Here is a 57,671-nt window from a genome sequence, read left to right as displayed (position 1 = left end):
TGATGATGACCCAGCTTTCTGCCTGATGTTAAAAGGGTATTTAAAGCGCCAGCAGTATGAGGTAGAAACCGCTTTTACCGCAAACGACGGATTACGTTTATTGAAGGCATCATCTTTTGATCTAATTCTTACGGACTTTCGCCTGCCCGACAAAGACGGACTGGAGCTACTGTCTCAGATACGTGTGCTAACACAGGAGGTCCCGGTAATCCTGATGACAACCTATGCCGACATTCGCACGGCTGTGCGCGCCATTAAAATGGGTGCTTTCGAGTATATTACCAAGCCTATAAACCCCGACGAAACACTGCTTGTTATTAAAAATGCACTTGCTAAGAAGGCTGATACAGCGCAGGATGCGACTGCCGCGGCCCCTGCTGCCGAAATACAGTTTGTAAAGGGGCAGAGCGCGCAGGCAGAGCAGATCGAGGAGTTCATATCGCTGGTGGCACCAACCAACCTCTCTGTTATTGTGGAGGGCGAAAGTGGCACTGGTAAAGAATATGTAGCCCGCATGATACACCAGCAAAGCAAGCGCCACGATAAGCCCTTTGTAGCCATAGATTGTGGCGCCCTCTCGAAGGAGCTGGCCGGAAGCGAGCTGTTTGGCTATGTAAAGGGGGCCTTTACAGGTGCCATGAAAGACAAAATGGGCCAGTTTGAGGCAGCTGAGGGCGGCACTCTGTTTCTGGATGAGATTGGCAACCTACCTTACGAGGTGCAGGTGCAACTGCTGCGTGCCCTGCAGGAGCGCAAAGTGCGGAAACTGGGCGGCACCACTGACCAGGATGTGGATGTGCGCGTGCTGGCTGCTACCAACGAGGACTTAGCACAAGCAGTGGCCAATGGTCAGTTTCGCGAAGACCTGTACCACCGCCTTAACGAATTTAAGATCAATATTCCTCCACTAAGGGAGCGCAACGGAGATGTTATCCTGTTTGCCGCCCACTTTTTAAAGCAAGCCAATCACGAGTTGGAGAAAGAAGTAGAGGGTTTTGATGAGGCTACCGAAGAAGCCATGCTTAAATATAACTGGCCCGGAAACCTGCGTGAACTAAAGAACGTGGTAAAACGCGCGGTGCTGCTAACCAAATCTGATCTGGTGACACTGCAGGAGCTTCCGCCCGAAATAGTATACTATACGCCCTCAGAGCAACAGGCTAGCGTTACCTATGCCCCGCGCCACCCCATGGATACCGATCTGAAAAGTATAAATGAGCGTACCGAGCGCGAAATGATTCTGGCCATGCTGGAGCGCGTAAAGTACAATAAGTCTAAAGCGGCGCGCCTGCTTAACATAGACCGCAAAACGCTCTACAACAAGCTAAAACTTTATAACATAGATATCTAAGCTGCGCTATTGCTGTGTTATAGGGTGCTTAACCTCGGCTGTCATCCGTGCAACTTCCTGGCGTAGGGCTGCTAACACCTTTTGCACCTGCATCTGAGCTTCAGTGGCGGCTTTCTCTAAGGCAGCTTCTTGTGGCTTCTTGGCGGTATGCAGCACTTGCTCTAGTTGCAGCAAGTATGGCGTAACGGAGTGCGCGTGCAAGTGCTTGAAAGCGGTGAGCATTTTATGAGCCATGGTGGCGTTGGCCTCCCAGTCTTTAGCGGCAGCTGTTTGCTGTAGCTTTTTTAGGTTTTGCTCCTGATCCTCCAGTAATAATTCCAGAATATCGGCCAGTGCCTGGTGGTCATCGCCTGTAAACAGACGCATCTCGCTTAAATCGAACAATACTTCATCGGCTTTTTCCTGCGGATCGTATTTCTGGGCAGGTTCTGCTGCGGGTTGTTGTATGGTTGCGATAGGTTCGAAGGGCACAATAGGTGTTGTGGGCAGTGCATCGGCCAGTTTCTGGTGCAATTCCTGCTCGGTAAATGGTTTAAGGATATGGGCCGTGATGGCAGTGTTCTTAAAGAAGTCGGCATCGTTGCTGAGGATGTTGGCCGTGAGGGCGATAATGGGTACCTGCTTATCCAGTTTCCGGATGTTGCGCGCAACGGTTTTGCCGCTCATGCCAGGCAGCTGGATATCAGTCAGGACTACATCAAACGTATGTTCCTGCACTAAGTCAAGGGCTTCCTGTCCGTCGTTAGCCAGGTGCACTTGCATGCCCCAGCGGCTTAGGATCAGATCGCAGAGCGTGCGGCTATAGGCATCATCATCTACTACCAACGCTTTAAAACCTTTAAAAGCCGCTGGCATAGGTACTGCTTCTGCTGGCATGGCAGGCACCTGCTCCTGTGTTACACGCATTGGTAGCACGATGGTAAATGTTGTTCCTTCGCCATACATACTTTTTACGGTGAGCGTGCCTCCCTGCATCTCCACCAGTTTCTTGCTGATAGAAAGCCCCAGGCCTGTACCGCCATACTTTCGAAGTATAGAATCATCAGCCTGATTAAACTCTCCGAACACATGCTGCATGCGATTCTCGGGAATACCTATGCCTGTATCGGCAACGGCAAAGCTGAGCACAGCGCGGCTACGGCGGCGGCTTCGCAGCCGCACGTCTACGGTTACCTCGCCTTGGTGCGTAAACTTAATGGCATTATCCACGAGGTTAAACAGCACTTGCTTCAGGCGCAACGGGTCGCCAGAGAGCGTATCGGGGATGGGTTCATCAGCTTTACATGTAAGTAGCACGCTTTTGCTGGAAGCCTTTAACTGGAACGCCTGTTCTACGTCTGTCAGTAGCTGGCGCAGGCTAAATGGCGTGTGGTCTATCTCTAGTTTACCAGCCTCTATTTTGGATAAATCCAGCACGTCATTCACGATATGTAGCAAGTGTTGGCCGGCACCGTTAATGGCCTGTACGTGGTCCTCCTGCTGCGGCTGCAGCGGTGTGTGGCGCATTTGCTGGGTAAAGCCAAGTATAACATTCAGGGGCGTGCGCATCTCGTGGCTCATGTTGGCTACAAACGCCTCCTTGGCGCGGGCCAGCTTCACGGCCTCTTTCTGGGCATGTATCAGCCTTGATTTGTAATTGTTGCTGCGCGTAAGGTCGCGGAGGATGATAAGAATAAACGCGATGCCGCTTCCCAAACCAATGATACCGATAATCAGCATGATAACGGATGTATGCTGGGCTACCGCACGGGCGCGGCTGGAGTTTATGGCTGTTTGCGCCTGTTCATGGTTTTCCAGCTCATACATCATTGTCCGGATCTGGTCCATGATCTGCTTATCCTGCTGCAGCAAGGCCAATTCTTTTGCCTCTAACTGCTGCTCCTGCTCATCGGCTTCGCGCTGCACATTGTGGAGTATGCGCCTTACCTTGTTCAGCGGCGCTACTGGCGTAGAGGCACGGCTGGTATCAATCTTTACCTCCTGCTTAACATCGAGCTGGGGGACAATTACTTTAGGTGGCGCATCCTGCTGTTTGTTTTGCTTCTCCTTTCTAGAGAAGAGCCGGCCAAAGAAACCGCGCTTGTCCTCGTCTTTCTCTACGGGTTGCTCCTGTTCCGTAGGCACCTCCTCCTGTAACTCAGTGTCGGTGCCGTTCATGTCCAGCCGATCGGAAATAGTAGTGGTGGTGTGCTGGCGGATGGTGGTAGAAAGCGGTTTTTGTTCAGCGGTAGAGGCAATCTGGCGCATAGCTTTGCCTGAGTAATTATTAAGTTTCTGCTGCTTTTTTAACGCCACATAGCGCTCCAGGCTTTGTTGCTTTGCATCCAGCAGGGCGGAAATGGAGTCTACCTGGGCCAGTTCTCGCGGGCTGTGCTGCATCATTCGCTCCAATGAGTCTATCTGGCTCTGAATAGTATCCAGGTGCATAAGATATGCCTTAAAATGATCTTCCTTGGTTGTAAGCGTATAGGCGCGTATGGCGCTCTCTGCCGTGGAAATGGTAGCCAGAGTATGCTGTAGCTCCTTTAGCTTATGGTTTGGCTGCGATAAAACCTCTACTGAGTCGAGTAATTTGGTGAAGCTGGAGTAGGTAAGGTAAATGGCCGCCACTACAATGCTTAGTGCCAGCGTAAAACCTATCACCACCTTCGTTTTTATACTATCTCCGAATATCTTCATGTACTGGTAAATTCCGCTTGTGCTTGCCGTGCCACCACCGGCACAATCCCTATAACGCCTTTACAACAGAAATGATTACAGAAGGGTGCCCCTTTGCCCTGATATCCCTTTATAAGCCAGTTTTATACTTTGCGATTTGTTCCTCTGTTAAGAAATTGTTAATTCTATATGTCCAGAAAAATATGAATTGCGTTGAAAATAGATACTGACGCAAGTTATAACCTGCTGACCGGCCTCACCTTTTACCTCCAAATTATGGGCAAATATATTTACACGATTACGGTTCCGCTGCTATGCCTAATGTGTGAAGGAGCCTTTGGGCAAGACATTATTTCTACCAGCGATGGGCAGGAAATTGTGGGTAAAGTACTGCACGTAGGGCCAGACGAAGTAGTATACCGCTATTTTAACGATACCAATGGAAGCCAAACCTTTAGACTGGGCAGGCAGGAGGTAAAAGCTATGCGCCTGATGGCCTCTGTGGCGCCTATGGAGGCACCCGAACACGTTTTTCAGGAGGAGAAGACTAGTATAAGCACGGAGGCGGAGCTGGTTGCCCAGGCACAACACGATGCAAAAGTATACTATAAAGGGCGTGGCGTGATGTGGTCGACCTTGGGAGCCACCGTTTTAAACCCTGCCGCCGGCATCGTGACAGGTGCCGTGAACACTGTTGCCCCTCCTAACCTTAACGCAGACTATAACCCCAACCGGCACCTGATGAAAGAGCCAGCCTACCAAAACGCATACCGGAAAGCAGCGCGCAAGGTAAAGGCTAAGAAAGCCGCTGCAGGCTTTGGCATAGGTGTGGCCGTGCTAAGCACTGTTTATATGGTAGTGGCAAACGTTGGCGGCTAATAAATTGATGAGCACATAAAAAAGCCTTGCACAGCTAATCTGCGCAAGGCTTTTTTATAAAGTGATGTGTGCTTACCAACTGCTGCTGGCGCCACCGCCGCCAAAAGAGCCTCCGCCAAAACCGCCGAAGCCTCCTCCACCGCCTCCGCCGCCAAACATGCCACCTCCCGAACGGAAGGTGCCAAAGCCGCCTGGCACAATCACGGGGCCGCCAAACGTGCGCGAGTAGCCTCTTCTGCCGCCACGGCCTCCTCCGCCCATCTTCGAAAGTATGATGAGCACGACAATAGCTACAATAATGATAAAGAACACCGAGGGCCCCGAGCCCTTGCCCTCTGCCTGTGCTGGGTCTGCCTGGTAAGCTCCGCTGGCGAGCTCAATAATCAAAGTGGTAGCTTGGTCCAAGCCCTGGTAAAACTGCCCTTGCCCAAAGGCCGGCTTTAGGGTGCGCTCTGTAATGCGCTTGGCAATGGCATCGGGAATGTGTTCTTCCAGGCCATAGCCAGTTTGTATCGCAACTTTCCGCTCATCCTTGGCTACAAGTATAACCAGGCCGTTGTCATACTTGCCGGAGCCAACGCCCCAGCGCTCGCCCAACTCAGCAGCATACTGGTTTGCATCGTAGCCGCCCAGGGAGGTTATCAGGGCAATGGTTATCTGGGTAGAAGTGGTATCAGAATAGTTTACAAGCTTTTGCTCCAGCGCCTGCTCTTCCTGCGGGGTTAGCATGTCCGCGTAGTCATTAACCAGGCGCGTTGGCTTTTCCGGGAAGTCTGCGCTTTGTGCAAAGGCAGCCAGGCTCAGGAAACAAAAGTAGAAAATAAGGGATAAGTGCTTCATAATCTGCTAATCTCCGAACGAAATATCATCGCTCAGTTCGTTTATGTCGCCGTGGCGATCGTAAGGAAAGTGAGCTTGTAGCTGTTCTCCGGCCATGCGTATGCCGCGAGCCAGGCCTTCGGCATACTTTTTATGCTTAAAGTTTTTAATGACTTCCGCCGTAATGTCTTCCCAGAAATGGTCGGGCACGGTGGCGTTGATACCAGCATCGCCCAGCACGGCGAACTGATGATCCTCTATCGCTACATAAAACAATACTCCGTTGCGCTGGTCGGTCTGGTGCATGTGCAGCTCGGCAAACACCTCAGTGGCGCGGTCCAGCACATCCATGTTGCAGCTGCTCTCTATATGCACGCGTATCTCGCCAGAGGTCTGCATCTCGGCATCCTTGATCGCCTCAATTATCTTCTGCTCATCAGCAGGCGTTATCGTGTCTTTGGGCATAAGCTTGATTGTTGATAGGTGATTGTCAGTTGTTAAAAGTGCTCGGAAAGCAATCAATAATTGACAATCAGCAATTTAAAACTCTACCGTTGGGGCTGTTTGTGCACCAGCATCGGCTTCGAAGTAGCCTTTCTTCTCAAAATCGAACATGCCCGCGATTAGGTTGCGCGGAAAAGAACGGATGTAAGAGTTGTAGTCCTGCACGGTTTCGTTAAACTTGCGGCGCTCTACGGAGATGCGGTTCTCGGTACCCTCCAGCTGAGCCTGCAGCTCCAGGAAGTTCTGGTTAGCCTTTAGTTCCGGGTAACGCTCCACGGATACAAGCAGCCTGCTCAGGGCTCCGCTCAGCTCGCCCTGCGCCTGCTGGAAGCGCTGAATGTTTTCAGGTGTCAGGTTATCGGGGCTGATGTTTACGCTGGTGGCTTTGGCGCGTGCCTCAATCACTTGTGTCAGGGTTTCTTTCTCGAAGTTGGCTGCGCCTTTCACGGTGTTTACCAGGTTAGGTACCAGGTCGGCACGGCGTTGATACGCGTTCTGCACGTTTGCCCATTGCGCCTCTACGGTTTCGTCTTTCTCAACCATGCTGTTATAGCCGCAGGATGATTGAGATGCCAGAATTACGAAGCCAATCAGGTAAAAAAACAGTTTTCTCATAAGTTAGGTGTTGGTATGGTTTAGTATACGTTGTAAAAAGCCCTTGCAGGCGATATCTGTACGAAGATAGGAAAGCTGTGTTAAGTGCGGCAGTAAAATAGTGAAAACTTAATGCTACACAGGTATAAGGCATGCGCTTTCCTGCGTAAGTATGCTAAACTAATAAGGGGTGATGTTCAAAGCTTTGTCTGGAGATACTGGTAAATATAAAGCCGGTAGCCAACCAGTTGCCTGTCTTTAACTTATAGTTTAAAATCGATATATTGCAGAAAAGTATAGTATATGAAAGCAATTATACCTGTAGCAGGCGTTGGTTCTAAGCTTCGGCCGCACACGCACACGCAGCCTAAATCGCTGGTGCCGGTGGCTGATAACACTATACTTGGCCACATCATCGAAAAACTGATGGATGCTGGTGTAAGCGATTGCGTTTTTATAATTGGCTATCTGGGCGAGAAAGTAGAGCGCTACGTGCGGCAAAAGTACCCCGAGCTGAGCGCCGAGTTTGTGGTGCAGGAGCCCCGCGAGGGCCTGGGCCATGCCCTCTGGATTGCCCGCCACACATATGCGCAGGAGGAAAGTGTGCTAATTATGCTCGGCGACGCCATTGTGGACGTGGACCTGCAAGCTATCATAGAGGCACCTTACTCAGTATTAGGTGTTAAAAAAGTGGCAAAGCCATCGTTGTTCGGCGTTACCGAAATGGGCTCCGACGAGTTTGTGACTAAGGTGGTAGAAAAACCGAAGATCCCGAAATCTAACTTCGCGCTGGTAGGGCTTTACAAGATCATGCAGCCGCAAAAACTTATCGCCTCGCTGGAGCACATTATCTCAGAAGACATCCGCACGCAGGGCGAGTACCACTTAACCGATGCGCTGATGCACATGATCAAGCACGGCGAGAAAATGGTGCCCTGGAGCGTAGACCACTGGTTCGACTGCGGACGCAAGGAAACGCTGCTGGAAGCCAACGCCACCCTGCTGGCCCGCCCCAAGTTCCGGGAGCGCGACTACAGCCAGATGTGTCCCGGCTGCATTATTATTCCTCCGGTAAGCATCGGCCAGGATTGCACTATCAGCAACTCCATCATCGGGCCAAACGTGGCCATCGGCGATAACACCACCATTACGCACAGCATCCTGAGCAACTCCATTATTGGGTCGTTCTCTGAGCTGGGCTTTGCCGTTATGCAGGACTCCATCATCGGCAGCGATGCCTCCTTCAAAGGCTTTAGCCACAGCCTCAACATCGGCGACAGCACGGAGATCAACTTTGGGCAGTAGGAAGTAAGGCTTTTCATATGTACGGCTGTATATGCGGTTCTCGGCAGGCTCATACGACCGTTTGGAGAGATTAAGCAGGAATTTTAGTGAAAGTATATAGCAACTAGATTATATTGCAGATGCGCAATGTAATCTACTATGAAAACAGCTTTCCTTAACTATGCCCTGTACCTGCTATTGGTGCTACCCCTGCTTTTATTCTCTAAAAAGAAAGGTGAAGATTTCTGGTACTACCTGCTGGTGCTCTTCTTTTTCTTTTTAATAAACCAGTTTCTGCTGGACCTTCCGCGTTACCACCCCGAACTGCGGTTTATACAGGGAAACTGGAATTGGTCGGGCAAAGTACTGACATCCGCTTTTTCTATACTTTTCCTGGTGTTTTACCAAAGGTTATCTACAAAAGAAGCAGGGCTTACATTGCGCCAGAACGGGCCATTGAAGCTGCCGCTTATACTTGTCTTTCTGTTTATACTTGTGCGCACCATACTTGGAGGCGTGCTGGTGCCTGCGGAGACGCTGAATCTGGAAACACTGGCTTTCCAGCTGACCATGCCTACGCTGGACGAAGAATTGGCCTACAGAGGCATTATGCTGGCGCTGGTGAACAAGGCCACATGCCACAGTAAATTGTTTCGGAGCATTTCAATGGCTAACGTGGTAACTTCGCTGCTGTTTGGTTTTGTGCATGCGCTGTCGCTTTCCGTAGGATTTAAAGTTTCTTTTGAGCCGTTATACTTTGCGCAAACGTTCCTGCTCGGCCTTGGACTGGCTTATATCGTGGAGCGCACCGGAAGCCTGCTGTTACCTATGCTGGCGCACAGTTTCAGTAATTTTCTGCCCAACCTTGTAGCTATGCTAAAGTAACTGAAATATGGTGTAAGCTTCTAATACCGCCAGTTTGAGCGCAACGGTATGAAAGAGTTATCAAACTATGGGTGGGAAAAAAGAAGCCGCTCGCGTTGCCCAAAGGTTCCGCGGGCGGCTGAGATGTTTCTACAAAAAAGTAAGCTCGTTAAGTTGGTCCAGCATCCAGCCAGTGAGGCTGTAGCGGTTTCGCGTGGCTACCAGCACTTCGTGCGGGATAAGGTCGGCGCGGAAACAGGCCAGGCGGCCAGCTATTGGCAGTATGTCTACCTCTTCCTCGGAGCCATCCTCCTGGGGCAAGTATAAACGCAGGTTGCCGCCGTGTTCAGGCAGCCAGTTCTCGTTCAGGTAACAGATAAAGGACAGGCGGCGGTGGTCGTTCTCCTTAAACTGGTCGATGTGGCGCTGGTATACTGTGCCCGGAGGGTATACGGTAAAGTGAAACTCGAAATCCTTGAGGCCCAGGAAGCAGGTGCGGTTAATGTAGCGCATCACCTCGTGCATGCGGTCCAGGAAGACCTGCGTGGGCGGCAGCGCCTCCGAGGGCTCAATCCAACGGATAAAGTCGCCGCGCACCTCTTTGTCCACGGTAAACTGATCCGAGGAGCCAATGCCGGCTTTCTTAAACGTGCCCTGCTCTTTGTGGTGCGTGAGCACCTCCAGCAGGTCGCGCACCTCCTGCGGCTCCAGGAAATTATCTATAATGGCATAGCCCTTTTCGGACAAGCGGTCGGCGATCTGCTCGAATTTCAGGAGCAGTCTGTCTTCTAAAACTTCTTCAATCATCTGTAAAACGCTATACTTTGCTCAGGTTCAGGAGAAAAGCGTGCAAAAGTAACCGCTAAACTCATCGCTTGTATACTTATGGCGTTCCGGTAGGATAAATTATTTTTTCTGGCTCCAGAAGTATGATTTTAAAGGCCACAAGCGCAGCGAAATCATACTTTAATCTATTTTTTGTATCTTGTTGGAGCAGATGCGCAAGTATAAACTTTAAACAAACTACTGGCTTGGCCATTATGAAAAAGACAACCGTATTAATGCTGGCTGGCGGCCTTTCGGCCTTGTCGGCTTGCAAATCAACACAAAACAACACAACTGCCACTGGCATGACCACAGAAACAAGCACTACGGCCTCCGCAGAGGCAAAAGCATTAAATTACCCGAATACCAAAAAAGTAGACCATGTAGACGATTACTTCGGCACCAAAGTGGCCGACCCTTACCGCTGGCAGGAAACCCACGACGAGCAACTGGACGAGTGGATCGCCCAGCAGAACGAGGTAACGCAGGGCTACCTGAACAGCATCGACTTCCGCGACAAGATCAAAAACCGTCTGACCGAGATCTGGAACTACCCAAAGTACGGCGCTCCGTTTAAAGAGGGCGGCAAGTATTATTTCTTCAAGAACGATGGCCTGCAAAACCAGAGCGTGCTGTATGTGCAGGAGAGCCTGGAGGCCGAGCCGAAAGTGTTCTTCGACCCGAACAAGCTGAGCGCTGACGGCACAGTGGCCCTGACGGCGCTGGCCTTCTCCGATAACGGAAAGTACCTGGCCTACGGCACCTCCAGCGGCGGCTCCGACTGGAACACCTACCACGTTATGGAAACGGCCACCGGCAAAAAGCTGGACGACCAACTGGACTGGGTGAAGTTTTCGAGCCCAAGTTGGAGCGGCAACGGCTTCTTTTACAGCCGCTACGATGCCCCAACCGAAGGCAACAAGCTGGCCAACAAGAACGAGTTCCACAAAGTATACTACCACAAAATAGGCACGCCGCAGAGCCAGGACCAGCTGGTGCACGAAGATAAGGCGCACGCCTTGCGCAACTTCTACGCCCAAACTACTGATGACGAGCGCTTCCTGATTCTGAACGTGTCGGAGGGGGCAAGCGGAGCCAATGCGCTATACTACAAAGACCTGAAAGACGCCAAGGGCAGCATCAAGCCTGTGGTGGATAACTTCGAGAGCGAGTATAACGTGGTGGATAACTTCGGCGATAAGCTGCTGGTGATGACGAACAAAAACGCGCCGCGCTACCGCCTGGTAATGATCGACCCGAAAAATCCGCAGGAAGCGAATTGGAAAACCGTGGTGCCGGAGTCGCAGAACGTGATTCAGGGCGTGTCGGCGGTGGGCGGCCGCATTGTAGTGACTTACATGAAAGACGCAGCTAGCCAGGTGGTGGTGTACGACCAGAGCGGCAAGCAACTGACCACCGTGGAGCTGCCAACGCTGGGCACCGTGAGCGGATTTAGCGGCAAGCAGCAGGACAAAGAAGTATTCTTCACCTTCACCTCATTCACCTACCCGCCAACCATTTACCGCTACGATGTGGTAAACAACAAAGTAACGCAATTCCGCAAAACGGAGGTAAACGTAAACACCGATGCCTTCGAGACCAAGCAGGTATTCTATACTTCTAAGGATGGCACCAAGGTACCGATGTTTATCGTGCACAAAAAAGGCCTGAAACTGGATGGCACCAACCCGACGTATCTGTACGCTTACGGCGGTTTCAACATCTCGCTAACGCCAAGCTTTAGCATTGCCAACATGCTGTGGCTGGAGAACGGCGGCGTATATGCCATGCCAAACCTGCGCGGCGGCGGCGAGTACGGCGAAGACTGGCACAAAGCCGGCATGACGCCAAACAAGCAAAACGTTTTCGATGATTTTATCGCGGCAGCCGAGTACCTGATCGACCAAAAGTATACTTCCTCTGATAAACTGGCCGTGGCCGGTGGCTCTAACGGCGGCTTGTTGGTAGGTGCCTTCATGACGCAGCGCCCCGAACTGGCCAAAGTTGCCTTGCCAGCCGTGGGCGTGATGGACATGCTGCGCTTCCATAAGTTTACGATTGGCTGGGCCTGGGTGCCGGAGTATGGCTCTTCGGACGATGAGGCGCAGTTCAGAAACCTCTACACGTTCTCGCCGCTGCACAACATCAAGGAAGGCGTAAAATACCCGGCCACGCTAGTGAAAACCGCTGACCACGACGACCGCGTGGTGCCGGCGCACTCGTTCAAGTTTATCTCTGAGCTGCAGGACAAGGGCGCACCGGGCAACCCATACCTGATCCGGGTGGATGTACGCGCAGGCCACGGTGCCGGCAAGCCAACTTCGCTTGTAATTCAGGAATACGCCGATACCTATGCGTTCATCTATAAAAACATGGGCGTGAACCCGTACCAGCAAAACCAGTAACACCTAAGTATAAATCTGCCATTTATACTTTAGCCGCGCTTCCTGCTTCAGGTGGCGCGGCTTTTTTATGGGCTGAGGGTTTTTAAGGATAGAACAAAAGAACCTCGTGGCTGTGCCCGGCATATACTTTTTAGTATATTTAGGAAGCGCAATCAATTCACAAAGTATACTTTAAGGCATGAGCCAAGAACCTTCTAACCAAGCCGCCGGGGAGCTATACCTGGATTTTCGGCTTTCTTCCAGCCTTTACGAAGCAGCCTCCTGGGGAAAACTGCTGGCCATACTTGGCTTTGTGCTGGCTGCCGCTGTGCTGGTTTTCGGGCTTTTTCTGCTGCCTTACGTGCAAGTGCCAGCCTTGCAGCCAAACGGCTCGGATGTGGGTCTATCGGGCTTTGCCACCTTGCTATATGCGTTTATTGCGCTGGTGTACTTCTTCCCGTCGCTGTATCTCTACAATTTCTCCACTCAATTACAGCGCGGCTTGAAAGAGCAGAAACGGGAGCAGGTGCGCAAGGCCATCCGCCAGCTAAAAATCATGTTCAAGTTCCTGAGCATTATGCTGCTGCTGTTCCTGGTGCTGTTTGCGGGTTCGCTTGTGTTGCTGCTGGCCGGCACAAAAGTATAGGGTTTTTGAAGTATAGCCAGTTTTTTATACTTTAACAGTTCTGATCATGTCATTAAACAACTAATACATTGAAAATGGAAACAGACTTCTACGACAACACACCTGAGCCGCAGGCGCTTACCATTACACTGCCATCCACGGCTTACCTGCGCGAAATAGCCAAATGGGGTAAATTTTTAGCGATCGTTGGCTTTATAGGGATAGGGCTTATGGTGATTATAGCGCTGTTTGCCGGAACTGCCATAGGATCTTTGTCCCTGCCAGAGGAGTCTGGCGGTAGCGCAGCCGGCATGATTGGCGGAGGTTTCTTCATATTTTTTTACCTGCTTTTTGCGTTGTTATACTTCTTTCCGGTGCTATACCTGTACCGTTTTTCAGGTAAAATGCAGGAAGCGCTGCGCCTGCAAAACGAAGAGCTGCTTGTTACCTCCTTCGCAAACCTGAAGTCGCTTTTCAAGTTTATGGGCGTGCTTACTATTGTTATGCTGAGCTTTTACGTGTTGGCTATGCTGTTCGTGTTCTTAGGCGTGGGCATTGGCTCTATGATGTAAGCGGAATACAAACTATATTGAGTTAGAAAGCGCATCCGGAAACGGGTGCGCTTTCTTTTTTAGGCTGACCAAAGTATAGCGGCAGCGGCTATTCTTGCGTACCTTCGCAGGGAACCAAGTATAGCAAGCTATGAAATCAAGGGCAGGCGAAAGTGAGTTTACCGTACGCTCTAACGAGATAGATTACCGTGGCCAGGCAACCATGCCGGCACTGGTTGGTTACATGCAGGAAGCCGCCTGGGAAAATACCGCCAACCTGGGTATATCCATGTATGATCTGCTGGAGCGTGGCCTAACCTGGGTGTTACAGCGTATGCGCGTGGAAATGTTCCGGTACCCGGCGCACAACGATAAGATAACCGTGGAAACCTGGGCCTCGGGCCGAGAACGCGTTTTTTTGCACCGCGATTTCAGGATCTATAACCAAGCCCGCGAGTTGCTGGGGCAGGCAACCAGCGTATGGCTGGTGATGGATGTGGTGAAACGGCAACTGGTGTCGGTGCCCGATTTTATCATGGCCGTGGAAGTGGTGCCCGGAAGTGAGCCGCTGCCTTTCGCCAAAGGGAAGTTACCGCAGCTGCAAGCGGTGCAACACGAGCAGCAGATTCCTGTGCGCTGGCACGACATCGACCTGAACCGCCACGTAACCAACACTCGTTACCTGCAGTGGGCCCTCGATACGTTGCCGCTAGACTTACTGGAGCAAAACCAACTGCAGCAACTCGACATCATCTTTAAATCAGAAAGTATACTTGGCGATACGGTTACGTCGGCTGCTGCGCCTGCCACGGAGGGGGAAAATGTATACTTGCACCAACTCACCAGCCAGGCCACCGGCAAAGAACTGGTGCAGGCCCAAACAGCGTGGAGAAAGTTAGAAAGTTAGAAAGTTAGAAAGTTAGAAAGAGGGTGTTATAACACGCCGTGTAGCAAACAGCCATTTAACAATTAAACCATCTAGTCATCCAACAACTTAACAATCAACAACCAGCAATAAATACTTAAGCATGAACATAAGAAAAGGAACGATAGACGATTTGCCGCAGGTACACGGCCTGATCAGGGAGCTGGCGGAGTTTGAGCGCGCACCGCTGGAGGTAACCACCACGGTGGAGGAAATGGAACGCGACGGCTTCGGCGAAAACCCGATCTATAAGTTTTTTGTGGCTGAAGGGGCCGAGGGAATTGTGGGCATTGCGTTATACTACACGGCATACTCTACCTGGAAGGGCCGCACCTTATACTTGGAGGATTTGGTGGTAACCGAGCGCCTGCGCCGGCAGGGCGTGGGCCGTAAGCTGTTTAATGCCGTAGCCCAGGAGGCAAAAGACACAGGCGCCAAGCGTTTCAGGTGGCAGGTGCTGGAGTGGAACGAGCCGGCCATTGCCTTCTACAAGACCATCGGTGCCGACCTGGACGGCGAATGGATAAACTGCACCATGACGGAAGAGCAGATCCAGAAATACGGTATCTAGCGCCAGCCCTAACTAAAAGAACCGTATCCCGAGGTGCTCTGGAAGCTACCCCGGGATACGGTTTTATACTTTCTGAGGGGCAGAAACTATTGCTGCTCTCCGCGCTCTACGTTTACACCCACTACTTCCAGCATCGTCCGGAAGGAGGCATACTTGCCCGCGTAACGCTCGTTTACTTTTTGCTGCAGCGCCGGCGAGTGCTCCCGCTGGTACTCCTGCAAATCGGCCACGCTGCGGCAAGTATACTGCACGGCGTAGGTGGTGCCACCTGTATCTTCCTCGCCCATCACGCGGCAAATCTGGTTCGCCAGAAAATAGCCTGTACCCATCACCTCCGGTATGTGCACGTCTTTCATCCACTGCAGCCACTCATCGGCCACATTGTTATCTATGCTGACTGTTACGTTGTACAATATCATACTTCAAATTTACGAAAATCTGCGGTAAGGTGGGCAAAGTATAAAAAGAACGGCCTGTGCTTGCAGTGCACAGGCCGTTGCTTATACGCGTTTGTTTAAGGTGAGAATGCAGATTATTTACAGCTCCAGCGCCCTACGGTTCCATCGTAGTAACCGTCGGCGGGGTTAGGTTGATACGCCAGAACCAGCGGTTTGTTGTCGGCCTGTGGCAGAAGTTGTAATTGCCCCTGGCTAAGCTGCAGGTAAATCACGCCATCCGGGTTTACAACAGCACGCAGTGTATTGGTTCTGTTATTAACCTGGTAGATGTTGTTGCTGTTAAGGCCGGTGGCCGTGAGCTCCGTAATCTTGTAGGCTTTGTGGTGAGAGATTGCTCCTGATTGCGCCAATGTGGCTTTGCTTTCGCTTTCGAGTTTGCCCCCGAGCCACAGGTCTTCGCCCAGGCAGTTGGAGGTGTTGGCAATCAGGTCGAAATAAACCTCGTCGGATGAGTTCTCTATGGCAGCCACCGTTACAGGCGAGGCCTGTGTGGATACGGCGTTAGCGGTAGCCTCTTGCTGGTCCGTGGCTTTGGGCTCTACGCGTGCGGAGCAGGCTGCCAGGATAAACAAAGGTGCTAGTAAGAAAACAAATCGGTTTAAATCGGAAGTTACAGAAGTAAAGATTTTATTCATAGGCATAAATAGAGTTTTAACTATATCTATTTATACTTTGGCATACTGTAAAATGTTGTGTAAAGGTATGACTATTTCAAAAATAGCAACTATATATGCTTTTGATAAGCAATAGGTTATAAGATTTATGTATTGTGTTTGCTTTATTAAATCGGCTCCAGATAGTCCAGCTCTTTCGAAAAGGTTTCTTCTAAGGTAAAGATAGATACGATGGCAATGGCCAGGCACACGGCAGCCAGCAGCATGGCCGTGGGCAGGAAGCCCAAAGGGTGGCGCAGGGCCTCAAAGGTGAGGGTGAGCGGAACCACGGCCCCGCGCACAAAATTAGGCACTGTAGTGGTAACGGTGGCGCGTATGTTGGTGCCAAACTGCTCTGCGGCAATCGTTATAAACACGGCCCAGTAGCCACTGGCAAAACCCAGGGCGGTGCAAAGCAGGTAAAACCGGTTGATAGAGAAATCGCGGCCGAGTAGCATCATTAGTATAAACACGGCAGACAGCCCCAGAAAAGCCATAACCACCTTGCGGCGGCTGCCCAGGCGCTGGCTCAGGTACCCGCTTATCAGGTCGCCGAAGGTAAGGCCCAGGTAACAGAACGATACGGCCTTGCCCGCCGATACCGCTTCCTGCACGCCAAGCTCTACGCCAAACTCCGGGGAGAAAGTGATGAGAATGCCTACCACAAACCAGATCGGGATGCCGATAAGTATGCATTTCAGGTATTTCCAAAAACGCTTGCCATTTGTGAAAAGGCTCAGGAAATTTCCACGTGTAACATCCTCCACGGCCTTTACATTCTTAAACATGCTGGACTCATACACGCCCAGGCGCAAAAAGAGCAGCAGCAAACCAAGCCCGCCACCAATGAAGTATGCCGTGCGCCAGCCAAAATAATCACCGACCGCGCCAGCAATTACCGCCCCCGAGATGCCGATGGTAGCTACGATCATGGTGCCGTAGCCGCGCTTCTCTTTGGGCAGCACCTCGCTTACCAGGGTGATGCCCGCTCCCAGCTCACCAGCAAGGCCCAGGCCAGCCACAAAGCGCAGGAAAGCATACATGTAAATATCCTGCACGAAGCCATTCATAATGTTGGCAATGGAGTACAGGAAGATCGAACCAAAGAGCACAGAGAGCCTGCCACGCTTATCGCCGAGAATGCCCCAGCCAATACCGCCCAACAGCATGCCCGCCATTTGCATGTTCAGGAGTAAAACGCCCTTCTCCAGCAGCTCCGATTGCGCGGTAATGCCCAACTCCTGTAGGCTCGGGATGCGCACAATGCTGAAAAGCACCAGGTCATAAATATCTACGAAGTAGCCAAGGGCGGCCACAATAACGGCAGCATTTAAAAGTATACTCTTTTCAGAAAGCTTAGCAGGCGCTGACATAGGCATATATTTTTGATATCTAATATAGTGCTTCTGCGCTAAACACAAAACAATGGCCCGGCGGCCTGCGCGCAGAAGCTAATTTTATAGTAGCTTAGGGTGTGGCAAAATGCTTACGTTATACTTACTATGGCAGAACTAGGAAAGAAACTACAGCTTAAGAAAGACAAAAGCCTGCTGTTGCTGCAGGCCTCCGAGGAAGTGGTGCAGGCGCTGGCACAAGAGGCATACTCGTTTACCCGCGCCGACGAAGCGCCAAGTATAGGAATGTATGATGCCGTGCTGCAGTTTGTGCAAAGCGCTGCCGAGCTCGACTCGCTGGGGCCACAGGCGCTTGCTTTGCTGCAGCCAAACGGCATACTCTGGATTGCCTATCCCAAGAAATCATCCGGCATAAAAACAGACCTGAACCGCGATAAGGGCTGGCAAACCATGAAAGACTTGGGCTATGAGGGCGTGCGGCAGGTGGCTGTAAATGAAGTATGGTCGGCGTTGCGGTTCCGGCACCAAAGCGAACGGCCCGAGGCTTCTATGTTTGGCGTGGATATGCCGGGCATAGATCGCACAACTAAAACAGTGGCGATCCCAGGCGACCTCCGCACAGCCCTGGAAGAAGCCGGCTTGCTGCAGGCTTTTGAAGGTATGGCATTTACGCACCGCAAAGAGTATGTAGTGGCCATACTGGAAGCTAAAAAGTCCGAAACGCGTGCCCGCCGCATAGCCAAAACAATAGGAGGCGTTGCCAAACTAGCGCAGGCTAAAGTATAGATAGGAGACATAAAAAAGAGGTGCAGCAACCTGCTGCACCTCTTTTTTATACTTAAAAGTAGGCCGTGGCTATTCCTGGATAGAAACAGGAAAGGCTGCCATAATATCAGTCTCGCCTTTGTTAGCATCGCTGGTAGCGCCTTTCAGGCCTGGCTGGTGCTTCAGGGTGATAGTTAAAGTACCTGAACCTGCATTGGTGGTAGTTACAGTAGCTGCCAAACCAAGCGGACGGTTGTTCGCGTCTTTATCGATTTTCTGGGCAGTTAGCAGGTTACTCGGGTTTGCCACCCAGAACAGCTCATGGTCGTTACCTTCCGTCCGGATCTCGCTTGTGATATCGCCGGCGCCATTCGGGCTATCGTCTGCTATGGTAATGGTGGCGTTGTATGTTGTGTTTGGTTTAAGCGCCATCGTTTCGATGGTTGGTGCTGCCCCTCCGTCGCCGTCAGGGTCTGTAAACGTCGCTATCACGGTGCCTCCTTTGCCTTCCGGAACCAGCGTGACCGTCATGGTCGTGATCAGTTCCTCGTCATCAAGTGGCTCAGGATCGTCGCTGTCCTTGCAGGCAGTGGCAGAGACTAAAAGTGAGCCTAACAGAAATGCGCTTAAGTAAGGTCTGAATAATTTTTTCATAATATTCGTGTTTAAGAGTGTACAACAATACGGTGTTTTAATTTGAAATGATGCTTTAGATCAGGATTTGCTAAAGTTGAAGGGCACCCGGATGTGGAACATGATCAGGCGGCCCGGCTCATCGGCAAAATAGCGCAGCTTGTTCAGGTACTCGCGGTAAACAGTGTTCAGGAGGTTATTGCCCGTAACACTGATTTCGACGGGCTGGCGGCCAAAATGCACGGTGGTGCCGGCCTTGGCCGTCAACAGGAAGTAGCCAGCCGGGGCCGGTGCGTAATCCTGCTCGCTTTTGGTGGGTACCCGTTTCTGCTCGGCCACATACACACCACCTACAGATACATAAGCATCTGTAACTTTGCTCCCTTCCCCGATCTTCCCGAAATCATAGTGCAAGCTGTTATCGAAGCGGTTGGAGGGCATGTAAACCAGATAATCGTCGGTGTCGAGGTTGCGCGCGTAAAGCACAGAGGTCTTTGACTCTAGCTTAAGGCCCGGCACAAAAGTATAGTTTAAGCTTAGGTCGGCCCCGGTTAGGGTGGCATCGGCCTGGGTATACTTAAATGCCGGGTAAGCGCCGCGGGTGGTTAGCCTAGGCTCTGCCTGCGGGGCCAGGTAAATAAAATTGCTGATATAGTTATGATAAAGACTCAGGGTGCCGTTGAGGCGTAAGTTACCATAGTAATCCGTGGAGAGCTCAAAATTGTACGCCTGCTCCGAAGTAAGCGTCGAGTCGCCTTCCTCGTAAGTTGCCGCGCTATGGTGCACGCCCTGGCTAAACAGCTCATTGGCACCCGGTGCGCGCCAGGCAGAGGTAGCGCTCAAGCCAAACGTTAGGTGGTAGCCTACGTCATACATCGCCCCGATGGTGCCAGACACGTTATTGAAATCATACTCGGGCTTTTGTAACTCGCGGTCATTTTCGAGCCTTTTCACCAGCAGGTGCTTGTAATCGTAGCGCAGGCCGGCCTCCAGTTGCAGCCTGTCTTTCTGCCAGCGCTCTATGGCGAAAGCGCCCACCGTGGTTCCTGTAAAGTATGGCAGGAAGGCACTGTACTCATACACGTTGCGCTGATAAATGCTGCTAACGCCCACAGAGCCGGTAAAGCGGCCCAAAGGTTTGTGCGCAAACACGGTCTCGGTAGTATGGGTGTTAAGTATAAGCTGAAGCGAAGGCTTTGTCGGGCTGCTGCGCTGGATGTCATACTCCTGGCGCATGTTGCGCTGCCAGCCATACACAAACTCCAGCTTGCCCGCGTTGCCCAACTGCCAGAAGCCTTTTGCCTTTAGCAAGTTGTGGTGCACATCCTGGTAGGGCCGGCTAATGTCGTAGGTAAACGCCACATTGTCTGCATTGCTGGGCTTGCCGCGCGCAATGGCACCAAGCAAATCGGTTAAGTTGCCAATATGCGACTCTTTCAGGATGCCTAACTTGGTGTTGAACTGGCTGAAGAAAACCTCTGCCCCGAACTGCTCTTTATTATAGCCCAGCGCTGCTGAGAAGTTTTGCTCCCTCAGGCCCGTGTTCTCCAGGTAATAGTCTGGGGTGGTGGCGTTGCCGGCTTTCTTTAAGGTGCCCTGCAGGCGCCAGCTCAGCGGAGGTACTTTACTTAGGTTGCCCTCCACCATGGCAGATGTTGCCAGCTGGCGGTTATTAGTGCTGCCCAGCAAATGTAGGTCGCCGCTTATGCCGGGCACGCTGCGCAAAGGCTTCGGCTCAACAATAATAACGCCGCCAATGGCATCGGCTCCGTAGCGCACGCCGGCCGCACCTTTAATCACGCGCATCTCGGAAGCTACAAAAGGGTCTATCTCCGGGGCGTGCTCCGAGCCCCACTGCTGCCCCTCCTGCCGTACGCCGTTGTTCAGCAGCAGCACGCGGTTGCTATGCAAGCCATGTATAACGGGCTTTGATATATTCGGGCCGGTTTGCAGGGTTGTTACACCGGCAATGCCTTTTAGGGTTTCGGCCAGGGCCAGCCCACGGGTTTGCTCCAGCTCACGGCCCTCCAGTGTTTGCTGCGATTGCGCCTGCTCTTTCAGGTGGGCACCAGTAATTTCTACAGTGCTCAGGGTTTTGGCGTCGGCATGCAGCTGCAGGTTTCGGGCCGTGGAGCCGGTGAGCTTTACAGGAAAGTCTTCCTGCTGATACCCGATATAAGTAACCCGCAAAGTATAACTGCCTTGGCAAAGCTGGTGAAAATGGTAATTGCCATACGCATCCGATACTGCGGCCCTGTCTAGTTCCGGGATATAAACGGTGGCTCCGATCAGCACTTCACGCGAGTCGTGGTCCAGTGTTTTGCCCGAAATGGTAAGCCCACAATCCTGGCTGATATCAATAAGAGCCGGGGCGGGTAACATTTGAGCCAATACCTGTGGCACATACACGCTAAGCAGCGCCAGTGTCAATGGCACAATCTTTTGAAGTTTTCTGAGAGTCAACACTTCTTCTGGTTTTCAGCAATAAAAAGTGGCAGCTAAAGCTATAGCCGCTTCGCCCTGCAACGGCAAACATACGCCATAGGGCCTTAAAAGTATACCTGGGGATACTGTGCGCCTACCAGTGGCATACTATAAAGTATAACCGCAACAGGCACGGGTCTGCTAAAAACTAGGCCACGGGCGGGCCACGGAGAAAGTATAGGTTGGGCGCGCTGCCTTGCCAGCTGTATGTATAAACAGCGGCATACACAGCATTATAAGTGATAGGGGTAAAATCAACGGAAAGCGCAGTGCCCTGGTACGGCGTGTTAAACACATCTTCTACCTGGCAGTGCTTGTGCTTCATGCCAATTTGCGCCTTATGCGGATCGGTATGCTCTGTATGGACGGTATGCGTATGCGCATGCAGCTCTTGGATGAGCGCATCAGGCACCATTGCCCTGCAGAACAGCAGCAGCAGCGCCAGGGCGATATAATGGGTATAGCGATACACGGTTCAGTTCACGAACATAATCAAATATACATTAAATTCCACAATGTTGCATTTAGGTTTGCGCTTCTTTTTCTGCCGGGGCCGCCAAGCGCAAGTATAAAACCTGCCGCCGCCGGTAGTATTTACAGCCGTAAGCTGACAAGCTGTCACGGTGAGAGCCTCTGGAACAGGATTTGAATGCCCTGTTTGTACATTATTAATCTGTAAAAGATCAATCTAACATATAAAGTATAGACAATGGAAGAAAGAGGTAATATCTCCATCCACACCGAGAATATTTTTCCGATCATCAAGAAATTCCTGTACTCCGACCACGAGATTTTCCTGCGCGAGCTGGTAAGCAACGCCGTGGACGCTACCCAGAAAATGAAGCGCCTTTCCTCTATCGGGGAGTTCACCGGCGACCTGGGCGAGCTGAAGGTAAAGGTTGAGGTAGACAAAGAGGCAAGAACCATCACCATTTCCGATAATGGTATTGGTATGACGGCCGAGGAGATCAAGAAGTACATTAACCAGATTGCCTTTTCAGGTGCCACCGAGTTTGTGGAGCGCTACAAGGAAACCGGCGGCGACAAAGACCAGATTATCGGGCAGTTTGGTTTGGGCTTCTACTCCGCCTTTATGGTGTCTGACCGCGTAGAGATCATTACCAAGTCTTACAAGGATGGCACCGAGCCGGCCCATTGGACCTGCGACGGTAGCACCGAGTTTGCCATTGCCCCTGCGCACAAGGAAACCAGAGGCACCAACGTGGTGCTGAACGTAACCGAGGATTCCGAAGAGTTCCTGGAGCCGATGCGCATCAGAACCATCTTGGAGAAATACTGCAAGTTCTTGCCGGTGGCGGTAGAGTTTGAAGGCGAGGTTATTAACAACCCGAACCCGATCTGGACCAAACAACCATCCGAGCTGACGGACGAGGACTATAAGGAGTTCTACAAAGAGCTGTACCCGATGTCGGAGGCGCCATTGTTCTGGATCCACCTCAACGTGGACTATCCGTTTAACCTGACGGGTATTTTATACTTCCCTAAGCTGAAGAACGACTTTGAGGTGCAGCGCAACAAGATACAGCTGTACTCGCGCCAGGTGTTTATTACCGATGAGGTAAAAGACGTGGTGCCGGAGTTCCTGATGCTGCTGCACGGCGTTATCGACTCGCCGGACATTCCGCTGAACGTGAGCCGCTCGTTCCTGCAGGCCGATTCCAGCGTGAAGAAGATCAACACGTACATCACCAAAAAAGTAGCCGACAAGCTGAACGAGATCTTCAAGAAAGACCGCACCGCTTTCGAGACCAACTGGGATGACATCAGCGTGTTTGTGAAGTATGGCATGCTGAGCGACGACAAGTTCTATGAAAAAGCGAAGGATTTTGTGCTGCTGCAGAACACCGAAGGCAAATACTATACTATAGAAGAGTATAAGGCGCTGGTACAAGCCAACCAAACCGATAAGAACGAGCAGCTTGTAATGCTTTATACTTCTGATGCCGAAAAGCAGCATGCCTTTGTGGAAGCGGCCCAAAGCCGTAGTTACGATGTCCTGAAGCTGGATACCGTGATAGACAGCCACTTTATTGGCATGTTGGAGCAGAAGCTGGAGAAAACTACCCTCAAGCGTGTTGACTCCGAAACCGTTAACAAGCTGATCGAGCGCGACGAGACCAAGGAAAGCGTTCTGAACGACACCGAGAAAGAAGAGCTAAAAGGCGTGTACGAGCAGGCCATCGATAACAAGAACATGATGGTTGAGGTAGCGCCAATGTCGCCAGACGATGCGCCGGTAGTGATTACGCTGCCAGAGTTTATGCGCCGCATGAAGGACATGAGCCGCGCAGGCGGTGGCGGTATGATGTTCATGGGCGACATGCCGGACACGTATAACGTAACCATCAACGCGAACCACCCGCTTAACCAGCGCGTGCTCAAGGCCGAGGAAAAGTCGAAAATGGCCCGCCAGGCCTTCGACCTTGCCCTGCTATCGCAGAACATGCTTTCGGGTGCCGCGCTTACCAACTTCGTGAAGCGCAGTTTCGAGATTATGACGAACGAATAAGCGCGCAGGGCGTAAGATAGAAGTATACTTCAGTTTTGCCCTGCACCCTTAAATGGGTTTTTAAGATACCTGACAGTTTAATTACCTAAAGGCAGTGCCCCGCGCGGGTGCTGCCTTTTCGCTTTTAATGGGCCCTAAAGTATAAATGAAACTTACAGGCGGCAGGCGTAGTTATAGGTGGCGACAAGCATATTGGCGCTTATACTTATAATGTGCATCTTTACGTTTAGTATAAAAGCTAACTTGCGTCATTATTAAGTCGTTTCGGTGGTTTAAGAGCAGCGCCAAGTGCCTGTGCCAACCATCAAGCAGTTTATCCGCCCAACTATAGAAATTCAGATTTGAAGACCTCCGTTTATACTTTGGTGATAGGTGTTGTATTGCTTAGCCTGGGCAGCTGCGGCCAGCCCAAGTGGAACAGCGATTATAACCTGAACATGGCGCGCCTGAAGGAAAGCAGCAAAACCGACGCCCTGGCCTCAGCCGACACTACCAAGCCCGCCACCGTGGATATGAAAAACCCGCTGGAGGAGGAGATGAAGGAGAAGGCCCGCAAGCGCAAGCAAAAGCATAACAAGAGGTATTTTCTGGGCCAGAAAGTAAAGCGGGGCTATACTAAAAGCGGCGGCCGCTACAAAGAAACCGTCGAGACGTTTAGCTACCTGCCCGAGCACGTGGAACCTAACGAGTACGCGCCCTACAAATATTACTTCGATGCGAAAAAGGGCAAACTGGCCCGCTCAGCCTCAAACGTAGAGGATACAGACCGCTATAAAGTGCTGCACGGCCCCTACGAGAAAACCATAAACGGCGAGGTGGTGGAGGAAGGATATTTCTACATCGGCACCAAGCACCTGCGCTGGGAGAAATACCGCAACAACGACGACCATACCCTGGTTGATAAAGAACACTACGAGAAAGGCTTTCTACGCGACGCCGTGGTAACATACTATGGCGATACCAAAAAGATAAAAGAGGTTATACCTTACGAGTATGGCGAGGTGCAGGGGACATACTATCGCTTTTACGAGAACGGCCAGTTAGAGTGGAGCGGGCAGTACCAGAAAGGCCGTAAGGTTGGCGTCTGGATAAACTACTACGATTTCCGGAACCGCCGCCACTACGAGTACCAGTATCCCGAAACCGCTTACGACAAGGCCCACGAGCCTTTCCTGATCCGGGAGTATGACCGCCATGCCACCCCTATCTACGAGCGCGGCAAGTTTGATAAGCGTTCGCAGGCAAGCAGCAAGTAATTTGCAGTTATACGTTGTTGGCGCGGGTTAAAACGGATGCCTCATACTTTTCTGAAACGGTGATCAAGTTAAAGCTATTCTTCAGACTTAGCATACGGCTGCTGCTAAGCTTCTGATGTATCTTGGTTAGTAAAAGGCATCTTCAATGTGATGTATGGTTGGCGGCGTTGTCAGGGTAACCGAGATAATGTCGAACCGGATTTCCTGTTCCCACCCCTGCGCAAGTATAAACTCCTCGGCTGCGCCCAGCAGCAGCTCCTCTTTGCGGGTATTAACCGCCTCCTCCGGATATCCGTACCTATCAGTAGACCTGGTTTTCACCTCCACGAACACCAACAGGTTCTCTATTTGCGCAATGATGTCTATTTCGGCGCGTTTAAACCGGTAGTTCTGCCGCAGTACCACATAGCCTTGTGCACGCAGGTAAGCTGCCGCGTGGTTTTCGCCCAGTTGCCCGGTGCGGAGGTGCTCGCTTATTTGAGAAGCCATATAAATCTTGTACTTTGCAGGCAGCTAAGGCTGTTGCACAACTTAGCATACATGAAGTCTATGAAAGAAGTCATCGAGGGTTTTGCCTCACAGCTGCGGCACACCGGCAGCTTCAGCGAAACTGCGTCAACAGCCTTTTCTGGTCGGAAGTATAATAATGTAGTGATTGCGGGCATGGGAGGCTCGGGTATTGTTGGCAATATTATACAAACATACGTGGCCGATAAGCTTGAGGTGCCACTGCTTGTAAACAAAGGGTATAACATCCCGGCGTTTGTAGGCCCCGATACCTTGTTCATCGCCTGCTCTTTTTCAGGAAACACCGAGGAAATCATCTCGGCGGTGCGGGAGGCGATGGAGGCTGGTGCCGTAATTGGCTTTGTTACCTCAGACGGGGAGTTGATGCGCATTGCCAGGGAGCATAACATACCGCTTGCCGCTATCCCGAAGGAACTGAAGCAACCGCGTGCCTCACTTGGCTACCAGGTAACAGAGTTATTATACTTGCTGCACTATGCCGGCCTGCTGAACAATGTGTTTAAGACCGAGCTTAACCAAAGTATAAACCTGCTTCAGGAGCAGGCCGGGATGATAAAAGTGCAGGCAAGTGCCCTGGCAAATGCCTTAAAAGGAAAGCTGCCCATACTTTATGCCGGCAGCGCGTTTGAGGCGGTGGCCATGCGCTTTCAGCAACAGCTAAATGCCAACAGCAAGCAACTGGCGCATGTCGGTACGTTTCCGGAGATGAACCACAACGAGGTTGAAGGGTGGCAGCATCCGCAGGAACTATTCGGGCAAGTGGCTGTTCTATGTATCAAAACCGCTTACGATAACCCGCGCATTGCTTCGCGTATGGCCTTGACTCGCCCCCTCATAGAGCGGAAGGTGAAAACGGTGATGGAGGTAGAAGCAGTGGGAGCCACTTTCCTGGAGCAGCTGTTTTACCTGGTGCACCTGTTTGATTGGGCATCGTTGTACTTGGCAGAGCTGAACAGCGAGGACCCTAACATAAACGATAATATAAATTACCTGAAAGGGGAAATATCTAAAGTATAACGTGCAAAAGAACACCTATATTCAGTTTGAACACCTGGGGCTGATTGACTACAAAGAGGCCTGGGATTACCAGGACAAGCTCTTTACCTCCATCCTGGACCTGAAAGTGCAGAACCGCAAAGCTGGCGAAGGCGCTGAGCAATCAACTCCTAATTACCTGCTCTTCTGTTCGCACCCACACGTGTACACGCTGGGCAAAAGCGGACATGAGAGCCATTTGCTGCTAAACAAAGAAGGCCTGAAGGCCAAGGAGGCAACCTATTACCACATAAACCGGGGCGGCGACATAACGTACCACGGCCCGGGCCAACTGGTTGGCTACCCCATCATCGACCTTGAGAATTATTTTACCGACATCCATAAATACCTCCGCTACCTGGAGGAGGCCATCATACTTACTCTTGCCGACTATGGCATCCCGTCTGGCCGCATCGAGGGGCTTACCGGCGTATGGCTGGACCACGAGGAGCAGCGCAACCCGCGCAAGATCTGCGCCATGGGCGTAAAGTGCAGCCGCTGGGTAACCATGCACGGTTTTGCCTTTAACGTAAACACCGACCTCGATTACTTTAATAACATTGTACCGTGCGGGATTTCTGATAAAGCTGTAACTTCGCTGGCTAAAGAGCTGGGGCGCGAGGTGCCCATGGCAGAAGTAGAGGAGAAAGTTTTAAAGCACCTGGCCACCCTGTTCGGGGCCACTATTACCACAGCAGCGCATGAAGAAGGATATTGATTTCGGGACGGTAGAAGGTATAGCCATAGCCGTTGCCAGATCAGCAGACCCCGCCACCGGGGCAGACACCTGGAATGTATACCTCATCAATAACAACCCCTTTCCGGTAGAGAATGTGCTGGTGGCATCCAAAGGCTACGGCATAGTTGAGGAGCAAGAGGTAAAAACATCGGTTTTGCGCCATATGTTTGAGCGCGTGGAGGCAAAGAGTTTCGTAAAAGTAGAGCCCATTGACCCGGCAATCTTCCATATCAATAACGAGTACTGGGTAAGCTATTATATCGATCGGAAGATTTATGACAAGCGTTTCGTGTTTGTGCCGGACTCTATCGTGGAGGAAAACCTGATCGAGATAAGCATGCTGCAAATGCAGGGAGTGCTCCATACGTAACCCAAGCTGCCATAATTTATACTGGCCCCGTTCAGAAACTTAAAATCATACACACGCAACGTGCACAAATCAATCCAGAAGTATAGCTTTACGCTTTTTGGGCTATTTATACTATGGCTGGGTGCGTGCCTGCTGCCTGCACAGGGGCAGGTGCTGCCGCTGGAACAGAAAAACACCATTACTGGCAACTGGATGGTGCAGCCCACGGATGCCGACCAGTTGGTGCCTTACGTATCCGGAGTGCACGCAGGGTACAATGCCCTGCACCAGTGGCTGCCCATTACGCCGGCGCAGCCTTTCAAAATTGCCTTTGCTGCACCCCAGAACCTTTGCCTGTTCCTCAATAACCAGCTTATCTTTAAGGCAGACTCTGCCGCAAACTATACCCTGGATTTGGCAAAGTATACGCAGGGCATAGAAACTGTGGAAGGAAAATACTTATTAACAGTATGGCACCCGGTGCAGCAGCCAAGCGTTGGCACCTTCCGAAATGTGCCACGCGTGGCAGAGGCTATGCAAGAGGCCAACCACCGGCCATTCTCCATACTTGTGCGGGAATATGTAAACCAAAACGCGTTTATCGTTTTTATGCTCGTTATTGGCTTAATCTATGGCCTCTTGCGTGTAAACTACCCGTCGGACTTTCAGAGCACATTTAATCTCAACGGCTTCCTGAAGTCCAGTTCTGAGGCAGAGCTTTATGCGGCAAAACCTGTAGGGGCAGTGTCTAATGTGCTGTTCGTGCTGGCCTTTTCGCTCTCACTAGCTCTCCTGATTGCAGCCATCCATACAAATGTGCAGCATGTAAGGCTCTTTAACCGCCTGTTCCCGGTTTCAGAGTCTGATATTACTACGAAGACCCTCTTCTATACCCTGCTGATTTTTGCCGTAGTGCTCTCAAAGTATGTTTTTTTGAAGGTGATGGCATTTATCTTTAGCATGGAGCAGGTTGTGCAGTTGCAGTACCGCGAGTTTATAAGATCATTACTATTTCTGGGCGTGTTCCTGCCGTTAGTGATGCTGCTATATTTGGGGTTAAATACCCTGATTCCTGAGATGATACTGCTGATCTCGAACCTAGCGGTGTCGTTGGTATTGGTTATCACGATACTGCGCGTGTTTTATGCGGTAAATAAGAAAGCCTCTGTACTTAATTTACATTTATTTTCGTACCTTTGCGCCACAGAAGTGATTCCGCTTGCCATTATGCTTAAACTGATCGTTTTTAACTTTTAAAAACACAAAGCTAAGGCCGCGGCGGGTATTACAGCAGGTAAACTTTTAGAAAACCGCATCATTTTACTATGGCTGAAAGCAAAGCAAAGGGCTCTGCGAACCCTGAACGATACAAGGTCCCGATTAAAACGATCCTGGTTACACAACCACAGCCTACTACGGATAACTCTCCATACTTATCTATTGCGGAGAAGTATGATATCAAAGTAGACTTCAGGGCGTTTATTGAGGTTGAGCCGGTTCCGTTTAAGGAGTTCCGTAAGGATAAAGTTGACATACTGGCGCACACGGCAGTGATTTTCACCAGCCGCAATGCCGTAGACCACTTCTTCCGTATTTGCCAGGAAAGTAAGATCGAGATGCCCGCCGATATGAAATACTTCTGTATTTCGGACCAAACAGCGTACTATCTGCAGAAATACATTACCCTGCGCAAGCGCAAGTTGTTTGTAGGCGAGAAAACTGCCAAGGATCTTTTCGAGGTTATCAAGAAGCACAAGAATGAGAAATTCCTGTTCCCGTGCTCTAACATCCGCAAAGACGATATTCCGGAGTTTTTAACTACCAACAAGATAAAGCACACTGAGGCGATTATCTATAAAACAGTGGCGGCAGATCTGTCGGACCTGGATGACGTAACCTATGACTGCCTGGCCTTCTTTAGCCCGTCTGGTATTCACTCGCTGTTCATCAACTTCCCGGACTTCAAGCAGAACAACACAAGAATTGCAGCTTTTGGCCCTACAACGGCTAAAGCAGTACGCGATGCAGGCCTGGAGCTGGACATAGAGGCGCCAATGCCGAATGCCCCATCCATGACAGGAGCCATCGAGGTTTATATACAGAACCAAATGCAGGATGCAAAAAAATAACAAGTTAACGTAACTTTTACACCTGTTTTCCATACTTACTAAAACGCAAACGCAAGCACTGTGTCATACAGGCTCGCATTTGCGTTTTAGTGTTTAATAGCTATATTTGGAAAGACATATTGTGCGACTAGCACATGCTATACCTTGCCTTCTTGCCGCAGCCTATGAAAAAGCTTCTACCTGTATTGCTGCTGGTGCTCCTTGCAGCGCCACTTGCCCTGGCGCAGCAGCAGCCTCAGTTTACCCATTATGGGTTTAATGGCATGCAGATAAGCCCTGCTTACGCAGGCATAACCAACCGCCCGGAGTTTCTGTCGATCTACCGGTATCAGTGGCTCGGCTACGATGCCTCTTTCGATGATGGGGGCTCACCGCAAACATTTTTCCTTTCGGCCAATACGCCTCTAAGATTGCTGCATGGTGGTGTGGGCCTAAACCTGATGCGTGATAAAATTGCTAACACCACAGTGCTAACAGCCGCGCTCTCCTACTCTTTCCATATCAAAATAGGAGAAACAGGCAAGTTGGGGCTTGGTATTCAGGGTAACGTGAATAACTTTAAGAAAGGGCGCTACCGCGCCATAGATAACAATGACCCTAGTGTGCCCTATAACAGCTCAGACACGAAGTTTGACCTTGGCGCAGGCGTATGGTATGAGTCAGAAACGTTTTATGCAGGGGGTGGGGTGACAAACCTTTTAAAGGCAGAGTATGCGTTTGCTGACTCTGCCAATACCGGTAATGGCACCTTATTAAGCGAGAACCATATTTACGCCACAGCTGGTTATCATTTGCCTATATCATCCGACCTGACGCTTACGCCAACCGTATTGCTGAAGCACGATACTGAGAATATCTCGTTTGATGCAGGCGGCCGCGTAACGTATCTCGAAAAATATTGGGCCGGAGTGAATTATCGGCATGAAGAAGCTGTTAGTGCACTTGTGGGAGTGTCTCTGTTTCAGGACAATGCGCTGCGGGTAGGATATGCACTAGACTTAACCACGTTAAATAAAGCAGCCAAAGCAAATACATCGCATGAGGTGATGTTAAGTTACCGCTTGGCTGAACCGGTGATCCGATTCAAGCCGCCAGTAAGGACCCCACGCTACATCTTCTCAAACTGATGTATTAAATATTGTAACGGATTGCACTGTTCGAATGACAATTCTAGGAATAGTGCAGAAAAAAATTGTGATTTATTGTTATAATAATCAGTTGATTACACCGTTTAAAAATAATAAAATGGTGTTGTAGTGAATTGTTTTTTATTTATTCCTATTTCTCATATATTTGCTACACCCATAAAAGTGTGCTAAATTCTATTACAGAAAATTTTACTTTTTTAACAGTCATCATGAACAAACTACTTAAGCTGTCTTCCTTCGTATTGGCGGTGGTACTGCTTGCAAGCTGTGGAATGGGACGCGGACCACAAGGCGATCTTGTTGGTGCTGAGGACCGGCCGGAGTATAATCCGCAGCAAGTGCCTTACGGCATGGTAGCCTGCCCAGGAGGTACATTCCATATGGGCCAGGCCGATCAAGACATCGCAGCATCCATGGCTAACCTGAACAAGCAAGTAACTATTGGTGGCTTCTACATGGACGAAACCGAGATTACAAACAACGAGTACCGTCAGTTCATCAACGTGATGATGGAGGACTCATTGGATGTACTGGGCGAAGAATATGTGATGACGCAACTATATCCGGATACGACAGTTTGGGTGAAAGATTATACTTACCACATGGGAGACCCATTGATGGAGTACTATTTTTCTCACCCGGCATTCGACGATTACCCGGTTGTAGGTGTGGATTACTTTGCCGCCAAATACTTTAGTGAGTGGCGCACAAAACATAAGAACCAGGCAAATACCGAAGATGGTATGGCTCCAATGCCAGCCTTTAGGTTGCCAACCGAAGCCGAATGGGAATATGCTGCCAGAGGCGGACGCGATATGTCTGTTTATCCTTGGGGTGGCCCATACTTGCGCAATGGTAAAGGTTGCTTGCTTGCAAACTTTAAGCCAGGCCGTGGCGACTACTACAGCGATGGCTTTACTTATACAGCTCCTGTAGCGCAGTTCTTCCCGAACGACTTTGGCCTATATGATATGGCAGGAAACGTATCCGAGTGGTGCGAGGATGCTTACTCTGATGCTACTGTTCCGATTGTTTGGGACTTGAACCCTGTTTACAACGATCCAAACGAGCCGCGCAAAGTGGTAAGAGGCGGTTCTTGGAAAGATATCGCATACTTCTTGGAGACAGGTACGCGTAACTTCGAATTCCAGGATTCTGCTAGATCTTATATCGGTTTCAGGAACGCAATGATCTATCTTGGGCGTTCATCTGGAAGAGAGTTTTAAGAATCACATTTAATTTAATAGTATAATACACCAATCCCCCTTTAATCCTTAATTAATCGTTCACTACTTAATTAGAAAACAAAATGAGCAAAGCTAAAGGTCGTAGTTTCTTGTTCGACGTTTTGATGCCCAAAGTATATGGTCTTGGTGCTGCCGTCGTAATTGTTGGTGCGTTGTTCAAGATTCAGCACTGGGAGTTCGCAAACGAAATGCTTATTATAGGTCTCTTGACAGAGGCGGTAATCTTTGCGCTAAGTGCATTTCAGCCACAAGGGCACGAGCCAGACTGGTCAAGAGTTTACCCACAACTGTCTGATGATTACGCTGGTGAAGGTCTTGTGCCTGCCACAGCAGCCGTTTCTGCAGGTCCCTCTGTAACAGGTAAATTGGATGATATGATGCGTAATGCTGATATTACTCCAGAGACAATCAATAAACTTGGTTTAGGCCTTAACCGCCTGAGCGACACAGCTGCTGGCTTAGCTGATATCAGCAATGCCACTGCCGCAACCGAAGAATATACTGTACGTGTGAGATCTGCCGCTGATCAGATGGATAAGATCAATCATGCATACGCTACTACAGCTGATGCTATCGCTAAAATGGCTGTTTCTACCGCTGATGCTCAGGAGTATCACAACCAGGTACAAGGTATGACCCGCAATTTGGGCGCCCTGAACGCTGTTTACGAAATGGAACTGCAGGATGCTAACACGCATTTGAAAGCCATGAACAAGTTCTACGGTAACCTTAGCATGGCCATGGAAAACCTGACTGATGCCAGCAAAGATACAGAGCAGTTCAAACAAGAAGTTAGCCGCCTGACGCAAAACCTACACTCCCTTAACACAGTGTACGGTAACATGCTGACAGCGATGAAAAGCTAATATTGATTTGAATAAGTTCTAGGTAAGAAAACAACAGTTAATATAGTATAAAATGGCTGGAGGAAAAGAGACACCAAGGCAGAAGATGATCGGTATGATGTACCTCGTACTGACCGCAATGCTTGCCTTAAATGTGAGCTCGGCTATCCTGTTAAAGTTTCAGTTCTTGGATGAATCCTTGCGACAAGTAAACAATAAGACAGTGAATGATAATGCCGGGGTCATATCTAACATTAAAGCTGCCATAGCAGAAAATAAAACACCTTCTGCTAATGACAGACGTGTGCTGGAGAGTGCGCAGCAAGTACGGCAGAGAACATCAGAAATGGTTAGCTATATCCGCGGCCTGCGCGATATGCTAGTTGAAAAAACTGGTGGTAAGACTGAAGAAGGCGGCTATGCGCAACCAGAGGGTAACGACATCGTTGCCATCAATATGATTGGCGCTGCTAACAAGAATAACGGAGCTGCCTATGAACTGAAGGATAAGCTAAATGACTATGCTAAGTTTCTGAAGCAGTATAGCCCGAGTACGCCAGACAAACTGGCGCTTGATGGCTCAGAGGACCCGGTAGCTAAAAATGACCCGGATCAGCGCCGTAAAGACTTTGCACAGCTAAACTTTGAAGAGACTCCTATGGTTGCTGCCCTGGCAGTGCTTTCTCAGAAAGAAGCTGAAGTATTGAAGTATGAAGCAGACGCTTTGCAGAAGCTTGCCCAAAAGGTAGGTGCCGACATCATTAAATTTGAGAAGATTTTTGCGATGGCGCGTGCTGAGTCTAAAACTGTGGCAGCCGGTACAAAGTATAAAGCAGATATGTTTATCGCTGCTTCTTCTGACAACATTACGCCTAAAATGAGTTTCCAGGGCAAGCCTGTGAAAGTTGAGAATGGCTTAGGTAAAGTAGAGTTTGTAGCTTCTGCCTCAAACTACGATGCGGATGGTAACTCAAAGCAAACCTGGAAAGGACAAGTAACCATTAACCAGAATGGACGCGATACAACATTTGTTTTAACAGAAGACTACATTGTAGCGAAGCCGGTAATCCAGGTTCAGTCTGCATCGGTGCAGGCACTGTATTTCCAGTGTGCTAACGAGCTGAATATTCAGGTGCCTGCGTTGGGCGCAGTATATGACCCAAGCTTCAGCGCTAGCGGTGGTTCTGCCATCAAAGGTGCCAAAAAAGGTGAGGTAACCATCATCCCGAACGCAACGGAGGTAACTATTAACGTAAGCAGCGGTGGCAATGCAATCGGTTCTGAAAAATTCAGAGTTCGCCCGATTCCAAAGCCTGAGATTGTTGCCTTGGTTAATGGCCGCCCAGTGGATGTGAAACGCGGTGTTCCGGCACAGTCTTTCAGAGCGGTTGAGATTCAGGCAGTAGCTGATGAAGGTTTTAAACAATTATTACCGAACGAAGCACGTTATAGAGTAACAAAGTGGAGAGCGTTCCTGGTGCGTAACAACCAACCTGTAGATCAGGGTGAGTTTAACGGGCCAACAGCGAACCTGACAAGCTTTGCTGCTAAGGCCAACAAAGGTGACCGTGTTGTGATTGAGGTTGTTGATGTAAAGCGTTTGAACTATAAAGGCCAGGCGGTTGATGTTAACGTAGGAAGCCCGAACTTCAACGTTCCTTTAAATTAATATTTAGAAGCTTACAAGGAGTATGAAATTAGTTAAAGCAATAGGTGTAGCAGCCGGTTTGATGTTATCTGTAGGTGCTATGGCGCAGCAGGTATCAAACACAACCTCTAGTAATCCTTCGGCAAGGCCTATTCCAGAGTCTGATGTTCTGTTCAAGAAAACAGTATGGCGTAAAGTTGACCTGCGTGAAAAGCAGAACAAGCCAATGTTCTCAGAAAACAGAGAGATCACTAAAGTGATTATCAACGCGGTAAAAAGCGGTGAACTTACCCCTTACCGAAGCGACTCTGTAAATACGCCTATCACGCGTGAAGAATTTATCGCTAACATGACTCCGAAGCAAAGCGATGGAGGATTGAGCGATGAGGAAATTGCTGCTGGTTTTGGCCAACAGCAAGCGGAGGATGATGGATGGGGTGCTGCCTTAGGTAGCGATGCCGGTTCGTCTGAGCCTGTTGCTGTTAGCAACGAGTTCTTCCCGAAGCAACTGTACCTGCTGGAACTGAAAGAAAACGTTGTTTTCGATAAAAAGCGCTCCCGCATGTATCACGATATCCAGTCGATCAGCATTAAAGTGCCAGCAACGCTTAACCCGCTAGGTTTTGAGCAGAACGTGGCGAGCTTTAAAATGAGTGACCTGGTACGCATCTTCCGTAACAACCCGGATATGGCGATCTGGTACAACGCGCAAAACGATGCACAGCATAAGAACCTGGCAGATGCTTTTGACTTGTGGCTGTTCAGCTCCTACATCACTAAAATATCTAACCCAGGCGATAGAGCATTGGCAGATATTTACGGTGGTGGCAAGAAAGGCTTACTTGCAGCACAGGATGCAGCAGAAGCTCTAATTGAATACGAATACAGCTTGTGGAGCTACTAAGCTTTGCAACAGCGATATAAAAAGGAGACTCATTTGAGTCTCCTTTTTTATTAACTAGAAGTATGAGTTTATGCTTCCTGGTTAGTTGCATGAAGATGCGCATGAAGTATAGCAGCCTTAGCTTTACCAACTTCAAGAACCAACTCCTCATAAGTTAACTCACGAAGCTTTTTTACAGATCTATACTTCTGAAGCAAAGCATCCGCGGTGGTAGGGCCAATACCTTTAATGTCGGTGAGTTCGGTTTTAAGCGTACCTGCATCGCGTTTGCTCCTATGGAAGGTAATGGCAAAACGGTGCGCCTCATTACGCAAGCGTTGGATAAGCTTAAGCGACTCTGACTTTTTATCAATGTATAAAGGCAGAGAATCTCCAGGGTAAAAAATCTCTTCTAAGCGTTTAGCGATGCCTACTACTGCTACCTGCCCGTAAATATTAAGCTCCCTAAGCGCTTTTACTGCCATACTTAACTGGCCTTTACCCCCGTCAATAATGATAAGCTGCGGCAGTGGCTGGTTCTCGTTGAGTAGGCGGCGGTAGCGGCGTGTAACAATTTCATACATCGATTCGAAGTCGTTGGCGCCAATCACAGTTTTGATATTGTAATGACGGTAATCCTTTTTGCTGGGCTTGCCATTTCTAAAGCAAACCATAGATGCTACAGGATTGTCACCCTGAAAATTCGAGTTATCGAAGCACTCAATGTGGCGTGGTAGTTCCGTAAGGCGGAGATCTTTCTTCATTGTCTCCAAAACACGTATTTCGCGCTGCTCAGTTAGTTCTTTATTCTTTTCTTGCCGCCCCTCACGCTCTTTACGTAAGTATAAGGCATTTTTCAGCGAGAGGCTAAGCAGCTTTTTCTTATCCCCAATCTGTGGGTAAGTGATGGTAATATTATCAAGCGGGAGTTCTAGTTCAATGTTTGTGATAACCTCGCGGGAAGTGCTTTCAAATTCCTGACGCAGCTGCACAATAACCGAGGCCAGAATCTCGGCGTCCTCCTCATCCAGCTTCTTCTCCAGTTCTAGTGATTGTGTAAGTATGATTGAGCCGTTCATGACCTTTAAATAATTAATAAAGGCGCATTGCTCGTTACTGGTTATCGTAAATACATCGATGTTGGTAAGCGTATTGCTAACAACCGTCGACTTCGCCTGAAAATCCTCAAGCATGTCCAGTTTCTGCTTATACTTATGCGCTAGCTCATACTGATAATCGGCAGCCGCAATAGCCATTTGCTCTTTAAAGTATGACTTAGCTACGGTAAGGTTTCCCGAAAGTATGTTCTTAATCTGGGCGATGTGCTGGTTATACTCTGCTTCATCCACGAGCGCCTCGCAAGGGCCTTTGCAGTTACCTATGTGGTACTCCAAGCATACTTTGAATTTGCCTGCCGCGATATTTTCTGGGGAAAGGTTATAGGTGCAGGTGCGAAGCGGGTACAAGGTCCGGATGAGATCCAGGATCACGTTCATGGTTGTGCCGCTTGGGTACGGGCCATAATAGCGGGAGCCATCGTTCTTACGGTTGCGTGTGCTAATAACACGCGGAAAACGCTCATTTACGATACAGATGTATGGATAGGTCTTGCCATCCTTTAGAAGGATGTTATACTTTGGCTGATATTGTTTGATAAGATTATTTTCCAAAAGGAAAGCATCTACCTCGGTATCAACGATAGTAAACTCAATGTCCCTGATCTGGGAGACGAGCTTAAGCGTTTTCTTGTTATGCTGGGCAGAGCGGTTGAAATAAGAGCTTACACGCTTTCTTATGTCAACCGCCTTCCCTACATAAATAATAGTGTTATCGTCGAAGAACTTGTAAATGCCGGGCTTATGCGGCAGGTGCGATATTTTATCCTTCAGCTTTTCGTTTGCTGGCATAGGTCACAGAATTAGATCTCAGCGTCCAAGTCAATCTCGGTTGGCAGGTTCAAAAACTCGTCTTTTTGGGTAGAGTCTATCTGCACGCCCTGGTTATACTTGTTACAGTCTAATTCTACAGATAAAGGCGCAGAAGGTTTAGGGAAAGGATCTTTAGAAACATCCAACGACTTATCCTTGTATACTTTCTGCATAAACGAACCATATATTGGCATAGCCAGTTTGCCACCCTGGCCCAGGGCCATTGATCTAAAGTGTATGGAGCGGTCTTCACCGCCAACCCAAGTTCCGCATACTAGATCAGGGGTAATACCCATAAACCAGGCATCGGAATAGTTTTGGGTGGTGCCGGTCTTGGCACCCATCTCATTTTTAAGGCCATTACGGTAGCGCAGCCCATAGTAAGCTGTTCCGCCTGGCTCAGCAGTGGCTTTAAGCATATGCACCATCATGTAAGCTGTCTGCTCGCTTAAGGCTTCAATCGTTTTTGGCACAAACTCAGCGATTACATTGCCATGCTTATCCTCAATGCGGGTAATGTATGATGGCTGCACCCAAGTACCTCCGTTCACGAACGTGCCGTAAGCGCCTACCATATCATACAGCGTAACATCGCTGGTCCCCAAAGCAAGCGCTGGCGTTTCATCCAAAGTAGTGGTAATACCCATACGGCGGGCAGTTTGGGCAACAGCTTCGGGGCCTAACTTATTCATCAGGAAGGCGGAAATAGAGTTAACCGACTCGGCAAGGGCCTTGCGCAGTGTATACTTCTCGCCGCTAAACTTATTGTCAGCGTTATTCGGGCACCACATATTACCATCGGCAAGCGGGATACAGGTTTTAGTATCCAGTACTTCGTAACATGGGTAGTAACCGTTTTCGATGGCGGTAGTGTACAAGAATGGTTTAAAGGTAGAGCCAGGCTGGCGTGCACCCTGTTTCACGTGGTCATACTTGAAGTGCTTGTAGTTAATGCCACCTACCCATGCTTTAATGTGGCCAGTCTGTGGCTCCATGGCCATGAAGCCAGTCTGCAGGAACTTCTTATAATGCTTCAGCGAGTCCATTGGGCTCATCTCAACTTCCTTGTCACCATCCCAGGTAAAGATGGTCATCGGGATTTTTTTGTTGAGGTAATAATTGATAGAGTCCTGGTCATCACCGAAGCGTGCTTTCAGGCGGCGGTAGCGGTCTGTGCGTTTTATGGCTTGCTCAGCAAAACCTTCAATCTCACGCATATTTTGGTCTACCCATGGGTTTCGGCCTTTCCAATGCTCGAAAAACGCTTTCTGACGGTCTTTCATATGCTCGGCAACTGCCTGCTCGGCATACTGCTGCATCCTAGAGTCGATGGTAGTATAAATCTTCAGGCCATCGGCATACAGGTCGTAGCCGTTTTCGCGGCACCACTGCAACAGGAATTTGCTAGCCTCGGTGCGGAAGTATGGCGCTAGACCCACGTTATGGCTTTCCACACGGTAATCGAGCTTAATATCCTGATCCTTTAGCTTGTCGAACTCCTCCTGAGAAAGCTTATCATACTTTACCATCTGCGCCAACACCGTATTGCGGCGGCGCTTGGAGTTCTCTGGGCTCATTTTAGGACTGTAGTATGTTGGGGCCTTCAGCAGACCTACCAGCACAGCTGATTCCTCGACATTCAGGTCGTCGGGTTTTTTATTGAAAAAAGTTTTTGCCGCCACTTTAATGCCATAGGCGTTTGAGCCAAAGTGCACGGTGTTTAGATACATAGTCAGGATTTCGCGCTTAGTATAAGAGCGCTCCAGTTTCACGGCCATGATCCACTCCTTGGTTTTAAGGATAAGCATGCGCAGGCCCGGTACATCACTCAGGATACCATCATTCAACTCATCGCCACGCGTATCGAATAAGTTTTTGGCAACCTGCTGCGTAAGCGTACTGCCACCACCCTTCGATTGGCCGGTAAGTATACCAGCCGCCACACGCACCATAGATTGCGGGTCGATGCCGGCGTGGTCCTCGAAACGGATATCCTCTGTAGCTATGAGGGCATTAACAAGGTTGTCAGACAGGTCCTCGTAATCCACAGGTGAGCGGTTTTCGCGGAAGTACTTACCCAACAACTCATTATCTGACGAGAAAAGCTCAGAGGCCAGTTCGCTTTTAGGGTTCTCGAGGGAGCGCAGGTTTGGTAACTCCCCGAACAGGTTCAGGAAATTGATGCTTACCGCATAGATATAGAATATAAAAGCCACGAAGCCGCCGATAAAAAGCAGCCACAAAGCCGATACTATCTTAGAGAAAATCGGGTTCTTCGGGTTAAGGGTCTTTTGACGCGTAGTCATGTGGTTAATAGTTGTTTTTGAAGAAGATCAGGTATGCGTCCGGGTCTCTCTTTTGCATAAACTTCTGGAAGTTGGCAGAAGAGATTACAAAGGTAGTGAAATCTACGCCTCTAATTCTACCCACCGGAGCTTGGGGCGCCTTTTGTTTAATGTTATAAGATGATGCCAGCTTCGGGTCTTGGAAAGCCCGCATCACAAGCATGGTTTTGCCATTACCGTATGCCACTGAATCAACTTTCAGGGCCTGTGCCCTATAGTATGTGCTGTTATACTTTTCATACTTCTGCTGGATGTCCTTAAATGCAGCTTCCCCTTCCGGGTAGATTAGCACAAAGTAGTAGGCAGAATCTGTTTCGGCTTTATACTCCAGCGGGTCAGCGGCGGGCAAAGCAGCTGAGTCTGCAACTGATGGAGAGGCAACTTGCGGCTGAAGTTGCTGCACAGGCACTTGTGCTTTGGGCTCAAGTGGCTGCTGAGGCGTAACCACTGCAGGTGCTGCCACGGGTTGCTTTTGCGCTGTGGCACCCATTTCGGCAGCTTTTAAAACAGGCGTGGCCTTTGCCGCCGATGCTGTAACCTGAGCAATTTCTGTGCTAACTTTTTCCTCCGGGCTTAGCGCTGGCTTTTTGGTGGTTGGTGCTGGAGGGGCAGGCGCTTCGGCGCGGAGTTGGTTTTTCTGTTCCAGCTCCTGGTAAGTATCCAGCATTTTATCGGCTTGGAAAATAAGTGGGCTGCCTTTATGCTGCTGCTTAAAACGAATAAGCTTGTCGCGGAGCACCTGCGGCTTTTCGGTGCGTGCGGCTACCAGAGCATCTAAAAACATAACCTTATCCTGGATATCATTTAAAGGATACTGCGCTGTTACTTGGTTTAGCAAATCCAGTGTTTGCTTATACTCCTGCTCTTGGTAGTGCGCAAACGCAGAGTCATAGAGCGCATGTACGATAATATTGTTAGCTGCATTCTTTGCCATGAAGCCTTCGTCGTCAAGCAGGCGCGCGAAAGCCGTGTTCGGGAACTGCTGTTTGATTTTGTTATGGTATACCTGGCGCTGCTCCGTGTTGCCGGTGCGGCCATAAAGCAAGTACAAACTATAATATACTTCGGCGGCATGCTCAGTGCGCGGGAAGCGCTCCAGCAGGTTTTCGTAGGTCGTGATTGCCTCGGAAGGCGCTTTTAGGATTTGTGCATAGATACCTCCTAACTTAAACAAAGCCTCCTCAACCTGTTTCTCTGAGCGCTGCAACGCGGCGGTTGTTAGCGGAATATCTTGCAAGTATGTATCAACCTGGGCCTGCATGCGCTCTTCGGGTGTAAGCTGGTTTTCGATGGTACTTATACTTTCCGGAGCACGGGCAATATCGGTTTGGGCACCGGTTTCGCCTTGGGTGCGGGTACGCCAGAAATCCTGGTTTGGGCGGTTGCCCCAGCGGCGCGTAAACTCTGATCGTGCTGTCGCCATGGCAGAGGGATTATCAAAATACCAAACGCCACCTGTATTGTTGCCAGCGCCAAACTCTCCGTTGCTATTGTTTCGGTTCTGGCGACGGCTTTGCTGTTCTTCCTGCTGTGCCAGTTGCTGTTGCTTTGCGGCTTCAGCCTGGCGGGCCTCTTCTGCCTGCAACACTAGCTTTTGCAGATAATCCATGCGGTCGGCTTCTGGCATGCGGGCAAGGCGTTGCAGGCTGTCCTGGGTTTGTATGGTTGTGTACTGCTGCGCAAAATTAGCGAGTATCTCACCGCGCTCGGCCACTGCCTCATACAGCGGAGAGCGCTGCGGGTATACTTGCACGGCGCTATCGTAGTAAGCGGCGGCTACATCATACTTGTGCAGGTTATCGAAATAAATCTCCCCGGCAGATACATAGCTGTAAGCGTTTTGGTTTGGCAGGGCACCCGGCGTGCGCAACGATAGGTTCAGGTAGTTGAGGGCTTTGTCGTACTGTTGCTGGCGTAGCTCCAGCTGAGCCATCTCATAGTATATCTTGTTGCGGTACTCCTTGTTTTTATCATCCTTCAAGAGCTTCTGATAATGTCCTTCAATGCGCTCACGGTCACTGGCATCGGCGAGCTCGGTTACCTGCCCCAGGTTTAAGCGGCTGAAAAAGCCCAAGTCATAAGGCGGGTTGTTCCGCAGGATTTTGCTGTATTGCTTGTTGGCGAGCTTGTCTTGGCCGGTTAGCTGGTAGAGTTGCCCCAAAGTATAACGGACCCTCGACTCGGCATCTTTTTCCTCGAAGTTGGGCACAGAGAGAGCAAGGTTCTCTATAACCTGCGCGGTATCGCCCTGCAGGCGGTAGTAATGGGCACGGGCCAAGTATAGCTCACGGGCATTTGCACGGTTCAGGCGCTCTTTGCGCAAGTACTCCGATACCTGTTGGGCGTTTTCCATCTCGCCGAGCTTCATAAAAGAGCGCATCAGCCATACCAATGCCTCATGCCGGTCGTCAGTGCTTTGGCTGTTGGCGTTAACATACTTAAACGTACGAACGGCCTCGGCAAAAGCCAGCTCGTAATAGTTTGCCTTACCGATCAGCACATAGCTGTTATCGACCCATTTGCTGTTCTTATGATACTGAATCGGGAAAGAGGCTTTCTTCTTGATGTCCTCCAGGTCGGCGGCCATGGCTTTGGCAGTCGTGGAGTCTATGGCCGGGTAAATTGGCAGCACCTGGCTGTAGTCATACTGTGTCTGTTCCTGCAGCTGCTCTTCCAGCAGGCGCATCTTCTCTTTGGCCAGGAAGTAACCATTGTAGCGGGCAGTGGTATTATGGTAGGCCTTGCTCAGCGGGTTATTACGCTCCGTGGAGCAGGCCGCCAGCAGGAGCCCGGTAAGCACAAAAAGTATGTAGAGCGGTTTCTTGTTCAAGGTGATGCTTGCTGCAGAGTGTGTAGGCACTATAGTATAATAAGGTATAAACGTCGCGGTTTGTGCAAAATTATGGCAACATGCCCCGCTGCTTGCTATAACATTAGTTGTAAGCAGCAAGGTCCTTAGCCCTATACAAAAATACAATAATCCTTGGATAGTTTAGCAAAGGGCTGTTTTACAGCCTGCTATTGAACTATCTAAAACCGATATTGGTTTCAGGCCAGATATAATATAGAAGCTTGCATGTATGCTACGCTAGTGACCGTAAAAAGGACTACCTTTGTAAACTTCTGAAACACATGGATAATTCTTCTGAGAAAGATAAGAAACCTGAGCAGCGGAGGCAAGATAGTATAAAGCCTTATGTGAAATATTCAGGTATGGCGTTCCAGATGATTGGGGCGTTGGTGCTGGCAGCTTTTGCTGGCCAGAAGTTGGATGATTATATGGGTAACGAAAAACCATGGTTTACCATTGCGCTGCTTTTAATAGCCGTAATAAGCACGATGGTTTTAACGATAGTATCAATAAATAAAAAGTAATATACGTGACGTTTTTCCGAAACCTGGCCATACTTGCGGCTATACTTTGTATTGTTATCGGTGCGCTGCTACAATTTACCGGGCATACCCTGCTGCATGCATATATCTGGTACATGCTTATTTTCTTCGTATTCATCACTGGATTTACCTATTACCTGACCCAGCTAGGATATAAAAACGACCCTGAGAACTTCCAGGTGTACTATTTTGCCTCGATGGGGTTTCGGGTGGTGCTGAGCATCGGTGTAATAGGCCTGTATGTGTGGTTCTTTAAAGAGGGCCGCTTGCACTTTGTTTTCAACTTCTTTGCGTTATATTTCCTGTTTACCGGGTTTGAAATTTACAGTTTGTTGGCTAACTTGCGCCCGCATTTGAGAGGGCAGAATTAACGGTAGGTTCTGTTTGTGAAATCTTGCTTCTAAATCATTCTTAATGAAGAGGTTATTTGTTTTATTGTTTTCCTTCCTGACGCTAACTGTATATGCTGAAGCGCCTGTTGAAGGAGGTGAGTTTCAGCCAGGTGACATGATCACGCACCACATCGCAGATGATTATACTTGGCATTTTGCTGATGGGGTAGTTCTTTACCTGCCAGTTATATTAGTAGATAATGGTGAGTTTAAGGTGTTCTCTTCTCACAATTTCTATGGCGAGAACCACGAAACAGTACCTTATAATGGGTATGCCCTGGAGCACGGCCATATCACACGTGTAAACGAGGCAGGTGAGCCACTAGAAGGTCATGCAGCTTTGTATGATTTCTCTATCACTAAAAACGTAGCTTCTATGTTTGTTAGTGTGGCGCTGCTGTTTATTGTGTTCTTTATAATCGCAGGCCGTTATAAAAACAACCCGAAGAGCGCCCCACGTGGCATTCAATCTTTCTTTGAGCCGATCATTATCTTTATTCGTGACGAGATTGCGAAGGCGAACATCGGCCCGAAGTATGAGCGCTACATGCCATACCTGCTCACTGTATTCTTCTTTATCTGGTTTAACAACCTGCTTGGCCTGATGCCGGGTGGCGCTAACCTGACAGGTAACATTGCTGTAACGCTGGTTCTTGCACTGATCACCTTGCTGATTACAGTGTTTAGCGGCAACAAGAGCTACTGGAAGCATATTTTTGCCACGCCAGGCGTGCCAACATGGCTAGCCCCGATCATGATCCCTGTGGAGTTAATCGGTATCCTGACAAAACCATTTTCCCTGATGGTTCGTCTTTTCGCTAACATCACAGCAGGCCACATCATTATCCTGTCGCTGTTTAGCTTGATCTTTATCTTTAGAAGTGTGGCCGTTGGCCCGCTGAGCGTGGCGTTTGCTACCTTCATGAACTTCCTGGAGTTGTTTGTGGCACTGCTGCAGGCGTATATCTTCACCCTTCTTTCTGCAATGTACTTTGGTGGCGCCGTAGAGGAGCACGACCATGCAGAGGATCATCACTAAGAATTTTATTTTTTTAACTATATATAACTATAACTATGTTGTTAGCAATCTTGCTTCAAGCTGTTTCTGAAGGCGCTGGTCTTGGTATCATGGGTGCCGGTATCGGTGCAGGTCTAGTTGCCCTTGGCGCTGGTCTGGGTATCGGTCGCATCGGTGGTTCAGCTATGGAATCTATTGCTCGTCAGCCTGAGGCTGGTGGCAAAATCCAGACTGCCATGATCATCTCTTCTGCACTTATCGAGGGTGTAACCCTGTTCGGTGTGGTAGTATGCCTTCTGATCGCTATCGCTTAATTACTTTTTTATAAAAGTAACAAAGCTAACATGCTTATTAATCTCACGTCTGGGCGCATGGCCCAGACGATGAGGTTAAAAACATAGTTCAGTATAGTTAAAGGTGGCAGCAAAGCCACTCAAAAAAGAACCTAATATTCAACTTCATAAAAAATGGAATTAGTAACCCCTGGTATTGGTCTACTTTTCTGGCAGACAGTAACTTTCCTGATCGTTCTGTTCCTGCTTGGTAAGTTCGCTTGGAAGCCAATCATGACTGCACTGCATGAGCGTGAGACTTCTATTGAAAGTGCCTTGAGCGCAGCTGAAAAGGCAAAGCTTGAAATGCAGGCGCTAAAAGCTGACAACGAGAAACTTTTGGCTGAAGCACGTATGGAGCGCGACAAAATCCTCAAGGAAGCTTCTGAGGCTGGCAACAGCATTGTAGAAACAGCCAAGTTAAAAGCTAACGAAGAGGGAGCCCGCATGATTGAGCAGGCGCGCGAGTCGATCGAAAACGAGAAGCGTGCTGCCATCACTGAAGTGAAGAATATGGCTGCTTCCCTTTCTCTGGAGATTGCCGAGCAAATCCTGAAAAGAGAGCTTAGCGACAAAACTGCCCAGCACACACTGGCGCAGGATTATATCCGCGAAGTAACGCTTAACTAACAAGTATAAACGCTGTAGTGCTACCAAAGTAGTACCTCCGCATTATAAAAAAGCACTATGTCAGATATTAGAGTTGCTTCCAGATACGCGAAGTCGCTGATTGAGCTGGCTGAGGAGAAGAACGTGTTAGATCAGGTAAATGCAGATATGCAGCTGTTCTCTCAGGTGATTTCTCAGAACCGCGATTTTAAGCTGCTGTTGGAGAATCCGATCGTTAAGTCAGATAAAAAGCTAGCGATCATCAATGGCGTGTTTAAAGGGAAAGTACAGGAGTTGACACTGGCTTTCTTTATCCTGATTGCCCGCAAAAATCGGGAGTCCATCTTGGATTCAGTTGCAACATCTTTCCAGGATCAATATAAGGTAATGCAAGGCATTCAAACGGCTGAGGTCGTTTCGGCTGCTCCGCTTACCCCTGCCCTACGCGATGAACTTGGCCAGAAACTGGTAGCCCAGACTGGTAAGCGCATAGAGTTAGTAGAGCGTGTAGACCCATCACTTATCGGCGGCTTTGTGCTGCGCGTAGGAGATAAACAAATCGACAGCTCTGTGAAGAACAGTCTCCGCAAGCTGAGAAATAATTTTAAAGACAACCCATACATCAATAAACTATAATCATGGCAGAAGTAAGACCTGACGAAGTATCAGCCATATTAAGAGAACAGTTATCTAACTTCCGTACCGAAGCGGAACTGGAAGAAGTAGGTACTGTACTGCAAGTGGGTGACGGTGTCGCTCGTATCTATGGCCTTTCCAAGGCTCAGTCTGGTGAGCTTTTAGAGTTTGAGAACGGTCTACAGGCACTTGTTCTTAACCTGGAAGAGGACAATGTAGGTGCCGTATTGCTCGGCGACTATAGCGAGATCAAAGAAGGCGCCACCGTAAAAAGAACTAACCGTATCGCCTCTATTAAAGTAGGTGAAGGTATCGTTGGCCGTGTTGTAAACACGCTGGGCCAGCCTATCGACGGTAAAGGCCCTATCGCGGGCGAAATGTATGAAATGCCACTGGAGCGTAAGGCACCGGGCGTTATCTTCCGCCAGCCGGTAAATGAGCCAATGCAAACAGGTATCAAAGCGATCGACTCCATGATTCCAATCGGACGTGGCCAGCGTGAGCTTATCATCGGTGACCGCCAGACTGGTAAAACAGCGGTAGCTATCGATACTATCCTGAACCAGCGTGAATTCTATGACAGAGGCGAGCCTGTTTTCTGTATCTATGTAGCTGTTGGCCAAAAGGCCTCTACTGTAGCACAGGTTGTGAAAGCCCTGCAAGAAGGTGGAGCTATGGATTATACTGTAGTTGTATCTGCTTCTGCCGCTGACCCTGCTCCAATGCAGTTCTTTGCGCCATTTACAGGTGCTGCCATCGGTGAGTTCTTCCGTGATACTGGCCGCCCTGCACTGGTAGTTTATGATGACTTGTCGAAGCAGGCTGTGGCTTACCGTGAGGTGTCACTTCTTCTTCGTCGCCCACCAGGGCGCGAGGCTTACCCAGGAGACGTGTTCTACCTGCACTCACGTTTGTTAGAGCGTGCGGCTAAGGTTAACTCTTCTGATGAGATTGCCCGTAACATGAACGACCTGCCAGAGTCAATCAAGCACCTTGTAAAAGGTGGTGGTTCACTTACAGCACTTCCAATCATTGAAACGCAGGCGGGCGACGTTTCTGCCTATATCCCAACAAACGTGATTTCAATCACGGATGGCCAGATCTTCCTTGAGACTAACCTGTTCAACTCAGGTATCCGTCCGGCAATCAACGTAGGTATCTCGGTATCTCGCGTAGGTGGTTCGGCGCAGATCAAGTCAATGAAGAAAGTAGCTGGTACGCTTAAGCTGGACCAGGCACAGTTCCGTGAACTGGAGGCGTTTGCTAAGTTCGGTTCTGACCTGGATGCTGCTACAAAGCTTACGATTGAGCGTGGCCGTCGTAACCTGGAAATCCTGAAGCAGGCACAGTTCTCGCCGGTACCGGTAGAGGAGCAGGTAGCAACTATCTATGCCGCTACCAATGGCTTGCTAGATACAGTTCCGGTTTCTGAAGTAAGAAACTTTGAGAAAGACTTCCTGCGCACGCTTCGTGCTCAGCACGCAGATGCACTTAACGCACTGAGAGCTGGTAAGCTGGATGACACTACTACAGCTGTTATCAAACAGGTGGCGAAGGAAACTTCTGCAAAGTATAACAAATAGTCTTTAAGTAATGAGGTTGAGGGGTAAAGCCATACTTTGCCCCTCAGCTTTTGCTCATAGCAAGAATATATGGCAAGTTTAAAAGAGGTTAGAAGCCGCATTACATCTGTTTCGTCGACGCAGCAAATTACCAAGGCCATGAAAATGGTATCGGCTGCCAAGCTAAGACGTGCACAGGATAGCATCCTGCGTATGCGCCCTTACGCACAGCGCCTGAGCGGCATCCTGACGAACCTTTCGTCGATGGCTGAAGGTTCTGTTACTAATCTGTACGCCGAAAAACGCGACGTTAACAACGTACTGATCATTGCCGTAACCTCTGACCGTGGACTGGCAGGTGCCTTTAACTCAAACATCATTAAAGGTGTGCTGGCATTAACTAATGGTAAGTACAAAAGCCAGTTTGATGCCGGTAAGGTTACCATCCTGACAATCGGCCGTAAAGGCTTTGACGCTTTCCGTAAAAGAGGCTTCAACGTAATCGGTGATTATAGCAATACTTTCTCAACCTTATCCTTTGATACGGTTCGCATTGCTGCGGAGCGTGCCATGGCTGGCTTTGTGGCTGGTGAGTTTGACCAAGTGGATCTGGTATATAACGAGTTTAAGAACGTAGCAACTCAGATCGTGCGCCAGGAGCAATTCCTGCCAATCGAGGAGAAGCCAGCCGAAGAGGTGGACGCTGCGGCACTGCTGATCGATTATACTTTTGAGCCTTCTAAAGAAGAGATTATTGAAGAGCTGATTCCTAAATCGCTGAAGATACAAGTATACAAAGCCGTTCTGGAGTCTAATGCCTCTGAGCACGGTGCCCGTATGACAGCCATGGACAAGGCAACTGAAAACGCTGGGGAGCTCCTGAAGCAGCTAAAACTGACTTACAACAGGACACGCCAGGCAGCCATCACCAAAGAAATCCTCGAGATTGTGGGTGGTGCAGAGGCTTTGTCTTCAAATTAATCAGTAACAAAGCACAAAAGCAGCGCCCATCAACAAAGGTGGGCGCTGCTTATTTTTTGCGGCTACCTGTAAAGTCGGGTTAAATGTTATTAAATCGTAAATATTAGGCTGTAGCAGAACACCATGCACGTTAGTGGAGGGTACTTGTTATATTTGTAATAAGTGAACATAAGTAACATGATACACAACACCCTTATGAAAAAGTTAGCTTTGGTAAGACCAGTACTAGCCAGCATGTTATTGCTAAGCGCATGCGCTGGAGCCAACCAAACAACTTCTACCACAAACAAGGCCACAGCTGCGCAGAGCCACATTGCTTTCCAGAGACCCAAACTAGTAGTGGGTATTGTGGTTGACCAGATGCGTTACGATTACCTGTACCGTTACTGGAGCAAGTATGGTAGCGACGGTTTCAAGAAACTTTTGCAGCAGGGGTTTAACTTTAAAAACACGCAGTACAACTACGTACCAACCTATACAGGGCCAGGGCATGCCTCTATTTATACGGGTAGCGTGCCTGCAGTAAATGGCATTGTAGGGAACAACTGGTATGAGCGAGACCAAAAAAAGGTAGTATACTGTGTAGATGATAAATCTGTGCAAACGGTAGGCAGTAGCTCAACAGCAGGGCAAATGTCGCCGGCCAACCTTAAAACAACAACTATTACCGATGAGCTTAGGCTGGCTACAAACAAGCAGGCTAAAGTAATTGGTATAGCCTTGAAAGACCGCGGTTCTATACTTCCGGCTGGCCATTTGGCTAACGGGGCTTACTGGTTCGACTCTCCGAGCGGCAACTGGATCACGAGCACGTATTACCGTCAGGACCTTCCGGAGTGGGTGCAAGCGTTTAACAATAAGAAACTGGCAGACCAGTACTTAAACAGTGTTTGGGAAACTCTGCTGCCGCTTGAGCAGTACACCGAAAGCTCCGCTGACGATTCTCCTTGGGAGGGGACGCTGGCTGGCGAGGAGAAACCTGTTTTTCCGCATAACATACCCGCGCTAAGAGGAGAAGACTATGAACTGATTCGTTCTATCCCAGCGGGTAATACCATTACCAAAGATTTTGCTTTAGCGGCATTGCGTGGCGAAGACCTGGGCAAGGATAATGTAACAGACTTCCTGGCGGTAAGCTTCTCTTCCACGGATTACGTGGGGCATACCTTTGGGCCAAACTCAGTGGAAGCTGAAGATATCTTCCTGCGTCTGGACCAAGAACTGGCTGAGCTGATCAGCGAGATTGAGAAAGAAGTTGGAAAAGGCGAAGTGCTTTTCTTCTTAACAGCTGACCACGGTGCAGCGCATGCGCCTGCGTTTCTAAGAGAAATGAAAGTGCCTGCAGGAGTAGCTGTTTCCAACACAGTACGCGACTCTGTAGATGCTTACCTAGACAAAACGTATGGCAACGGCGATTGGGTTGAAAAATACATGAACCAGCAGATCTACCTTAACTACAAGCTTATCTTTGCCAAAAAACTTGAATTAAGCGAAGTGCAACAGCGGGTAGCGGATTATGCTTTGCGTCTGGAAGGCATGATGCGCGTGGTGGCTGCCTCCACGTTGCAGAACACAAACTGGAGCTCAGGCATGATGTCGCATGTTGAGAACGGTTACAATGCGAAGCGTTCCGGAGATGTGGTGCTGCTAATGGAGCCAGGCTGGTTCGAGGGCTACCATGGCAGAGAGTCAAAAGGCACTACCCATGGTTCTTACTCTAACTATGATACACACGTACCGTTAGTATGGTACGGATGGAATATAAAACCCGGCGAGAGCAGCGAAGCAACTGCTGTATCCGATATTGCCGCAACCATCGCCTCCTGGTTATACATACAAGAGCCCAACGGAAGCGTAGGCAAACCCTTACAAGTATACATGAAATAAAACCATAGCGCCTGAAGAAGATGTGATAGTTGACGGCGCATTAAAAATTTAAAGATGAATATGGAGATAATGGACAACAACAATCCATGGCATAGCGTGAGCTATGGCGAAGAGGCGCCGGAAGTAGTAAGTGCTATCATCGAGATCCCGAAAGGATCTAAGGCAAAATACGAACTAGACAAAGAAAGCGGCATGCTAAAGCTTGACCGTGTACTTTTCTCCTCTGTAAACTACCCGGCCAATTACGGTTTCATTCCGCAAACATACTGCGACGACAAAGACCCGTTGGACATCCTTGTGATTTGCTCGATTGATGTGCAGCCAATGTGCCTGATCGATGCGAAAGTAATTGGGGTAATGCAGATGATCGACAACAACGAAGAAGACGATAAAATCATCGCTGTAGCAAACAACGACATGTCGGTGCGCCACATCAACGATATTTCCGAGTTGCCGCCGCACACCCTGTTGGAGATGCGCCGCTTCTTCGAAGATTATAAGAAACTGGAGCACAAGGAAGTGATCGTGGAGCAATTCCTGGGTCGCGAGCATGCTTACAAAATCATTCAGGACAGTATAGAACTGTACAACACTACTTTCGGCGAGCCTAAGAAGCGCGAGAAAGCGGTATAACGAATTTTACTTTTCCTGTTAAGCCTGGCGTAGGATTTCCTGTGCCGGGCTTTTTGTTTTTAGGCGCAGGCATACTCCCGTTTGATTAGGGGCGGATTTGTTGCGTAATTGCAAGACAGCATGGAAGCCAACAGACAAATCGGTACACGCCCAGCGCAGCCAAGCCTCTATAGGGTGTTGGAAGGTGTGCTGTATAGCAGCGTGTTTATATCCTGTTGCGGTTTTGCGCTGGCCGTAGAAACCTACCTGCTGGCTGGCCTGCCCGTGTCGCTTCCCATGGCCACGTTTATCTTCCTGGCAACGCTTTTTACCTATAACCTCAGCAGTGTGCAAAGTATACTTCGCAGGCCTGGGCAGCGCATAAACAGGCAAGATCCGGCCTGGGGCCAGCGCCACAAACGCGAGCTTGCCATACTTGGGCTGCTAAGTATAAGTATGGCCGTGGCTGTATACTTTTGGTTTGGGCTGAGGGTAAACCTATGGTTCCTGCTGCACCTGGCCGTCATATCGGTGGGGTATACCGTGCCGATGCTGTATAAAAAGCAACGTGTAAAGCCCTTGCGGAGCGTACCGCTACTTAAGGTTTTCCTGATAGCCTATGTATGGGCAGTGGTTACGGCTATGTTTCCGTTGCTGGATGCAGGGTTGCAGGTATGGCAGCCAGAGGCGCTGGCGCTTTTCTTCCGCCGCTTCGTTTTTATACTTGCCCTGGCCTTGCTCTTCGACATCCGGGATTATACGTATGACCGCGATACCAACACACTCACTTTCCCGGGGTGGATCGGGGTCAGGAACACGAAACGGCTCTCGCTGGGCTTGCTGGGGTTATATGCCATACTTCTGCTGAGCAATGAGGCTGGCGTTGTGCTGTGGGCTTTGCTTGCCAGTACATTGAGCGCGGCTACGGTGGTATACTTTTCGGCGGCTCATCGGCCCCGGATATACTATGCCATACTTGCCGATGGCGCCATGCTGCTGCACGCCGGGCTAGTGTACGCCGCTATGGCATCGGCTGGTTGAGGTGCATAAAGGCCTTGGGCAGGTGGTCTATCACATCGGAGGCCGTCATGGCTATACTTCCAACGGTGCTTAAGGCCAGGTCGGCGGCTAAGCCGTGAATATATACACCCAGCAAACAGGCTTCCTCTAACGAATATTGCTGCCCAACCAGCGCGGTTATCACGCCGGTAAGCACATCGCCGGTGCCGCCGGTGGCCAGCCCAGAGTTGCCGGTGCTGTTAAAGTATACTTTGCCCTCAGGCGTGCCTATGGCCGTGTGGCTACCTTTAAGCGTTACATAGCATTGGTACTCGGTGCAGAACTCGCGCAGGTGCTGCAAGCGGTCGTAGTCGTTTTTTACCTTGCCAACCAGGCGCTCAAACTCCTTGGGGTGCGGCGTGAAGATAACTTTTCCCTTCGGAAGCTGGGCTTTCAACTTATCACTGCTGGCCACAATATTAATGGCATCGGCATCAATGACGAGTGGCTGCGAAACGGTGGCAAGCAGCTGGCCAACGGCAGTTTTAGTTACACGCTCCGTGCCCAGTCCCGGGCCTACCCCAATCACGTCAAACGTATCGATATTGGAAGGCAGAGCCGAGAGGTGCTTGCGGTGCTTATCGGTAAGCGTCATGGCTTCGGGAACGGCGGTCTGCAGCACGGTATAGCCCGCCTGGGGCACCTGCACCGTTAGCAGCCCGGCCCCGCTGCGTAGGCAGGCGCGCGCGGCAAGCACGGCAGCCCCTATTTTGCCATAGCCTCCGCAGAGCAGCAAGGCGTGCCCGTAAAGCCCTTTATGCGAGAACTTCTTTCTGGGCCGGATCAGTTGGTGCACATCCTGCTGGGTGGTAAAGTATAGATCAGATGCAACCTCAGAAATAAACTGCTGGCTTAGCCCAATGGGCACTACATGCCAATCGCCTACAAATTGCTCGTGCTGGGGCAGCAGAAAGGCTAGTTTCGGAAGCTCAAAGCTGACGGTATGGTTGGCCTGCACAATAGCGCCTTCCTCGGGTGTCTGGCTGTCGGTGTAGAGGCCAGAAGGCATGTCTAAGGAGGTGATGGTGGCGCCGCTCTCATTCATCATGTTGATGACTTGGGCAAAGATGCCGGTAACGGGGCGGTTTAAACCTGTGCCGAAGAGCGCATCGATCACGCAAGATGATTTAACCAACGCCGGCAGGTCTGCCGATTTAGCAATATGCTTTGGCTGCAGGGCTTCGGGCAGGCGTTTCAGGTTGATGCTGAAATCCTGGCTGGTTTTATCCTGCTCCCCGACCAGGTATACCTGCACGCCATACGTGCGCTCGTGGAGCAAACGGGCCACTACCAGTCCGTCGCCGCCGTTGTTGCCGGGGCCGCAGAAGATGTGCACCTGCTCGCTGGGCTGAAACTTATTCTCGAACCAACCTGCAAATGCACGGGCGGCGCGCTCCATTAAATCCGTGGAGGAAATTCCCTCTCCCTGAATCGTGTAGGCATCGGCGGCGCGGGTTTGTTCGGCGGATAAAAGTTTCATGGGCGGCAGGGTTTATTGGTCTAGCTAAATATACTTTGTTTCGGCGGTTCAGTTACAGTGCAAAGTTGGATGCTCTGGAAGTATAAACGAAGAGAAAAGCAGTAGATAGCATCAAAAAAATATAGGACACGGGCACAAAAAAGTATGAAATACAGTTTATTAGCTATTGTTCAACCAAAAAGAGAATTGCCTTTGAACCTGACCAAAAACCTAACCGCCGCTTTGTTTGGCTTGCTCGCGCTTACTAACCCACTCCTGGCGCAGACGCAAAACACAAGTATACTTACCGAAACCGATACCGCCATACAAGTTTCTGTAGCCGCTGATTCGCTTCCACAGATAGATACGGGTGCTGCGCTTGCCTTGGCCCCAGCCGATACCGTTTACCCTGGCCAGAAAAACCCATTTACCGAGGCGCAGCTGCGTGAGGGCGAAGACAAGCGATTTCTGAAGCGAGCCTTGATTCCGGCGGCTGTGCTAGTGGGCGCAGGGTTGTATACCATACAGGGCAACGGCTTTTACAGCAGCCACGATGCCCGCGACGACCGCAACCGCTATGCCCCTAACTTTAGCACCAAGGTGGACGACTACGTGTTTTTCCTGCCGATAGCCTACTTGTATGGTTTTAACGCGTTCTCCTCGCAGAACCGCCACGACATTGGCCGCCAAACGGGCCTGCTGCTGGCTTCCGGGGCGCTTACCTCTGCCATTGTGTGGCCCGCCAAAAAACTCACCAACATTGATAGGCCCAACGGCGACCCAACTGCTTTCCCATCGGGGCACACGGCGTATGCTTTTACTATTGCTACCGTAGTAGATAAGGAGTTTCGGCACAAGAGTCCTTGGGTTAGCGTGGGCAGTTACGCCATTGCCAGCGCCACAGGTGTAATGCGTGTTATGAACAACGAGCACTGGATGGCCGATGTGCTGGCCGGTGCCGGCGTAGGCATACTTTCGGTGAACACGGTGTACTGGCTGCACGACAAGCTGGCGAAAAACAAAGGCCTCAACACCACCATCGCCCCAACGGTGTTGCCAAATGGTAGCCCGGGCATGGGCCTGAGTATAACGTTTTAAGCCAAACCGGCTAATGAAGGCAAGGCGCTGCGGGAGTAGCGCCTTTTCTTTTTATATTTACCAGATGCCATACTCCCGATCTCTCCTGATTTTATACATCTGTCTCAGCTCCTTGCTCACGTTTGCGCAGGTGCAGCAAGTACACGGCGTTGTACGCGATGCCACCACCGGGGAGCGGCTGCCCTTTGTAAGTATAACCGTAAACAACGGCGAAACCGGAACCACTACCAACCTGGAGGGCGAGTATCTGTTACGTCACCGCAAGCCCATCCACAGCCTACGCTTTAGCTATGTAGGCTATGCGGCGCAAACAGTTTACCCTGATTCGGTGCAGCAGCTAAATGTGCGGTTGCAGCCCGCGGCTGCGCAGCTGCAGGAAGTTGTGATACGGGGCACCGGCCAAAACCCTGCGCACCGCATCATCCGGGTGGCAACGCAGCACCGGGAGCGGCACCGCCTGCAGCAGCTGCCAGCCTATACTTACCGCACCTACAACAAATTCATACTTACCGCCACCGATGTCGGGGAAAAGGTGCTACGAGATACGCTGTCTCTCTCGCCACGCGACTCGGCATACCTGAGAATGCAAAGCCTGTTGCAGAAGCAGCACCTTTTCCTGCTCGAGAGCATTACGGACTACGCGTTTATGCAGCCCAACCTCACCAAAGAAACCATACTTGCCACGCGCGTATCGGGTTTGCAGCAGCCAAGCTTTGGTGTAGTGGCCGCCGAGGCCCGCGATTTTTCGGTGTACGATGACCTGCCTGTTTTCTTCGGAAAACATTACCTGAGCCCGCTAAGCCCGGGCAGCACACGTAAGTATGATTTTGTGCTGCAGGAAACGCTGGTGCAGGGCACCGATACCGTATTCGTAATCTCGTTTAAGCCGGAGCAAGGTAAAAATTTTGAAGGGCTAAAGGGCCTGCTATACATAAACAGCGATGGCTGGGCCGTGCAGAACGTGCTGGCGCAGTCGGCGGGGAACGACGATAAGCGCGACATCAGGCTGCAGCAGCAATACGAGCGGGTAGGCAGTAGCAAAGTATGGTTCCCGACGGAGCTGGACGTAGAGTTGCGCATTCCGCAGGTAAGCCTGAACGGGCACCAGCCTTATGCCCACATGCGTACCTATCTCACCAATATCAACCTAAACCCTGCCTTGCGCAAAAATGAGTTTGGCGTAGTGGCACTGGCCCAGAAGCCCGACGCCAACCGGCAACCCGACAGCTTTTTCCAGGGTTACCGCCCCGACTCGCTCACGCACCTGGAGCAGCAAACATACCAGCGCCTCGACAGCGTTGGCCGCGCCCAAAAACTGGACCGCACCATCCGGGTGTTGGAGTACCTGATGAGCAAAGAGCTGCCGCTTGGCGCCGTTAGCCTGGACCTGAACCGCCTGCTGCGCTTCAGCGAGTTTGAGGGCATCCGGCTGGGCTTGGGCGCGGATACCAATGATCGTTTCTCGGAGCGCTTTAAAGTTGGCGGGTACTGGGGTTACGGCTTCAAGGATGAGGAGCCGAAGTATGGCGCAGATGCCTCTTTTATACTTTACAAACCCCTGGAACTGCAGCTCAGCGCCACCTTCTTCAAAGATATCCTGGAAACCGGCGGGCGGCGTTTGCCAAGCGGGCAAAGCTATGGCGTGTTAGGCAACCTGCGCCGCGCCCTGCTCCCCGACATGGATTATACATCGCATAAGAGTATAAGCCTGAAGGGCCGCGTGCTGCGCTACCTGCAAGCCTACACAGAACTGCGCCAGGAAACCCGCCAGCCAACACTGTTGGCACCTGAAAGGGAGCCTTTGCCGCAGTTTAACCTTACGGAGGCCGTCCTGACGCTGCGCTACGCGCCCGGCGAGAAGTTTATGCAGCAGTTTAACCGCCTGATGCCTATGTCGCAGCAGGAGTACCCGGTAGTATGGTTACAGTTCACGCGCAGCTTCGATGGGTTTTTGGATGGCGAGTACAGCTACCATAAGTATGACGTAAGGCTGGAGAAAAGCCTGCGCCACCGCACCTTCGGCGAGACAAGTATACTTGTAGCAGGCGGCTGGGTGGCAGGCCAGGCACCGCTGGTTACGCGCTTCAACGGCCACGGTAGCTACAACCCCGACTACAAAGTATACACCGGCGAAGGCTTTGAGACCATGCGGCCTTACGAGTTCTTCTCGGATAAGTATGGCGCCTTGTTTCTGTCTCAGAACCTGGGCAAGCGCCTGCTGAATACCCGCTTTTTTGCCCCGGATATAGTTGTGGTGACTAACGCCGGCATCGGTAAGCTTCATAACCCGCTTCCGGCGGAATTGGCCGAGCAAAGCCAAAGTATGCGCAAAGGCTTTTTGGAGTCTGGATTGATGCTCAATAACATCATCAGCTCGCCGTTCAGCGGCATTGGGGTGGGCGCTTTTTACAGGTATGGCCCGTACGCCCTGCCATCAGCCAAAGATAACCTGCGTATAAAGCTGACTGCTTCATTACTTTTCTAGGGGAGTATACTTTACAAAGTATAAGCGCTGGATTGATTTCGCATCATAACGAAAGCATGATTGCTGATTCGATAAATTTATGCTTTCTAAAGTATGGATTTTATCAAAATAAAGCATTTGCATAAACATTTTAGAAAATTGAGTTTATACTTGGCGAGAAATAAGTAATTTAGCATGAACCTACTTTAACCCCGTTATACATCATGACAGTATCTAAAATGGCGCAAAACCTGATCGGCTCCGAAATTATTCGTGTGGCCGGCGAGGTAAACGCGATGATTGCCAAAGGTGAGCCCATCTGCAACCTCACCATCGGTGATTTTAACCCAAGCATCTACCCAATTCCGGAAGAACTG

52 protein-coding genes (2 of these 52 running past the window's edge) are annotated in these 57,671 nt (G+C 50.0%); 36 read left to right on the top strand and 16 right to left on the bottom strand.

Annotated elements, in window-relative coordinates:
* On the top strand, positions 1-1,351 hold the 3' portion of the coding sequence (locus D1627_RS10300) for a sigma-54-dependent transcriptional regulator (RefSeq protein WP_119432159.1). It extends 20 nt beyond the left edge of the window; only the last 1,351 of its 1,371 coding nucleotides appear in the window; its start codon lies off the left edge, out of view; the stop codon is at positions 1,349-1,351.
* A gap of 6 nt (positions 1,352-1,357) precedes the next feature.
* Here D1627_RS10300 and D1627_RS10295 read toward each other — a convergent pair whose 3' ends face one another.
* Positions 1,358-4,030 carry an ATP-binding protein gene (locus tag D1627_RS10295; RefSeq protein ID WP_119432158.1) on the bottom strand — a complete coding sequence of 891 codons (2,673 nt, stop codon included), beginning with the start codon at positions 4,028-4,030 and terminating at the stop codon, positions 1,358-1,360.
* Positions 4,031-4,222: 192 nt separating this feature from the next.
* Between D1627_RS10295 and D1627_RS10290 the strand changes: the two genes are divergently transcribed.
* Entirely contained in the window at positions 4,223-4,888 is a 666-nt protein-coding gene (locus tag D1627_RS10290; protein WP_119432157.1) for a hypothetical protein, read from the top strand.
* A 72-nt stretch (positions 4,889-4,960) separates the two neighbouring features.
* Here the strand turns inward: D1627_RS10290 and D1627_RS10285 are convergent, their stop codons facing one another.
* From D1627_RS10285 to D1627_RS10275, 3 genes are all read right to left on the bottom strand, one after another.
* Positions 4,961-5,728 (bottom strand): TPM domain-containing protein, encoded by a 768-nt coding sequence (locus D1627_RS10285; protein WP_119432156.1) that lies wholly within the window; start codon positions 5,726-5,728, stop codon positions 4,961-4,963.
* Positions 5,729-5,734: 6 nt separating this feature from the next.
* Positions 5,735-6,172, bottom strand: a complete 438-nt coding sequence (locus D1627_RS10280) for a TPM domain-containing protein (protein ID WP_119432155.1) — start codon at positions 6,170-6,172, stop codon at positions 5,735-5,737.
* Positions 6,173-6,247: 75 nt separating this feature from the next.
* The gene (locus D1627_RS10275) at positions 6,248-6,826 is read right to left on the bottom strand and encodes a LemA family protein (protein WP_119432154.1); all 579 of its coding nucleotides are present in this window, start codon (positions 6,824-6,826) and stop codon (positions 6,248-6,250) included.
* Positions 6,827-7,108: 282 nt separating this feature from the next.
* Here D1627_RS10275 and D1627_RS10270 point away from each other — a divergent pair, with 282 nt between their 5' ends.
* Positions 7,109-8,110, top strand: coding sequence for a sugar phosphate nucleotidyltransferase (locus tag D1627_RS10270; protein WP_119432153.1), 1,002 nt, complete (start codon positions 7,109-7,111; stop codon positions 8,108-8,110).
* Positions 8,111-8,248: 138 nt separating this feature from the next.
* The gene (locus tag D1627_RS10265) at positions 8,249-8,974 is read left to right on the top strand and encodes a CPBP family intramembrane glutamic endopeptidase (protein ID WP_119432152.1); all 726 of its coding nucleotides are present in this window, start codon (positions 8,249-8,251) and stop codon (positions 8,972-8,974) included.
* A gap of 129 nt (positions 8,975-9,103) precedes the next feature.
* On the opposite strand, the gene D1627_RS10260 is transcribed toward D1627_RS10265, so the two are convergent.
* Entirely contained in the window at positions 9,104-9,760 is a 657-nt protein-coding gene (locus tag D1627_RS10260) for a 2OG-Fe(II) oxygenase (protein WP_119432151.1), read from the bottom strand.
* 233 nt (positions 9,761-9,993) lie between these two features.
* On the opposite strand from D1627_RS10260, the gene D1627_RS10255 reads away from it, so the two are divergent.
* The 5 genes from D1627_RS10255 (at position 9,994) to D1627_RS10235 (ending at position 14,834) form a co-directional block, all read left to right on the top strand.
* Positions 9,994-12,183: a prolyl oligopeptidase family serine peptidase gene (locus tag D1627_RS10255; protein WP_119432150.1), complete on the top strand. Its 2,190-nt coding sequence runs from the start codon at positions 9,994-9,996 to the stop codon at positions 12,181-12,183.
* Positions 12,184-12,361: 178 nt separating this feature from the next.
* On the top strand, positions 12,362-12,808 hold the full coding sequence (locus tag D1627_RS10250; RefSeq protein ID WP_119432149.1) for a hypothetical protein: 447 nt from the start codon (positions 12,362-12,364) through the stop codon (positions 12,806-12,808).
* A 74-nt stretch (positions 12,809-12,882) separates the two neighbouring features.
* On the top strand, positions 12,883-13,359 hold the full coding sequence (locus D1627_RS10245; protein WP_119432148.1) for a DUF5362 family protein: 477 nt from the start codon (positions 12,883-12,885) through the stop codon (positions 13,357-13,359).
* Between the two features lie 130 nt (positions 13,360-13,489).
* Positions 13,490-14,245: an acyl-[acyl-carrier-protein] thioesterase gene (locus D1627_RS10240; RefSeq protein WP_119432147.1), complete on the top strand. Its 756-nt coding sequence runs from the start codon at positions 13,490-13,492 to the stop codon at positions 14,243-14,245.
* A gap of 121 nt (positions 14,246-14,366) precedes the next feature.
* Positions 14,367-14,834, top strand: a complete 468-nt coding sequence (locus D1627_RS10235; protein ID WP_119432146.1) for a GNAT family N-acetyltransferase — start codon at positions 14,367-14,369, stop codon at positions 14,832-14,834.
* An 86-nt stretch (positions 14,835-14,920) separates the two neighbouring features.
* Here D1627_RS10235 and D1627_RS10230 read toward each other — a convergent pair whose 3' ends face one another.
* From D1627_RS10230 to D1627_RS10220, 3 genes are all read right to left on the bottom strand, one after another.
* The gene (locus D1627_RS10230; protein WP_119432145.1) at positions 14,921-15,253 is read right to left on the bottom strand and encodes a DUF4286 family protein; all 333 of its coding nucleotides are present in this window, start codon (positions 15,251-15,253) and stop codon (positions 14,921-14,923) included.
* Between the two features lie 113 nt (positions 15,254-15,366).
* Complete coding sequence (locus D1627_RS10225; RefSeq protein WP_119432144.1) at positions 15,367-15,927, bottom strand: hypothetical protein; 561 nt, start codon at positions 15,925-15,927, stop codon at positions 15,367-15,369.
* 146 nt (positions 15,928-16,073) lie between these two features.
* Positions 16,074-17,318 carry an MFS transporter gene (locus D1627_RS10220; RefSeq protein WP_394342577.1) on the bottom strand — a complete coding sequence of 415 codons (1,245 nt, stop codon included), beginning with the start codon at positions 17,316-17,318 and terminating at the stop codon, positions 16,074-16,076.
* Between the two features lie 129 nt (positions 17,319-17,447).
* Here D1627_RS10220 and D1627_RS10215 point away from each other — a divergent pair, with 129 nt between their 5' ends.
* Entirely contained in the window at positions 17,448-18,086 is a 639-nt protein-coding gene (locus D1627_RS10215) for a YdeI/OmpD-associated family protein (RefSeq protein ID WP_119432142.1), read from the top strand.
* 69 nt (positions 18,087-18,155) lie between these two features.
* On the opposite strand, the gene D1627_RS10210 is transcribed toward D1627_RS10215, so the two are convergent.
* From D1627_RS10210 to D1627_RS10200, 3 genes are all read right to left on the bottom strand, one after another.
* Positions 18,156-18,719, bottom strand: a complete 564-nt coding sequence (locus tag D1627_RS10210) for a hypothetical protein (protein ID WP_119432141.1) — start codon at positions 18,717-18,719, stop codon at positions 18,156-18,158.
* A gap of 60 nt (positions 18,720-18,779) precedes the next feature.
* Entirely contained in the window at positions 18,780-21,134 is a 2,355-nt protein-coding gene (locus D1627_RS10205) for a TonB-dependent receptor (RefSeq protein WP_147383270.1), read from the bottom strand.
* Between the two features lie 196 nt (positions 21,135-21,330).
* Positions 21,331-21,654, bottom strand: coding sequence for a hypothetical protein (locus D1627_RS10200; RefSeq protein ID WP_119432139.1), 324 nt, complete (start codon positions 21,652-21,654; stop codon positions 21,331-21,333).
* 237 nt (positions 21,655-21,891) lie between these two features.
* On the opposite strand from D1627_RS10200, the gene htpG reads away from it, so the two are divergent.
* Both htpG and D1627_RS10190 read left to right on the top strand, forming a co-directional pair.
* On the top strand, positions 21,892-23,712 hold the full coding sequence (htpG, locus tag D1627_RS10195) for a molecular chaperone HtpG (RefSeq protein ID WP_119432138.1): 1,821 nt from the start codon (positions 21,892-21,894) through the stop codon (positions 23,710-23,712).
* A 341-nt stretch (positions 23,713-24,053) separates the two neighbouring features.
* On the top strand, positions 24,054-24,968 hold the full coding sequence (locus D1627_RS10190; protein WP_119432137.1) for a toxin-antitoxin system YwqK family antitoxin: 915 nt from the start codon (positions 24,054-24,056) through the stop codon (positions 24,966-24,968).
* A gap of 126 nt (positions 24,969-25,094) precedes the next feature.
* On the opposite strand, the gene D1627_RS10185 is transcribed toward D1627_RS10190, so the two are convergent.
* Positions 25,095-25,457: a YraN family protein gene (locus tag D1627_RS10185; protein WP_119432136.1), complete on the bottom strand. Its 363-nt coding sequence runs from the start codon at positions 25,455-25,457 to the stop codon at positions 25,095-25,097.
* A gap of 60 nt (positions 25,458-25,517) precedes the next feature.
* Here D1627_RS10185 and D1627_RS10180 point away from each other — a divergent pair, with 60 nt between their 5' ends.
* From D1627_RS10180 to porN, 10 genes are all read left to right on the top strand, one after another.
* Entirely contained in the window at positions 25,518-26,513 is a 996-nt protein-coding gene (locus D1627_RS10180) for a bifunctional phosphoglucose/phosphomannose isomerase (protein ID WP_158607171.1), read from the top strand.
* Position 26,514: 1 nt separating this feature from the next.
* Positions 26,515-27,249 carry a lipoyl(octanoyl) transferase LipB gene (gene lipB, locus D1627_RS10175; RefSeq protein ID WP_119432134.1) on the top strand — a complete coding sequence of 245 codons (735 nt, stop codon included), beginning with the start codon at positions 26,515-26,517 and terminating at the stop codon, positions 27,247-27,249.
* Complete coding sequence (locus D1627_RS10170) at positions 27,233-27,640, top strand: hypothetical protein (protein WP_119432133.1); 408 nt, start codon at positions 27,233-27,235, stop codon at positions 27,638-27,640. Before lipB ends, D1627_RS10170 begins: the two co-directional genes overlap by 17 nt.
* Positions 27,641-27,700: 60 nt before the next feature.
* Positions 27,701-28,876 carry a DUF4271 domain-containing protein gene (locus tag D1627_RS10165; RefSeq protein WP_233555585.1) on the top strand — a complete coding sequence of 392 codons (1,176 nt, stop codon included), beginning with the start codon at positions 27,701-27,703 and terminating at the stop codon, positions 28,874-28,876.
* 68 nt (positions 28,877-28,944) lie between these two features.
* Positions 28,945-29,748 (top strand): uroporphyrinogen-III synthase, encoded by an 804-nt coding sequence (locus D1627_RS10160; protein ID WP_119432132.1) that lies wholly within the window; start codon positions 28,945-28,947, stop codon positions 29,746-29,748.
* A gap of 164 nt (positions 29,749-29,912) precedes the next feature.
* Complete coding sequence (locus D1627_RS10155; RefSeq protein ID WP_119432530.1) at positions 29,913-30,875, top strand: PorP/SprF family type IX secretion system membrane protein; 963 nt, start codon at positions 29,913-29,915, stop codon at positions 30,873-30,875.
* 230 nt (positions 30,876-31,105) lie between these two features.
* The gene (gene porK / locus D1627_RS10150; protein ID WP_119432131.1) at positions 31,106-32,122 is read left to right on the top strand and encodes a T9SS ring complex lipoprotein PorK/GldK; all 1,017 of its coding nucleotides are present in this window, start codon (positions 31,106-31,108) and stop codon (positions 32,120-32,122) included.
* Positions 32,123-32,205: 83 nt separating this feature from the next.
* Positions 32,206-33,009 (top strand): type IX secretion system motor protein PorL/GldL, encoded by an 804-nt coding sequence (gene porL, locus D1627_RS10145; protein WP_119432130.1) that lies wholly within the window; start codon positions 32,206-32,208, stop codon positions 33,007-33,009.
* Positions 33,010-33,061: 52 nt separating this feature from the next.
* A complete protein-coding gene (gene porM, locus D1627_RS10140) occupies positions 33,062-34,657 on the top strand; it encodes a type IX secretion system motor protein PorM/GldM (RefSeq protein WP_119432129.1) in 1,596 nt (531 codons plus the stop codon).
* 22 nt (positions 34,658-34,679) lie between these two features.
* Entirely contained in the window at positions 34,680-35,540 is an 861-nt protein-coding gene (gene porN, locus D1627_RS10135) for a type IX secretion system ring subunit PorN/GldN (protein WP_119432128.1), read from the top strand.
* 68 nt (positions 35,541-35,608) lie between these two features.
* Here porN and uvrC read toward each other — a convergent pair whose 3' ends face one another.
* The 3 genes from uvrC to porW are packed head-to-tail and all read right to left on the bottom strand — an operon-like array spanning position 35,609 to position 42,622.
* Complete coding sequence (gene uvrC, locus D1627_RS10130) at positions 35,609-37,426, bottom strand: excinuclease ABC subunit UvrC (RefSeq protein ID WP_119432127.1); 1,818 nt, start codon at positions 37,424-37,426, stop codon at positions 35,609-35,611.
* 11 nt (positions 37,427-37,437) lie between these two features.
* Positions 37,438-39,753: a penicillin-binding protein 1A gene (locus tag D1627_RS10125; RefSeq protein WP_199688417.1), complete on the bottom strand. Its 2,316-nt coding sequence runs from the start codon at positions 39,751-39,753 to the stop codon at positions 37,438-37,440.
* Between the two features lie 4 nt (positions 39,754-39,757).
* Positions 39,758-42,622, bottom strand: a complete 2,865-nt coding sequence (porW, locus tag D1627_RS10120) for a type IX secretion system periplasmic lipoprotein PorW/SprE (protein ID WP_119432528.1) — start codon at positions 42,620-42,622, stop codon at positions 39,758-39,760.
* Between the two features lie 302 nt (positions 42,623-42,924).
* Here porW and D1627_RS10115 point away from each other — a divergent pair, with 302 nt between their 5' ends.
* The 11 genes from D1627_RS10115 (at position 42,925) to D1627_RS10065 (ending at position 52,255) form a co-directional block, all read left to right on the top strand.
* Positions 42,925-43,167, top strand: a complete 243-nt coding sequence (locus D1627_RS10115; protein WP_119432126.1) for an AtpZ/AtpI family protein — start codon at positions 42,925-42,927, stop codon at positions 43,165-43,167.
* A 5-nt stretch (positions 43,168-43,172) separates the two neighbouring features.
* Positions 43,173-43,556, top strand: a complete 384-nt coding sequence (locus D1627_RS10110; protein WP_119432125.1) for a hypothetical protein — start codon at positions 43,173-43,175, stop codon at positions 43,554-43,556.
* Positions 43,557-43,599: 43 nt separating this feature from the next.
* Complete coding sequence (atpB, locus tag D1627_RS10105; RefSeq protein ID WP_119432124.1) at positions 43,600-44,616, top strand: F0F1 ATP synthase subunit A; 1,017 nt, start codon at positions 43,600-43,602, stop codon at positions 44,614-44,616.
* A gap of 35 nt (positions 44,617-44,651) precedes the next feature.
* Positions 44,652-44,909 carry an ATP synthase F0 subunit C gene (gene atpE, locus D1627_RS10100; RefSeq protein WP_025608468.1) on the top strand — a complete coding sequence of 86 codons (258 nt, stop codon included), beginning with the start codon at positions 44,652-44,654 and terminating at the stop codon, positions 44,907-44,909.
* Positions 44,910-45,062: 153 nt separating this feature from the next.
* Positions 45,063-45,557: a F0F1 ATP synthase subunit B gene (locus D1627_RS10095; protein ID WP_119432123.1), complete on the top strand. Its 495-nt coding sequence runs from the start codon at positions 45,063-45,065 to the stop codon at positions 45,555-45,557.
* 57 nt (positions 45,558-45,614) lie between these two features.
* Positions 45,615-46,172: an ATP synthase F1 subunit delta gene (gene atpH, locus D1627_RS10090; RefSeq protein WP_119432122.1), complete on the top strand. Its 558-nt coding sequence runs from the start codon at positions 45,615-45,617 to the stop codon at positions 46,170-46,172.
* Positions 46,173-46,174: 2 nt separating this feature from the next.
* Entirely contained in the window at positions 46,175-47,755 is a 1,581-nt protein-coding gene (atpA, locus tag D1627_RS10085; protein ID WP_119432121.1) for a F0F1 ATP synthase subunit alpha, read from the top strand.
* 69 nt (positions 47,756-47,824) lie between these two features.
* Positions 47,825-48,715: an ATP synthase F1 subunit gamma gene (gene atpG / locus D1627_RS10080; RefSeq protein ID WP_119432120.1), complete on the top strand. Its 891-nt coding sequence runs from the start codon at positions 47,825-47,827 to the stop codon at positions 48,713-48,715.
* Positions 48,716-48,910: 195 nt separating this feature from the next.
* Entirely contained in the window at positions 48,911-50,602 is a 1,692-nt protein-coding gene (gene pafA / locus D1627_RS10075; RefSeq protein ID WP_119432119.1) for an alkaline phosphatase PafA, read from the top strand.
* Positions 50,603-50,656: 54 nt separating this feature from the next.
* Positions 50,657-51,235 (top strand): inorganic diphosphatase, encoded by a 579-nt coding sequence (locus tag D1627_RS10070; protein WP_199688416.1) that lies wholly within the window; start codon positions 50,657-50,659, stop codon positions 51,233-51,235.
* A 120-nt stretch (positions 51,236-51,355) separates the two neighbouring features.
* A complete protein-coding gene (locus D1627_RS10065; RefSeq protein ID WP_119432118.1) occupies positions 51,356-52,255 on the top strand; it encodes a UbiA prenyltransferase family protein in 900 nt (299 codons plus the stop codon).
* Here D1627_RS10065 and D1627_RS10060 read toward each other — a convergent pair.
* The gene (locus D1627_RS10060; protein ID WP_119432117.1) at positions 52,236-53,753 is read right to left on the bottom strand and encodes an NAD(P)H-hydrate dehydratase; all 1,518 of its coding nucleotides are present in this window, start codon (positions 53,751-53,753) and stop codon (positions 52,236-52,238) included. The genes D1627_RS10065 and D1627_RS10060 overlap by 20 nt on opposite strands.
* A gap of 144 nt (positions 53,754-53,897) precedes the next feature.
* On the opposite strand from D1627_RS10060, the gene D1627_RS10055 reads away from it, so the two are divergent.
* The 3 genes from D1627_RS10055 to D1627_RS10045 all read left to right on the top strand — a co-directional run.
* Positions 53,898-54,830: a phosphatase PAP2 family protein gene (locus D1627_RS10055; RefSeq protein WP_119432116.1), complete on the top strand. Its 933-nt coding sequence runs from the start codon at positions 53,898-53,900 to the stop codon at positions 54,828-54,830.
* A 64-nt stretch (positions 54,831-54,894) separates the two neighbouring features.
* Entirely contained in the window at positions 54,895-57,315 is a 2,421-nt protein-coding gene (locus D1627_RS10050; RefSeq protein WP_158607170.1) for a DUF5686 and carboxypeptidase-like regulatory domain-containing protein, read from the top strand.
* Positions 57,316-57,518: 203 nt separating this feature from the next.
* On the top strand, positions 57,519-57,671 hold the beginning of the coding sequence (locus D1627_RS10045; protein WP_233555584.1) for a pyridoxal phosphate-dependent aminotransferase. It continues 1,104 nt past the right edge of the window; 153 of the gene's 1,257 nt are visible here — the first part of the coding sequence; its start codon is at positions 57,519-57,521; its stop codon lies beyond the right edge, outside the window.

This window comes from Pontibacter oryzae, assembly GCF_003576375.1.
Taxonomy (GTDB): Bacteria; Bacteroidota; Bacteroidia; order Cytophagales; family Hymenobacteraceae; genus Pontibacter; species Pontibacter oryzae.
Note: the sequence above shows the minus strand (reverse complement) of the source record. Positions and strands in the feature narration are given on the sequence as shown.

Bases quoted from the DNA above. Each gene is read 5' to 3' on its own strand.
- D1627_RS10295 (WP_119432158.1), bottom strand. From the start codon at position 4,030: ATGAAGATATTCGGAGATAGTATAAAAACGAAGGTGGTGATAGGTTTT.
- D1627_RS10285 (WP_119432156.1), bottom strand. From the start codon at position 5,728: ATGAAGCACTTATCCCTTATTTTCTACTTTTGTTTCCTGAGCCTGGCT.
- D1627_RS10280 (WP_119432155.1), bottom strand. From the start codon at position 6,172: ATGCCCAAAGACACGATAACGCCTGCTGATGAGCAGAAGATAATTGAG.
- D1627_RS10275 (WP_119432154.1), bottom strand. From the start codon at position 6,826: ATGAGAAAACTGTTTTTTTACCTGATTGGCTTCGTAATTCTGGCATCT.
- D1627_RS10270 (WP_119432153.1), top strand. From the start codon at position 7,109: ATGAAAGCAATTATACCTGTAGCAGGCGTTGGTTCTAAGCTTCGGCCG.
- D1627_RS10265 (WP_119432152.1), top strand. From the start codon at position 8,249: ATGAAAACAGCTTTCCTTAACTATGCCCTGTACCTGCTATTGGTGCTA.
- D1627_RS10260 (WP_119432151.1), bottom strand. From the start codon at position 9,760: ATGATTGAAGAAGTTTTAGAAGACAGACTGCTCCTGAAATTCGAGCAG.
- D1627_RS10255 (WP_119432150.1), top strand. From the start codon at position 9,994: ATGAAAAAGACAACCGTATTAATGCTGGCTGGCGGCCTTTCGGCCTTG.
- D1627_RS10250 (WP_119432149.1), top strand. From the start codon at position 12,362: ATGAGCCAAGAACCTTCTAACCAAGCCGCCGGGGAGCTATACCTGGAT.
- D1627_RS10245 (WP_119432148.1), top strand. From the start codon at position 12,883: ATGGAAACAGACTTCTACGACAACACACCTGAGCCGCAGGCGCTTACC.
- D1627_RS10240 (WP_119432147.1), top strand. From the start codon at position 13,490: ATGAAATCAAGGGCAGGCGAAAGTGAGTTTACCGTACGCTCTAACGAG.
- D1627_RS10235 (WP_119432146.1), top strand. From the start codon at position 14,367: ATGAACATAAGAAAAGGAACGATAGACGATTTGCCGCAGGTACACGGC.
- D1627_RS10230 (WP_119432145.1), bottom strand. From the start codon at position 15,253: ATGATATTGTACAACGTAACAGTCAGCATAGATAACAATGTGGCCGAT.
- D1627_RS10225 (WP_119432144.1), bottom strand. From the start codon at position 15,927: ATGAATAAAATCTTTACTTCTGTAACTTCCGATTTAAACCGATTTGTT.
- D1627_RS10220 (WP_394342577.1), bottom strand. From the start codon at position 17,318: ATGTCAGCGCCTGCTAAGCTTTCTGAAAAGAGTATACTTTTAAATGCT.
- D1627_RS10215 (WP_119432142.1), top strand. From the start codon at position 17,448: ATGGCAGAACTAGGAAAGAAACTACAGCTTAAGAAAGACAAAAGCCTG.
- D1627_RS10210 (WP_119432141.1), bottom strand. From the start codon at position 18,719: ATGAAAAAATTATTCAGACCTTACTTAAGCGCATTTCTGTTAGGCTCA.
- htpG (WP_119432138.1), top strand. From the start codon at position 21,892: ATGGAAGAAAGAGGTAATATCTCCATCCACACCGAGAATATTTTTCCG.
- D1627_RS10185 (WP_119432136.1), bottom strand. From the start codon at position 25,457: ATGGCTTCTCAAATAAGCGAGCACCTCCGCACCGGGCAACTGGGCGAA.
- D1627_RS10180 (WP_158607171.1), top strand. From the start codon at position 25,518: ATGAAAGAAGTCATCGAGGGTTTTGCCTCACAGCTGCGGCACACCGGC.
- D1627_RS10170 (WP_119432133.1), top strand. From the start codon at position 27,233: ATGAAGAAGGATATTGATTTCGGGACGGTAGAAGGTATAGCCATAGCC.
- D1627_RS10160 (WP_119432132.1), top strand. From the start codon at position 28,945: ATGGCTGAAAGCAAAGCAAAGGGCTCTGCGAACCCTGAACGATACAAG.
- D1627_RS10155 (WP_119432530.1), top strand. From the start codon at position 29,913: ATGAAAAAGCTTCTACCTGTATTGCTGCTGGTGCTCCTTGCAGCGCCA.
- porK (WP_119432131.1), top strand. From the start codon at position 31,106: ATGAACAAACTACTTAAGCTGTCTTCCTTCGTATTGGCGGTGGTACTG.
- porL (WP_119432130.1), top strand. From the start codon at position 32,206: ATGAGCAAAGCTAAAGGTCGTAGTTTCTTGTTCGACGTTTTGATGCCC.
- porM (WP_119432129.1), top strand. From the start codon at position 33,062: ATGGCTGGAGGAAAAGAGACACCAAGGCAGAAGATGATCGGTATGATG.
- porN (WP_119432128.1), top strand. From the start codon at position 34,680: ATGAAATTAGTTAAAGCAATAGGTGTAGCAGCCGGTTTGATGTTATCT.
- uvrC (WP_119432127.1), bottom strand. From the start codon at position 37,426: ATGCCAGCAAACGAAAAGCTGAAGGATAAAATATCGCACCTGCCGCAT.
- D1627_RS10125 (WP_199688417.1), bottom strand. From the start codon at position 39,753: ATGACTACGCGTCAAAAGACCCTTAACCCGAAGAACCCGATTTTCTCT.
- D1627_RS10115 (WP_119432126.1), top strand. From the start codon at position 42,925: ATGGATAATTCTTCTGAGAAAGATAAGAAACCTGAGCAGCGGAGGCAA.
- atpB (WP_119432124.1), top strand. From the start codon at position 43,600: ATGAAGAGGTTATTTGTTTTATTGTTTTCCTTCCTGACGCTAACTGTA.
- atpE (WP_025608468.1), top strand. From the start codon at position 44,652: ATGTTGTTAGCAATCTTGCTTCAAGCTGTTTCTGAAGGCGCTGGTCTT.
- D1627_RS10095 (WP_119432123.1), top strand. From the start codon at position 45,063: ATGGAATTAGTAACCCCTGGTATTGGTCTACTTTTCTGGCAGACAGTA.
- atpH (WP_119432122.1), top strand. From the start codon at position 45,615: ATGTCAGATATTAGAGTTGCTTCCAGATACGCGAAGTCGCTGATTGAG.
- atpA (WP_119432121.1), top strand. From the start codon at position 46,175: ATGGCAGAAGTAAGACCTGACGAAGTATCAGCCATATTAAGAGAACAG.
- atpG (WP_119432120.1), top strand. From the start codon at position 47,825: ATGGCAAGTTTAAAAGAGGTTAGAAGCCGCATTACATCTGTTTCGTCG.
- pafA (WP_119432119.1), top strand. From the start codon at position 48,911: ATGAAAAAGTTAGCTTTGGTAAGACCAGTACTAGCCAGCATGTTATTG.
- D1627_RS10070 (WP_199688416.1), top strand. From the start codon at position 50,657: ATGAATATGGAGATAATGGACAACAACAATCCATGGCATAGCGTGAGC.
- D1627_RS10065 (WP_119432118.1), top strand. From the start codon at position 51,356: ATGGAAGCCAACAGACAAATCGGTACACGCCCAGCGCAGCCAAGCCTC.
- D1627_RS10060 (WP_119432117.1), bottom strand. From the start codon at position 53,753: ATGAAACTTTTATCCGCCGAACAAACCCGCGCCGCCGATGCCTACACG.
- D1627_RS10055 (WP_119432116.1), top strand. From the start codon at position 53,898: ATGAAATACAGTTTATTAGCTATTGTTCAACCAAAAAGAGAATTGCCT.
- D1627_RS10050 (WP_158607170.1), top strand. From the start codon at position 54,895: ATGCCATACTCCCGATCTCTCCTGATTTTATACATCTGTCTCAGCTCC.